Origin of the sequence: Winogradskyella echinorum, assembly GCF_014297365.1 — a bacterium.
GTDB classification, from domain to species: Bacteria; Bacteroidota; Bacteroidia; order Flavobacteriales; family Flavobacteriaceae; genus Winogradskyella; species Winogradskyella echinorum.
This window is the reverse complement of record NZ_JACOQD010000007.1, coordinates 1-57,671: the sequence shown is the minus strand read 5'-3', so window position 1 is coordinate 57,671 and position 57,671 is coordinate 1. Positions and strand designations below refer to the sequence as shown.

Genomic DNA, 57,671 nt, shown 5'->3' with positions numbered 1-57,671 from the left:
AAACCCAATAGTTGGTACAGCATGTTCTACATTACTTGGTAATGTTGCCATAATGTAAGCATTGTCATCTATAGTAACATCACTAAGACCAATGGCTTTTAGTTCTTCTACTAATTTATTGGCTAAATCCCATTGTTTAACTGTGCTAGGAGTGGTTTCAGAATTTGGGTCAGATTCTGTATCTATAGTTACGTAGCTTATAAATCGGTCTATAATATGTTGTTTCTCTATCATGATTTTTTTTGAATATACTCAAAAATAACCAACGCTTTTTTAAAGCGCAAGTCTCAGTTGTGTTTCTTTTATTTTGATTGTATTTGGCTTATTTTTGCACTGCAAAACTCATCTCATGTACAAAGCATTAATTAGACCATTACTTTTTTGTTTCGACCCAGAAAAAATTCATCATTTCACCTTTTCATTAATTAGAACATTATCAAAATTCCCTGGTATGAAAAGCTTATTTAAAAGCTTATATCTGGTTGAAGATAAAAGGTTGGAGCGTGAATTATTTGGTTTAAAATTTAAGAATCCTGTTGGTTTAGCAGCAGGCTTTGACAAAGATGCAAAGTTGTATAATGAGCTTTCTAATTTTGGTTTTGGTTTTGTAGAAATAGGAACGTTAACACCAAAGCCACAAGATGGCAACCCTAAAAATCGTTTGTTTAGACTTAAGGAAGATTCGGCTATAATAAACCGAATGGGTTTTAATAATGGTGGAGTAGAGAAAGCAGTAGAAAGATTAAAGAAAAACAAAGGAGTTTTAATCGGTGGAAATATCGGTAAGAATAAAGTGACGCCAAACGAAAATGCTGTTAATGATTACGAAATCTGTTTTAATGCACTTTTTGATTATGTAGATTATTTTGTGGTAAATGTGAGTTCGCCAAATACTCCAAACTTAAGAGCATTACAAGATAAGGAACCTTTAACCCAACTTTTAAAAGCCTTACAGGTTTTAAATTTTCAAAAACCAAAGACTAAACCTATACTTTTAAAAATTGCCCCAGATTTAACGGATGAGCAATTAATAGATATTATAGATATTGTTTCAACTACAAAAATTGATGGAGTTATTTCTACGAATACAACCATATCTAGAGAAGGATTAAAAAGTAATAACAAAACTGAAATGGGAGGATTAAGTGGTAAACCCTTAACCAATCGTTCTACTGAGGTAATTCGGTTTTTGGCTGAAAAAAGTAATAAAGCATTTCCTATAATTGGAGTAGGAGGCATACATTCTGCGAAAGATGCTTTAGAAAAATTAGAGGCTGGTGCAGATTTAGTTCAGCTGTATACTGGCTTTATTTATGAAGGGCCAAAACTCATTAAGGATATCAATAAAGCATTATTAAAAAAAGCGCATTAAATGCGCTTTTTTATATATTTTAACATTGTTGTTACTCTTAGTTTAGAATTAACTTTTTTGTAGTTATACTTTCAGATTCACCAGTTAATCTAAGAATATAAACTCCTTTTCTAAGGTTACTAACATCAATAGGTTGATCGTTGTTAGATGGATTAATTAATATTTGTTTTACTCGCTTACCTAAGACATCATAAATTTCTATTTGTTTTAAAAAGTTAGAATTACTAACAGTAATTATTCCTGTGTTGCTTGGGTTAGGAAATACTTTAACTTCATTAATGCTTTCAATATCATCTGTACTTAGTGTTGTACTTTTAAATGTAATGGTCAATGTACCTATTTTTTCAGAATTAAATGGATAACCGCTTGCGCCAGCAATATTTGTTATAACACCTCTCGGATTTGTAGCGGCATTATTTCCAGAGTAGCCAAATCCTTCTTCAGTACCAGCATCATAAGGAAATAAATCTACGGTAAATGTTTCTTTCCATTTATTCATATTTGTATCCCATAAGTTAAGACCATTAACAGCAATAATCCAATCTGGACTAGGTGCAATCATTGATACGAGCGTTAAAAGTGGATAATCCTCAGAAACTACAATGTTACTTAAGGTAGCGGAGCTAATTGCAGCAAAAGGTGAAAAAGATTGACTTAACCATTGCTCAGCATTACCAGCATTTATAGCAGTTTGAACTTCAGAATTAAACACTGTATTAGATCCAAGCTCTGCAACATTTTCTATACCAGTTGTTGCAGTACCTCCCATTTCTAAAAATGTAACATTATTATTATGGTTAGCTCCTACTAAGTCAGACCAATGTGCATTGCTAGGTAATGTGCCGTGATCATTAGAATTCCATACGCTAGTAAAATTAATATCATAAGTAGCTGTGGATTGCGCTAAGCTATTATTTAGAAACAGAATTGTAATAAATAAGATAAGTGTAGTTTTTTTCATATTGCTTTTTTTATCTATTTGTGTCGCTTTTATTGCTAAGACCTTACCAAATATTTTTGTTTTGATGTATTTTAGGGCAAATTTTAATGTTGAATTACGACATCCTCATATCATTTGCATTGGCAACATCAGCTTTGGCAATTTCGCCAGGACCGGACAATATTTTTGTCCTTGTACAAAGTATTACAAATGGTAAAGCCTATGGTATTGCTACTGTGTGTGGGCTAATTACTGGCTGTATAATTCATACTACGTTATTAGCATTTGGCATTTCTGCGATTATATCTGCAAACGAAAATATATTTTTTGGTATTAAACTTTTAGGCGCTATTTACCTTTTATATCTCGCTTACAAAGTCTATACATCTGACGCTAGTCTTAATTTTGATTCTGAAAATGTGCCTAAGAAAAGTTTGAAACAGCTTTTTGTTCAAGGCTTTTTTATGAATGTTTTAAACCCAAAAGTGACAATTTTCTTTTTAGCATTTTTTCCTGGTTTTTTGTTTAGTGAGTCTATGAGTACGGTTTGGCAGTTTTATATTCTAGGATTTGTATTTATGTTAGTTTCATTTGTAATTTTTTCTTTAATAGCTTTATTAGCAGGTCAGATTAAGGCTTATACTTTAAATCACAAAAACTCTGGTTTAGTCTTAAAGTGGCTTCAGATAATTGTGTTTATTGGGATTGCAGTTTTTATACTATTCTGAATATTCAAAATTAAATTCAAGTTCGATTTCACTATCAATTAATGTATATTTGAACCAATGAACAAAGCCGTAAAAATCATAGAATGTCCTAGAGATGCCATGCAAGGTATTAAGGACTTTATACCTACTGAAAAGAAGGTGCAATATATCCAGTCTTTACTTAGAGTAGGATTTGATACTATAGATTTTGGAAGCTTTGTGTCACCAAAAGCCATTCCGCAAATGGTTGATACTGCTGAAGTTTTAGCACAATTAGATTTAAGTAAAACCGAAAGTAAATTGTTGGCAATTATTGCTAATACAAGAGGTGCAAACGACGCATCAGTCCATAAGGAAATAGATTATTTAGGTTTTCCGTTTTCTATTTCTGAAAACTTTCAGATGCGTAACACGCACAAAACTATAGCACAATCTGTAATAACACTTTCTGAAATATTAGAAATTGCAGACAAGAGCAACAAGGAAGTTGTAGTGTATATTTCTATGGGTTTTGGTAATCCTTATGGTGACCCTTGGAATGTTGATATTGTAGGTGAGTGGACAGAACGCTTAGCAAAAATGGGAGTAAAAATTTTATCTTTAAGTGATACAATTGGTAGCTCTGATCCTGAGAATATTGATTATTTGTTTTCTAACTTAATTCCAGCTTATCCTCATATAGAATTTGGAGCGCATTTACATACTACACCAACCACTTGGTTCGAAAAGATTGATGCTGCCTATAAAGCGGGTTGCAGACGTTTTGATGGAGCTATACAAGGTTTTGGTGGTTGCCCAATGGCTAAAGATGACCTTACAGGCAATATGCCAACCGAGAAAATGTTGTCTTACTTTACACAAAAAAAAGCCCATGACTTAAATGCCATGAGCTTTGAGAGTTCTTATAATGAGGCTACTAAAATATTTACGAAGTATCATTAAAAAAAGCCCTTATTGATTCAATAAGGACTTTTTATTACTTTTAGTAAATTATATGTTTATTGTAGTAAGCTGTAAACAAATTCAGGATAACCACGTTCTCCAGCTTCATTCGTTAAAGCTATAAACTTTAATTTATAAAGATTGCCATTAGCATCATTAATAATATAAAACACATTTTCTTTTAAAGATGGTAAAGAACTTGGACCTCCACCATTTCTCCAACTACTACCTATTGCTCTTTGATCTGAAGATAAATTAGTTGTTACTACATCAGAAATTGTAAAATTATCATAGGTTAATTCGGTGTTTTCCTCTGTATCTATGGCATAGATACCAACATTAGCATTACTATTAGAAGCTACAAAGTCACCATAAAAATAAGCTCCGTAACTGTCTGGACCTGCAAAAACTTCATCTGTAAATGTTGTAAAGTTTAAATCCCAGTTTTCAGTAGCAGGCTCTACGTTTAAGATAGTTTCAGTATCTAGACTAAAGAATGTAAATGAAGTGTCAGAACTTTTTGAAATTGTAATTTCTTCATGCGTAATAGCATCTAAATCGGCGTATTGTAATACGTAATCTCCTTCGTTTTGAAGTATTCTAATTTTTTTCCAACCTCTAGCATCTCCATTTAGAGCAACACTTCCTGTAGCAGGAGTTTCAGTGCCAACAGCATTACCTAGATTTAATAAATACACATTGTTTTCAGTATCAGTTGTAGAAATTTCTTCAATTGCTGTACCATTAATAGATCCATCAAAGGCATCAACAAAGGCTACATTGCCACTATCAAAAGTACCAACGGCTACTTGCGGTTGTAAATCTTGAACTTCTTGTGTTGATGAATTAATAGCATCTATATCTGTTGAAGAAAGTTCTGCAACAGCCATTGCAATAGAACCATTGATAGAAACTCTAAATTCGTTACCAGAATAAAACCCTAAATCCCAAGAGTCGCGTTGTACAACTGTGGTAGTGTTAGTGCTTAAATCTATATAAACTTGATTCTGTTGATTTGGGCCTCCTACTTCGGGCGCTACGACTGCTCCTTCAATTGTGATGTCTATTGGTCCAGTAGCATCATCATCTGAACTACAGCTTGAAAATGCAACAACGCATAAGCATAAGGCTAGTTTTAAAAATTTATTCGTCATAATAATTAGTGTTTAAAAATTTAGGTTATATAATAATTTTAAATAAAAAGATCGTCCGTATCCTAGTAATAGCGAGCTGTTGTCAGCAGCATGTGTTCCGCCAGTTGAGCCATTACTAACATTAACATTGGTTATATCTAATAAGTTTCTGCCACCAAACGTGACATCTATTTTATTGTTTAGAAATGATTTTCTCACTGAAGCATCTAACCAACTATAAGCGTCAGTTGTTGCTTTAGAAAATGTAGAATTTCCGTCTGTATCAGAACCAGAAATGATATACTGTTCTTGCTCTCCGTTATATTTTAGTAATAAGGTGAAGGATGTATCCCAAGGTTTTACAAAATAGGATGCGCTTGTATTAATTTGAAAATTGTAGAGAAAATTATCATTTCCATTTGCTTCGTTAGAATTAATTCTAGAAATACCTTGAAACGTAGCACCTAAGTTAAAGCTTAGATTTTCAGCCTTTAAGCCATTTTCTAATGACACACTCCAGAGTTTAAATTTATCGATATTGATATACTGATATTGTAATGGAGTTGTATTTACAACGGCTAAATCAATTCTATCAGAGACATCTACATAGCTAAACTTTAAGTTGTTTATTAAAGAAAGGTTATTAAACCAACTTCTCTTCTTTAAATTAACGAATGCCGAAAAACCATTTTCTGGATTTAAATTTTCGTTTCCTCTAACATCATGATTAGAATCTACAAAATAGTAGTAAAGCTCTTCAAAATTTGGAGTTCTGTATGAGGTACCAACATTTCCGCGTAACTCAAAACCTTTATTCATTAAATAGCGTGCACTCAATGAAGCCATTGCTTTGGACTTAAACATCGTATTGTACTCATAACGCAAACCAGGTCTCAATGAAAATTTATCAGTTAAACTTAATTCCGAAGAGCCAAAAAAGGCTAAGTTGGTTTGTTTATTGGATTTATCTTGTTGTGTTACACTTCCTGAAGCTTGAGTGTCAAAACCTTCAATATAACGTGCTTCATAACCCAATTGAAAATTGTAAAAATCACTTTTCACCAAGTTTCCTATCGTCCCTTTAGAAAACAAGACTTTACTAGATTGGTAAGTTTCGTCAGTTTCGTTGCTACGCTCTTCAGTTAATATATAATAGTTAAACTCATTTAAGTCGCGTTCTTGCTGTTGGTAAGAAAGCGCAATGTTATAATTGGCACCAGAGTTTAAGTATCCATCGATATTTAAATTGTTTACAAAACGATTGGTTGTAAAAATTCTATCAGTAGCAGAGGGATTACTTGTTTGAGATTGGGTATCTATATTAGCTCTAACAGAAGCATCATAGAAATTAATTTGCTCATTAAAGTATTCAAACTTGTACAGCAATCTAAATTTGTCACCTCTATATGTTAATAATGCATTTGTATTTAACTGTTCTTTTGGTAGCCATTCGTAGCCTCTTAAGCCATCATTCTGATAATAGTCTTGGCCTTGTCTATTATTAAAAAAACCTGCAAAATCATTTCGGTTAGCTCCGATTTTAGCCATCCATTTGTCATTAAAGTTATGAGCAATACTTAAGGATTGTATATGTCTGCCTTTTTCAAACCATTCGTACTCATCGCTAACAGTTTCTTCTTGTATATAAGCTTGAATGCGCCAATCATTATCAATAGATTTTTTAGTAATAATATTTATAACGCCAGAAACCGCATTGGCTCCATACTCAACTCCCATTGCACCTTCAACAATTTCTATGCGTTCTATATCATCTAGATTTATTTGGGTTAAATCGATGTTGTTTCCTAAGCCATTGTCACTAACTAATGGAATATTATCCACCAAAATGTTGAAATATTGAGCATCTAAACCAAAGAATGAAATGGTAGAGCGACCCGTTTGAGCATTAGGTATAATGGTAAGATTGAGATTAAAGTTTAGTAAGTCTGCTAGGTTATTAGCAGCTACTTGTTCTATTTGTTTTCTGTTTATAACGATAACATTATGTACCGATTTTTTAATAGAAGTAGGGTTGTATTGACCTGTTACAACGACTTCATTTAAGGATTCAGTCTTAACACTATCTATGGCACTCTTATTTTCTTGAGTAAATATTAGTGTTTGAAAAAAAAGTAAAAAATAAATTAGAAAATTATTTTTATTTAGACTCATTCTTGATAAATTTGTCGCAAATATAATATCTTATTTTAAATCAGTCTAAATAAGAATAGAAATTTTTAAAAATAATTTTAATCAATTTTCATGAAGCAAATAGTAGCATTTTCATTGGCGTTTTTAGCCCTTTCATTATCAGGGAATTCGCAAGAAAAAAAACAAAAAGATCAAAACGCAATTAAAGATATGTGCGGATGTTATGAGGTCACATTTAACTTTACAGAAACCTTTTCTTTTAGTGAAGACTCTTTATACAAACCATCAAAAACCAAAGTAGATAAAGGTTTAGAGTGGGCGCAACTAGTAGAGGATGAGGATAATAAAATTTCAATTCAACATTTATTACAAGTAGGACGACCAGATAGTCCACATATTGTAAAGCATTGGAGACAAGATTGGTTATTCGAAAACACAGATTTTTACATGTATAATGGAGATAATGAATGGGTTTTTGAAAACAAATCTAAGGCAGATGTAAAAGGGCAGTGGACGCAAAAAGTGTATCAGGTAGATGATAGTCCACGTTACGAAGGCTCTTCAACTTGGGTACATGTAGATGGTAAAAGTTATTGGGAAAATACAACTACTGCTCCTTTACCAAGAAGAGAATATACTAAACGAAGCGATTATAACGTAACTCTAAGAGGAAACCGCCAAGAAATCACTGATTATGGTTGGGTACACGACCAAGATAACGCTAAAGTCATTAGAGAAAAAGGAAAAGAAGATGTGGTTTTAGCTAACGAAAAAGGATACAATACCTATGTAAAGGTAGATGATAGTAGATGCCAAGCTGCACAAGATTGGTGGAAAGCTAATCAAGAAAAGTGGGCTAAAGTAAGACGTAAATGGGACGAGGTTTACGGAAGAGATAAAGATTTAGTTTTAGAAACTAAAGTAGATAATAAACCATTATACAAGCATTTATTTGCAGATGAGGTTTCAGAAGAAAAAGAAATAAATATAACTATAGAATCTTTTGTAAAGAAGTAACATGAAACATTTAAAAAACTATTTCGCACTTATCTTAATTGCAATTTTTGCACAAGGGTTTTCTCAAGAGAACGTATTTTTAAAACGCGATTTTTGGGATACAAAACCAAGTGTAGAAACTGTTAAGACTAAAATAAAAGAAGGTAACAATCCTAGTGAAGCTAATAGCAATAATTTTGATGGAGTTGTATATGCAACCTTGCAAAATGCACCTTTAGAGACTATTACGTATTTAATATCTCAAAAGGGCAATGATGTCAATAAGTTAACTCACGATGGGAGAACCTATATTTTTTGGGCAGCCTATAAAGGCAATGTACAATTGGTAGATTACCTTCTTAAAAATGGTGCAAAAACTGATATCACGGACGATAAAGGGAATACCATTATTAATTTTGCAGCTGGAGCTGGTCAAAAGAATACAAAAGTATATGATCTCTTAATTAATAAGAATTCAGATCTCATTAAAAAGACAAATCCAAATGGTGCAAATGCCTTGTTATTGGCTGTACCAACTGATACAGATTTGGCATTGACAACATATTTTCAATCTCAAGGATTAGACATAAATAGTGTTGATAATGAGGGTAACGGTATTTTTAACTATGTGGCTAAAACGGGCAATATTGCATTAATGAACGCGCTTTTAGAAAAAGGTATAAAAGGAACAGACCAAGCCTTTTTATTTGCGGCCTCTGGAACAAGAGGAAAAACAAACGGTTTAGACGTTTATAAATATCTTGAAAGCGTTGGTTTAAATCCAAACATTTCTAATGAAGAAGGTGTAAATCCATTACACATTTTAGCATCAAGAAGTAAAGATATAGCCGTAATTAATTATTTGTTAGAAAAAGGTTTAGATGTAAGTACTAAAGATTTTAATGGCAATAATGCAGTAATGAATGCGGCATCGAGAAACGATTTCGAAATAGTGAAGCTATTAACCGAAAATTTAAAGGAGTACGATGCTAAAAACAAAAAAGGTCAATCGGCTTTAACATTAGCCGTTAGAGGCAATAAAACGGATGTTGTAGAATTCCTCATAAAAAAAGGATATGATACTAATATTGTAGATGCTGAAGGCAATAATTTAGCATATTACTTAGTGAATTCGTATTCAGACAGAAACAAAGATGAATTTACAAAGAAGATGAAATTACTTCAAGATAATACAGTCGATTTATCCGCAGTTCAAAAAAACGGAAATACTTGGTTTCACTTGGCTGTTGAGAAAAATAGTTTAGCGTTATTAAAATTAGCGATAACTATGGGTCAAGACATTAATGCTAAAAATAATGAAGGTAATACAGCCTTACATTTAGCGGCTATGAAAGCTCAAGATGATTCCATTTTAAAGTTTCTACTTAAGCACAATGCTAAGAAAGATGTGGTTACAGATTTTGAAGAATCTGCTTATGATTTAGCTAAAGAAAATGAACTTTTAAGTAAAAATAACGTTTCAATAGAATTTTTAAAGTAACAGAATTTTGAAGATGAAAAACATAAAATTAATAGCATTATTTGCGGTTGTATTGGGTTTAATGTCATTTGCAAGTTTGGCAGAATCCACTAAGTATAAATGTATGATTCAAATGACCAATTATACAGGTGAAGGCGCGTACATAGTAATTTCATTATTGAATCCAGAAGGCGAATATGTTGAGACCTTAAATGTAAAAGGAGATGATGACGAGTGGTACAATACTGTTGAGTCTTGGTGGCAGTTCTATGGAAAAAAACGATCAGATATTGATGCAATTACAGGAGCGACAATCAGTGGAGGTGAGCGTTCCATTAGTGTTATAGAGATAGATAACGATAAAATAGATAAAGGTTACAAACTAAGATTTGAAACTGCTGTTGAGGATCAAGAATATTACGAAAGTGATGTAGAATTAGAGTTAACAGCAGAGAATGTAAAAAGTAAAGTTGAAGGTACTGGCTTTATTAGATACATAAGAATGATGCCTCAATAAAACCAGTTAAAATGACCATTTCTATCTGGAGATTTAGTCATCTTATGTTGGCTTTAGTGTCTTCACTTTTTATTGTTTTAGCTTCGATAACTGGTACTATTTTGGCTTTTGAGCCAATTTCTAATCAGTTACAACCGTATAAGATTAATAGCAATATATCTTTAGCTACAACTATTAGTAGCTTATCGGAAAGCTATGACGAAATTATAACCATCACTACAGATGAAAATAATTTTGTTGTAGCTTCTGTTATTACAAAAGAAGGAGATAGCGAAACATTTTATGTCAATCCAGAAACAGGTGAAAAGCTAGGTGATCTTATAGAAAAAGCACCTCTTTTTAAGTTTACCACCAATCTACATCGTTCCTTATTCTTAAAATCTACAGGACGTTTTATCGTTGGTTTAGTTTCTTTCTTTTTAATTCTTATGGCAATTACAGGCATTGTTTTAATTGCTAAAAGACAAGGTGGTATAAAACGTTTTTTTTCAAAAATAATTAATGAAAATTTTGATCAATATTACCACGTTGTTTTAGGTCGTTGGTTTCTTATACCAGTTATTATCGTAGCATTTACAGGTGTTTATTTATCGCTAGAAAAGTTTTCACTTTTGCCAGAAACTAAAATAACACATACTTATCCAGAAGTTAATTCAGACGAAATTATAAAAACACCCTTTACAGATTTTGAAGTGTTTAATAATTTAAAAATAGCTGATGTTAAAAGTATAGAGTTTCCATTTTCAGATGATGTAGAAGACTATTATTTTATAAAGCTAAAAGACAAAGAACTTTTAATTAATCAGTATTCTGGTGAGATTATTAGCGAGCAGAATTACCCTTTGGTAAAATTAATGTCGCAATGGAGTTTGCTTTTACATACAGGGCAAGGCACTATTTTGTGGTCTGTAGTTTTAGCCTTGGTTTGCATTGCATTACTATTCTTTATTTATTCTGGTTTTGCAATGACTTTAAAACGTCAAAAAGCAACAAAAAAGATTACGAATAAATTTACAAAAGACGAAGCAGAGTATATCATCTTAGTTGGTTCTGAAACTGGAAGCACCTATCAATTTGCAACCCTATTTTATAAGGCTTTAATTGCTACCGGAAAGACGGCTTACATTACAACCTTAAATACTTATGCTAACTATAATAAAGCTAAAGAAGTTATTGTGTTTACAGCTACTTATGGCGAAGGAGAAGCTCCAGTAAATGCGTCAAAATTCAAAAAACTGTTAGAAGCAACAACACAAAATCAAAGCATAGAATTTAGTGTGGTTGGTTTTGGTTCTTTGCTTTACCCAGATTATTGTAAGTATGCTGAAGAGGTTCATCAGTTGTTGAATTCACACGAAAATTTTAGTCAGAAGTTAGAACTATTCAAAATTAATAATCAATCGTTTGATGCTTTTAGAACATGGCTTTCACAATGGAATATAGCTTCAAATCAGAATTTAAAAATCCAGCAACCTATTGAAAAACGAAGTTCTAAAAACACCAGACAATTTAAAGTGGTTCAGCGAATGGAATTAAATATAGATGACACCTTTTTATTACAGCTAAGACCTACTAAGAAAATTAAATTTCAGTCTGGTGATTTACTCGCTTTTAGACCAAACATAAATGAAGCAGCTCGACAATATTCCATCGCTAAGGTTAATGGAGATATTCTGTTGAGTATTAAGAAGCATGATAAAGGTTTATGTTCTTCGATTTTAAGTGGCTTGAATCCTTCGGACACTATTGAAGCGCATATAGATTATAATTCTAATTTTTATTTGCCAAAAAAGGCTAAAAATGTTGTGTTGATTGCCAACGGAACTGGAATTGCTCCTTTTTTAGGAATGATAAAAGACAATCACAAACAACAACATATACATTTGTTTTGGGGTGGAAGAACCCATCAATCGCTAGAGTTGTATGCTGATTTTTTGAATGAAGCAAAAAATGAAAATAAATTATCTCAGTTTCATGTTGCTTATTCTCAAGAACAGGAAGCAAAAGTATATGTTCAGGATTTAATTCTTCAACAATCAGATTTTATTTCAAAACATCTACAGGAAGAGGGTATTATAATGATATGTGGATCTATTGCTATGCAAAATAGCGTCTTAGAAGTTCTAAATCAGATAACTACAAAACATCTAAATGAACCATTAGGTACGTTTGAAAATAATAAACAAATTAAAAAAGATTGTTATTGATAAAATTTATTTAAAATTAATCTAAATAAAGTTTGACAAAGTTATTTTGTGTCTTATTTTTGCGCTCGAATTTCAACAAATTATTTGTAATAAGTCTAAATAAATACAACAAATGACTAAATCAATTTCAATTTTAGCATGTTTTCTATGCCTATTTTCATTTGCACAAACGGCTCAAGATTCAATCAACGATCCACAACAACAATTAAACGCAGCACAGCGTATTTTATCTGGTAATTATGGTAAAGCAGTAACTGTAAGTGCTTATGGTGAGATTACTTACAACCAACCAGAGAGTTTAAATGGTGAGATGGATATTCAGCGTTTAGTATTACTTTTTGGTTATAAGTTCGATGATAAAACGCAGTTTGTAACAGAAGTTGAGATAGAGCATACGGAAGAGGTTTTTGTAGAGCAAGCTTTTGTTAATCATAATATTGCTGATAATATAAGTTTACGCGGTGGATTAATGTTAGTACCAATGGGCATTGTAAATGAGTATCACGAACCTACAACCTTTAATGGAGTGGAACGTCCTGCAGTAGATAATGCCATTGTACCAACAACATGGAGAGAAATTGGAGTAGGTGTTACGGGTCGTTTTCCAGAAGCATCTATTGGTTACCAAGCCTATATTTTCAATGGTTTTAAATCTACAATGAATGATGATGGTGAAATCACAGGATTCCTTAAAGGTAGCAATGGTTTAAGAGGTGGAAGACAAAAGGCCATTAAATCGACTGTAGATAGTCCTACATTTTCAACTAAAGTTGAGTATTACGGATTACCAGGTTTAAGATTAGGATTGTCAGGATATTTTGGTAAAACACAAGCTACTGACGATGTAGAAGATATTGATGGTGCAAATATTGGAGTATCAATGGTTGGTTTTGATGCTCGTTATGCAAAGAGACGTTTTACAGCAAGAGGTCAGTTTATCTATGCATCTTTAAAAGATACAAAAGCGTATAACAATTTAACTGGCAATGACCTTGGTAGCGGATTAATGGGATACTATGCAGAAGTCGCATATAACTTATTACCACTAAGTAAATCGCAACGTTTATTTGCATTTACACGTTACGAAAATTATGATACTCATGCAGAAACAGCAAGTAACACGCCAAGAAACGATGCTTATAACAGAACAGATATTACTACAGGTTTAAGTTACCACATTGCACCTGGTGTTGTAATAAAAGGAGATTACCAGTTTAGAAGTAACGAAGCTGAAAACAGTGATGTAAATAATAGATTAAACTTTGGTATTGGAGTTTGGTTCTAGAACGATTTATAATTAAGTTTTGAATGTGTCATTAAGCTAATCTCTATTAAAATTTGAGGTTGGCTTTTGGCATTATTATTAAAGTTTAGACTAAAATAATTAATACTTTTGCGCCATGAAATTAAAACATATATCCATAATACTTGTAGCTTTTTTAGGATTTGGTTTTGGATTATCTGCCAAACTTCAAAAGAAAGTGGATAAGGTTATAACATCTACTTTTGAAGTTGAAGAATTTTCATTCAATGCAAAAGTAATTGCTACTGAAGTGGCTAAAGAATTACCTTCAGATTTTGGTGCAGATAATTTTTTCGAAGTAAAATCATCAGACGAATTGTTAGGTTATGCTTATGTGGCCAAAGCACCAAGTAAAACTGCAAAATATGATTATTTAGTGTTATTCGATTCTAAGTTAACCATAGTAAAAGCTAAAGTTTTAATCTATCGCGAAGAATATGGTGGAGAAATAGGAAGCAAGCGTTGGTTACGTCAATTTATAGGAAAAACAAAAGACGATGAGTTCCGTTATGGCGATAATATTGATGCTATTTCTGGTGCAACCATTTCTGTACGTTCTATGACTAATGCTATGAATGATTTAATGAAATCATTAAAAATTCTTAATACTAAAGGAATTCTGTAAATGACACTAAACGGCCTTATAGAAACATTTCCAAAAGAATTAAAAGTGCTTATTGCCGCTTTTATCTTAGTTTTAAGTATAGGCTTTTACACAGGACTTCTTTTTGTAAATGAAACCTCTTCTAGTGATCCAGATGGTATAGAGGAGCAGTATTTAGGTAATGAAGACGATCTAGATGCTACAGTGATGAAGTTTAAAAAGAATGAGCAGCAAATGCTTACTTTAGTGCATGGACATATTCTTTCTATGTCTATTATATTTTTTCTCACGGGTTTAATATTTGTAACTACACGATTAAATCTTAGACTCAAACTATTACTTTTAATAGAACCGTTTATATCTATTTTACTCACTTTTGGTGGTATCTATTTACTCTGGAAAGGCTTTTTATGGATGAAGTACATTGTTATGATTTCTGGTACTCTAATGACGTTGAGTTATACCATTGTTGTTTTAATTATTTTGAAACAATTATTTATGCCTAGTGCTAAACGAGATATAAGTAAAGCGTAAAATATTTAAAATTTATCTTTAAGATTATTCATTTTTTTAAAAAAATTATTAGCTTGTAAGAAAATTACACTTATGAAGCTATTACTTAGATTATGTTTAGTCACGTTTTTATTAACTTCTTGTGGTGCTAAAAAGCCTAAGATTACCAGTTCTGGAGCCACACATGCTACAAAATCTTCTAATCACATACCATTTTTCGATATAGATACGTATGCAGATGATAAGGAATATGGCTTAGTTGGTGAGAAACCAGTTAAAGTTGGTGAAAAGAGTGTAAAAAATCAATTAAGATATCTTGCGTCTTTGGCTGGACCAAATGGTGAAGAATTAAGTTATCAGAGAAGAGGTGCTTGCTGCGGATACAAAAGTGAAAACGGATATGGAGGTACAGCTTTAGTTGATGTTTACGAAGTTACCTACGATGGTTTAAAAAAACCAATTTTAGTTTATATCAGTTTTTATGATTCCGAAAAATTATATATCCCAAAAGGTTTTACAAAGAGTCAATAATATCATTAAAAAATGACTTATATTTGCACGCAATTATATCTCAATTGCAATGACAGCACACGAAAACAAAATCTTAGGTGAAGGACTTACCTACGATGACGTCCTATTAGTTCCAGCATTTTCTGAAGTTCTTCCGCGCGAAGTTAATATTCAAACCAAATTCACAAAAAACATTACCATTAATATCCCAGTAGTTTCGGCTGCCATGGATACGGTTACTGAAAGTAAAATGGCTATTGCCATGGCACAAGAAGGTGGTATTGGTGTGTTACACAAAAACATGACCATAGAGCAGCAAGCGCAGAAGGTAAGACGCGTTAAGCGAGCAGAAAGTGGTATGATTATAGATCCTGTAACTTTACCAATGGATGCTATCGTTGCCGATGCAAAAAATGCCATGCGAGAGCATAGTATTGGAGGTATTCCTATAGTTGATGATAACGGAACTTTAAAAGGTATTGTTACCAACCGAGATTTACGTTTTGAGCACGAAAATGACAGACCTATCATAGAAGTTATGACTGGTGAAAACCTAGTTACTGCTGCAGTAGGTACGTCATTAAAAGATGCCGAAAAAATTCTTCAACAAAATAAAATTGAAAAACTACTTATTGTAGACGACAATTATAAACTTGCTGGCTTAATTACATTTAGAGATATTACTAAAGTAACACAAAAGCCAAATGCCAATAAAGATAATTATGGTAGACTAAGAGTTGCTGCAGCTATTGGTGTTACTGGTGATGCAGTTGATAGAGCAGATGCATTGGTAAAAGCGGGTGTAGATGCGGTTGTAATAGATACTGCTCATGGACATACTGCTGGAGTTGTAACAATACTAAAAGCTATAAAACAGCAATTTCCAAAGTTAGAAGTCATTGTAGGTAACATTGCCACAGGCGAAGCTGCTAAATATTTGGTTGAAGCTGGTGCAGATGCTGTAAAAGTAGGTATTGGTCCAGGTTCTATTTGTACAACTAGAGTAGTGGCAGGAGTTGGATTTCCTCAGTTTTCTGCTGTACTAGAAGTTGCAGCTGCCATAAAAGGTACTGGTGTGCCAGTAATTGCAGATGGTGGCATACGTTATACAGGAGATATTCCTAAAGCGATTGCTGCAGGTGCAGATACCGTAATGCTAGGATCATTGTTAGCAGGTACAAAAGAGAGTCCAGGTGAAACAATAATTTACGAAGGTCGAAAATTTAAATCCTACAGAGGCATGGGTTCTGTTGAGGCCATGAAACAAGGCAGTAAAGACCGTTACTTCCAAGATGTAGAAGACGATATTAAAAAATTAGTACCAGAAGGTATTGTTGGCCGTGTACCATATAAAGGAGAGCTTTTTGAAAGTATACACCAATTTGTTGGTGGACTTAGAGCAGGTATGGGTTATTGTGGTGCCAAGGATATAGCAACGTTAAAAGAAAACGGACGTTTTGTTAAGATAACCGCAAGTGGTATTAACGAGAGCCATCCGCACGATGTAACTATCACTAAAGAAGCACCTAATTATTCTAGGTAACACAAATTCCTGCAAAGGCAGGTATCTATTATAAATAAAAAAAACAGCGTAAGTAGAACGCTGTTTTTTTATGCAATTTTTTGAGTTTCGTTTAACGGTTTTGTATATGATACGTAGCGTGTGTAAGCAACTAATTTAGCAAATAAAAACCGAATAGAAAATCCGAGGGGATTTTCGTAAGTAGGCTAAAACTAGCCATTAATTATACACGGTGTTGGCAGCAGTTTTATTCTATTATATATTCTTTATTAACTTCATCAAAATCAGCGTAGTTTGAAACGATATTTATTTTACTTGGCAGTTTTTCAGAGTATGATGGATAAATAAATCTGTTAATTTCATATTCTTCTCTATCAAATTCAATTATTACTAAATTATATGAATAATATTTGTCTAATATTCCTGAATCAAATTTTTTCATTACATCTTTAATTACCATATCAATATTGAAATTTATTGAATGTTTGGTTCTAACATCAAATGCAATTAAATCTAAAACTTCATCCTTAAAAATTATTAAATGTTTGGCTTGACTAGGCACAAACTCTACATGTGAATTTGTTTTATTAATATATTTCTTAAATGCTATATAAATTCCATCTCTATATTTAAGTGCAAAATTTCTATTTTCTTGAACTTTTTTGATTTGAGGCAGCGTTTCTGATTTTAATTTTATTTTGTATTTATCAGTTGCATACTCAAGAAAGCGCCATGAATTATACATTAGAAAATTAGCTATTTTTCCATTGCTCTTTGTTTTTAATTCATCGATTAACTCTATTCTTGGTCCTACAGTTTTTCCGTTAACTATTCTCCACCAATCTTCCTTTGCATCGTCTGTGATAAAAACCACATTGTTAGTTTTTGTATCCAAAGAATTACTTTTATTGATTATTTCATTCCAAATATATAAGTCACAAAATTCTCTTTTGTAAATGAGTGAATTGAAAGTTAAATTACGTTTATTAGAATCTCTTTCTTTACTACTATCTTTGAAACCTGGTGGAATAAGATTTTCAAATCTAGTTTTTCCTTCTTTATTTATTTTATTAATTGCATCTTGATCACCGAACGGATCTCCTACTTTTTTTTCTAAAAGTTTTTCCAGATCGTCTAGCAATTTTAAGTTTTCTTTTGTTATTTTTTGTTTGCGTTCACTTTTTTCGTCAAATAAATATTTTGTCTGAATATCAGAGATTTTTTCTTGATAGTCATTACTTAATTGCTTGAAATCACTAATTAATTGTTCTTCTGAAATATCATAATGTCTTTTTTCTAGTTTGAGTTTTTTTAAATCTGATATAAGTTCATCTTTTAATAATAACTCCTTTGATTTAGTTTTATCAATTAGATTGTAAATCTTGTCATATGCCCTCATTTGTGAATTCTTTACATGCTCTAAATTTTCATAAAATTCTAGACCAGCAATAAATGGCACCCATATTCTTGATTTTATTTTTTTTAAAACTTTTAGAAAATCGACTCTTGCATTTTCCGGATATCTAAACAGATTAAGTAAAATATTTGTATCCAAAATAAAAATAGCACTATCCCAAATATTTGAATATTCATTTTCTGGAATTTTATGGTAGTTTTTAAATTTTTCTTTCATTCGGTTGTAATTGCTGCCAATAGACCTCTGATAAAAAATCGTTTTAATGATTTTTATCAAGCGTTACTGAAACAAGTTCAGCACAGGTAAACGAAGTTAGGCTTTTAATTTTACAATGTCAAGTCACCAAGGCTCAGAAAGATAAAACAAAAAAACAGCATCTTTAAGATGCTGTTTTTTTGCTTTTGGCTAATGTTTAAACTAATTCTTATTTATTAAATAAGGCTTTGTCTAATCCTTGATTAAACTTAACGTCTTTTGTTATTTCTTCTACCCAAACATCGTTAATGACATTGGCTTTCCAATCAGATTTTGTGTATTTACGGTAAGTAGTTAATAATACACCGTCAATTTCTTCGTAAGTAACACGCATTAAAATTGGGTCTGTTACATTTTTAGAAACCACTGTAAATAGAAACTGATCTACTAAATGCGTCTCTGGATTTATATATAATTGATAAATATCTGTAGCTATATCTTCGGCAGCAGAAAAGGTGATTTTTACGATGTCGTAATTTGTACCATTTACACTATTTTGTCCTAAGTACTCATAATTAATACCTGGATCTAATAATTTTTGCATCATTGCAAACCAATAAAAATTGGTTTTACGAGTAAATTTTACACTTTCAATAGCATCTTCAGCAGTAATGTCTTTACCATCTATTTTTACCCAAAAGTCTTTACCATTGTAAGCTTGTTCCATTTTTCCTTTTAATTCTGGTAAGGTTCTTTGGTGTTTTATATAGGTGGCATGAGAAAGTTCTCCATCAAAAATGTACGATTCAATAGAGACATCTTCTTTTTGGTCTGGTGTACGATAGGTATAATTAAATACTATATCTTTTAGTTTTAGTAAGTCTTGGTAGCTTCCTGTTTTTTGAGTCATTTTATAAACTAACTCATGTCCTTTATTTTGAAATTCTATAGATTTAGATACTTCGGTTTTTTGTGTGTCTTTGGTTTTATTTTCTTTATTACCACAAGCAGTTATTAAAGCGCTAGTGATAACCATAAGAATTAATTTTGAATAATTCATCATCTTATTTAAATTGAAATGTCTCATTGAAAGTGTTTAAGTTAAGTTGTAATCGTTTAAAAAGGAAATTTAATAAACCTTCCGCACAAAGGCGGAAGGTTTAAAAGCTATCAATCAAGTTCTGTGATTTTAATACTTATAAAACCACATTTTCTTTAGACCATGCAAATTTTTGAAATGCCTCATCTACTGGAGTATTCGCAATGTGGTTAACATAGTTGCTTATTGTTTTTTGAGATAATCCTAAGATGATTTCTAAAACTTGTTGCTCACCATAACCAGCAGCATAAAACGCTTCTAAATCGTTTTGTGTTACATGTCCACGATTACGAACAATAGTTAATGTCATAGTACGTAGGGCTTCTAATTTTGAATTCTCTAATGGAGTCTCATTACGCAATGCTTCGGTAATGCTGTCGTCTACTTTCATCATTTTTGCGATTCCGGTATGTGCTGGTACGCAATAATGACATTGGTGTTCTACGTTTATAGATTGCCAAACCACTGTTAACTCTTCTGCATTAAAAGACGTTTGTGTAAAGAATCCATGCAGTGCTTGGTAGGCTTCTAAAATTTGTGGTGCACCTGCTAATACACCATGCAAACCGGGAATTCTACCATAGGCTTTTTGAGAATTTTCTAATAAGGCTTTGCTATCTTCTGGTGCAGTTTCGATGTTGTGAATTTTTAATGTAGTCATAATTTCTAATTTATATGTAAAATTGTTATTAAAACTAAACAATCGTTTAGTTATTTTTTAAAAAAATATTCTAAAGGTTTTTAAAGGTCATTTCAATATAATCTTCTATTTCCTTTTTACTGTTGACGCGTGTTGCAGCAGCTAGTCCATGTTTGGCTAAAACCAAATAATTAGCTTGTTTTAATATGGTGTCTTCATCTTTAGTGGTATCCATTTTTAATTTTTCAATGAATAACGCTTTAAGATTATCCATAAAAGATGCCATATGATTATTGATTAATTCATCTTCACTACCAGAAAATTCATTATAGGTATTTGTAACCAAACAGCCTTTTTCAAAATCATCTTTATAACACACTTCTACAGTGTCGTAAAAAAAATGTTTAATGTCTTCTATACCATTAGTAGCATTTGTAAATTTTTCAAAAATATGGGACACTTTTGCTTTGTAACACTTTAAACTTTCAAGAAAAACGCCTTGTTTATTACCAAAACTAGAATAGATAGAAAACTTGTTAATACCCATTTCTTTCTCGAGCATTTGCATAGAGGTGTTTTCGTAACCATTCTTCCAGAACAAATGCATTGCTTTGTCAATTACTTCGGCTTCTATATATTGTTTTTTTCTTGCCATTATTTCTAATTACATTACAAAACTAAACAATCGGTTAGTAATAAAAAATAATTTAACTTTTATTTAGTTTTTTAGGATGAACATTATTCCGAAATTCCATAAAATTTAGGAATTTATTTAAATACAATTGCTATAATTAAGATACAGAATAGACTTGTCCTCTATGCGGTTTTAAAGCGTCTCGTATGGGTTTCATTTCAGATTCATCTACCACTAAATAGGCGATACTATGCATTTCGCTGAAGGTTTCAGTGCCAGTAATTGTAATATCTAACCCATTAAGGTTTATGTATTCTTTAAGGTGAATTAAATGATGTTCGGCAGTTTTTTGACTTACAGGACCTTTAAAATCCCAGATTAATTTTAGTTTACGCATTAGAGACTGAAGTTCCGTGTTCAACAAAGTTTTTAAAATTGGTCATATAAGTTTTCGTCTGTTTTTTAAAAGCGCTTGGCATTAAAAATAGCATCATACTCATTACAAAGTTAGTGGGTTGAAATTCGTTTTTAGCAACCCATTTTGTAAAACCACTATCAGTACTTTCAAAATGATTTTCTTGAATATTTCTTACACCTTTTGTAGTATAAGTAGCATGAAACTCGTTTGGGAAATCTTGCTTTGTAATCGTTTCAATAATTTCCATTTTTCGTTTACCAAAGTCGTAATATAGCTTCATTTTTGCACCAAGCTCACCAGGAGTACCAGAAATGTGCTCAGCATTTTTTAAACCCTCTTGCCAATGCTTCATGTTTTCGGTAGAGTCTAATTTTTGAATAACCATATCAATAGGCTTTTCAATGATGATTTCTGTGGTATAGGTCATTTTTAATGCGTTTTAATAAAAGTATAAAAACAACCTGCAATAGTTTAATCTTATCGACGTTTATACCTTTTTAATTGTTTAAATAGACGATAGTAGATATATACCTTTGAACTTGGTATGATTTTTACTACATATATTGTCTTTTACGCCAAAATAATGGAGTAGTTTCATCTTGCTAAATAAGCTATTTATGTTATTTTTGCTCAGCTTCAAAAAAATGAATAATCGCAATATTAAAGAAGATTGATTATGAGTATTAAATTGAAATGTTTGATCCTAGTGCTATTTGCGCTTAATTTTTCTTTTTCTCAAGATAAAGACCAAGAACTTCTTAAGGTTGATGGAGAATCTATAATGACGTCGGAGTTTTTACGTGTTTATAATAAAAACTTAGATTTAGTAAAGGACGAAAGCCAAAAAGACATTGATGGTTACTTAAAATTGTTTACAGAGTATCAACTAAAACTTAAAGAAGCAAAACGATTAAAGTTACACGAAGATGCTAAATATCAACGTGAGTTTTTACGTTATAAAAAACAACTCACTAAAAACTATTTATCCGAAAATAAGGTAACAGATGTTTTGGTAAAAGAAGCCTACGATCGTAGTAAGCAAGATATTAATGCTTCGCATATTTTAGTTCGATTGGCAGATACAGAAAAAGATACCATAAAAGCTTACAATGAGGTTTTAGCATTACGTAAGCGTGCTTTAAAAGAAGGCTTTGATAAAGTTAAAGCAGATATGCATAACGGAGAGACTATTTTTCTTGAAGATTTAGGATATTTCTCAGCATTTAAAATGGTGTACGATTTTGAAAATGCAGCATATAACACCCCAAAGGGTGAGATTTCTATGCCTTTTAGAACTCCATTTGGATACCACGTGGTATGGGTAAAAGACAAAAGAGCATCTAGAGGTACAGTAACTGCTGCTCATATAATGGTAGCTCTAAACCAAAAAGATTCCCTTTTAGACCCAGAGCAACGTATTAATGATATTTATAAAAAACTAAACCAAGGAGAAAGTTTTGATGCTTTGGCAAAACAATTTTCGGATGATAAGAGTTCTTCTAATAGAGGCGGAAAGTTATCACCTTTTAAAAGCGGACAACTAAGTTCTGAAGAATTTGAAAATGAGGCATTTTCTCTAAAGGCAGATGGTGATGTTAGTAAGCCATTTAAAACAGCCTATGGATGGCACATTGTAAAACGCATTAATTTAAAACCATTACAATCGTTTGATGACTTAAAACCTTCTTTGGAGAATAAGGTGAAAAGAGACACAAGATCTAAACTCATCAATAACGCCATGGTTAATGAACTTAAAAAGCGTTATAATATTACTTATAACTCGGAAGCTAAGACCTATTTTGAAGGTATTATATCTAATGAGTTTTTTGGACGTTCTTGGAGATTACCAGACGATTTTCAAAAAGATAAAACTATTTTTTCCGTAAACCAAAGAGCATTTACGTACAATGAATTTGGTCGTCATCTTATGTCTGCGCAACGTATATATGCAGGTAAAACAGTATCGCCTTCTATTCTAATAGAAAAGGAGTTTGATTCTTTTTTCGAAAAATCAATCCTTCAATTCAGAGAAGATAATTTAGAGTTAGAGAATGAAGACTTTGCAAATATTCTCAAAGAATACAGAGACGGATTACTGTTATTTGACTTAATGGAAAAAGAAATTTGGAATAAAGCGTCAAAAGATTCAGTTGGATTAGAAGCGTTTTACAATAAAAATAAAGTTAACTATCAATGGAAAGATAGAGTAGATATTGTAATGGCATCGTCCGCAGACGAGACTAATGCTAAGAAGATCCTTAAAATGATGAATAAAGGAAAATCTGAAGAAGAAATTAACGAGGCATTAAATACAGACGGAAAGCAAAACGTTATTTTTACAAAAGGTACTTATAACATTAATGACGACAAACTACCTACCAATTTTGAAACTGAAAAAGGAGTATCAAAAATCTATCAACATAACGAAGCGTTTCACGTTATAGATGTAAAGGCTATATTACCAGCCGGCACTAAAACGTTAGAGGAAGCTAAAGGAAATGTTATTAATGATTATCAGGCAGAAATCGAAGCTAATTGGATTGACGATTTACACAAGCGTTATAAGGTAGAAGTCAATAAAAAGGCATTAAAAGCTGTAAAGGCTAAAATCAAAAAATAATTGTTTTTGAAACAAATATTCTACATACTCATTATTTGCGTTTTGGCGACGAGTTGCAGTTATTTTAAATCTGCAGATGATCGTGCACCAATAGCTAGAGTTAATGATGCTTATCTGTACAAAGAAGATATTGAAGATGTTGTACCTAAAGGAGCATCGAAAGAAGATAGCACACTTTTGGTAAATGCATATGTAGATCGTTGGGCAAGACAATTGTTACTCATGGATGGTGCTTTGGTAAACCTTTCTGAAGAAAAGCAAAACGAATTTTCAAAGCTCGTAGAACAGTATAGGAATGACTTATATATAAAAGCTTACCTAGAAGGATTAGTTAAAAAAAATATAGATACTATTGTACAGGCCGACGAGGCCAAAGTGTTTTATGAAGCCAATAAAGAATCCTTTAAACTTAATGACGATTTATTGCAGTTTAGATATATTAGTTTACCATTAAATCCTATAGATGTAGATAGTATTAAGAATAGGTTTAAACGATTTAATGTTAAGGACAAACGTTATTTAGATTCTATTTCGGTACAGTTTAAGTCTTATTCTTTAAATGATTCAATTTGGATAAAATATAGTCAGGTTGCAGAAAAAGTTCCTGTTATAACACTTGAAAATAAAAATCAACTGTTAAAAAAATCTAATTATGTACAACTCAAAGATTCATTAAACCTATATTTGGTGCAAGTAAATGATGTGCGCCTTCAAAACGACTATGCGCCTTTAGATTACGTTAATACTTCAATAGAACAAATTGTTATAAACAAGAGAAAATTAGAGCTCATCAAGCAACTCAAAAATGATATTACAAAAGATGCCATTAAAAACAATGAATTCCAAATTTATAATTAAAGCACTAGTTTTAGTTTGCTTTATATCCTTCAACTTTATCAATGCTCAAGAAATCATTGATGAAGAAAAACCTAAAATTGAAAAAGCAAAAGATACTGTTGTAAATAAATCGCGCGTTAAAGCAGACGGAGTAGCAGCAGTAGTAGGAGATTTTATTCTTTTAGAATCTGATTTAGACAGAGAAATCGCGCAATTAGAAGCTCAAGGAGCAGATTTAAAAGACGTAACACGTTGCGAACTTTTTGGTAGTTTACTAGAAGGTAAATTATATGCGCACCAAGCGATACAAGATAGTGTATTAGTAAATGAATTATATATACAAGGACTTGTAGATCAGCAAATACAGGGTATGTTAGCACAAGCTAATAAAGGAATTGACGATTTAATTGAATTCTACAAAAAGGATTCTGAAGAAGCGCTTAGAGAGGAGATGTATGAGATTAATAAAAATGCATACCTAGCGCAAGAAATGAGAAAAAAGATAACTGATGAGATTGAAGTTACACCAGAAGAAGTAAGACAATTTTTCAATAGTATTCCTGAAGACGAAAGACCAATATTTGGTACAGAACTTAAATTAGCCGAAATCGTTATTATTCCAGAAGTTACAGAAGAAGCGAAGCAAGCTGTTATAGATAAATTAAAAGGATTTAAAAAAGATGTAGAAAACGGATCGAGTTTTACTACTAAAGTGCTAGTGTATTCAGACGACGCTGCCTCTAAATCTAATGGTGGTTTATATCAGTTAAATAGAAAACAACCAAGAATGGTTAAAGAGTTTAGAGATGTAGCATTTTCATTACAAGAAGGTGAAATTTCTGAACCTTTTGAAACCGACTTTGGATATCATATTATATATCTCGAAAAAATTAGAGGCCAAGTATACGATGTAAGACATATTTTATTGCGACCAGAATTAACTCAAGATGCTATACAAAAAGCAAAAGACGAGATAGATATGGTAAGATCTAAAATTGTAGATGGTACCTTAACATTTGCACAAGCAGCAAGAGAATTTAGTGATGAGGAAAAAACTAAATTCGAAGATGGCCAAATGACCAACCCGACAACTCAAGATTTTAATTTTGAATTAACAAAAATGGATACAGAGTTATATACTCAAATTCAAGGTTTAAAGGATGGTGAAATTAGTCCGGTTATTGAAGATGCAGATCGTATAAATAGATTAAAATTTAAGATTTTAACTGTTACTGATAGAATAGATGATCATAAAGCAGATTTTGCTAGAGATTACCTTAAGATAAAAGATTTAGCCTTACAAGATAAACAAGTTGAAGCTATTGGAAAATGGCAAAAAAAGACAATAACGGAAACGTATATTAAAATTAATGGCGAATACAGAGACTGCGATTTTCAAAATAACTGGTTAAAAAATCAATAGTATATGTCTGATGTTGCTGTAATAGAAAATTTTGTCAAAAAATACGACGCTCTAAAACAAGAAATTGCAAAAGTTATTATTGGTCAGGAGGATGTTGTAAACCAAATCTTAATTTCTATATTTTCTGGTGGACATTCACTTTTAATTGGTGTACCTGGTTTGGCTAAAACCTTGATGGTAAATACCATTGCACAAGCCTTAGGTCTAGATTTTAAGCGTATTCAATTTACACCAGATTTAATGCCTAGTGATATATTAGGTAGTGAGATATTAGATGAAAATCGTCAATTTAAATTTATAAAAGGGCCAATATTCGCTAATATCATTTTAGCAGATGAGATTAACCGAACACCACCAAAAACCCAAGCTGCATTATTAGAAGCAATGCAAGAGCGTTCGGTTACTGTGGCAGGACATCAGTATAAATTAAATTTACCTTATTTTGTTTTAGCAACACAAAACCCAATTGAGCAAGAAGGAACTTATCCTTTACCAGAAGCGCAGTTAGATCGTTTTATGTTTGCAATAAATTTAGAATATCCATCTTTTAAAGAAGAGGTAGATGTTGTAAAAGCAACTACAACAGATATTCAGTTATCTGTTAATGCACTGTTTACTGCACGAGAAATTATAGATTTTCAGAATGTAATTCGTCGTATTCCTGTAGCAGATAATGTTATTGAATATGCTGTTACTCTGGTTGGAAAAACAAGACCTAAAGCAGATACTGCTGCAGATATCGTAAAAGAGTTTGTAGATTGGGGAGCAGGTCCAAGAGCATCCCAAAATTTAATTCTAGCAGCGAAAACACATGCAGCTACACATGGTAAATTTTCACCAGATATAGAAAATATTCAAGCTGTTGCAACAGGTATACTAAGACACAGAATTATCAAAAATTACAAAGCGGAAGCCGAAGGTATTACTGACGAAAAAATTATTGAAAGTTTATTCTAAGAAATAAGCTCTTATTTAATAGGTTTAATTCTTGATTTACCGGTTTTCAATTTCCTATTTTCGTTGTTTTATTTTGGTTAATAATTAGTACTTATTGTTGTTGAATTTAACAATATAACCTTTTCTATAGTCACTATAAAAGTGCTAACATTTATCACTTTGATTCAGTTTTCTAAATCAAATTATTAAATTCATATTAATTCTAAATAAGACAATTTATTAAATTAATAGCTAAGTTGCTGTTTTACTGTTAATTGTTTATAATATTGTTAGTGAATTATATAGTTTATGAATTATATTCAGAGAAAAACCAAAATCGTTACATATTTTTAAATCCTCTTTATAATTTGTAAATTTGTGTCGCTAAAAAAAACATTTATCAAACTCTTAAATATACTTTATGGCTTTTGACATTGATATGATAAAAAAGGTTTATGCTAACATGACTGAGCGCGTTGATGCTGCCAGAGACATTGTTGGAAAACCATTAACACTTTCAGAAAAAATATTATACTCTCATTTGTGGGACGGAAAACCTAATAAAGCCTTTACCAGAGGTAAGGACTATGTAGATTTTGCTCCAGACCGTGTTGCTTGTCAAGATGCTACTGCACAAATGGCTTTATTGCAATTTATGCAAGCTGGTAAGGCTAAGGTGGCTGTGCCAACGACTGTACATTGCGATCACTTAATACAAGCTAAAGATGGTGCAACTGCAGATTTAAAACATGCCAATAGTACAAGTAGTGAAGTATTTAATTTTTTAGAATCTGTTTCTAATAAATATGGTATCGGATTCTGGAAACCAGGTGCTGGTATTATTCACCAAGTAGTATTAGAAAATTATGCCTTTCCTGGTGGAATGATGATTGGTACAGATTCTCATACAGTAAATGCTGGTGGATTAGGAATGGTAGCTATTGGTGTTGGAGGAGCTGATGCAGTAGATGTAATGGCTGGAATGGCTTGGGAACTTAAATTCCCGAAATTGATTGGTGTAAGATTAACAGGAAAACTTTCTGGTTGGACAGCACCTAAGGATGTAATTTTAAAAGTAGCAGATATACTTACGGTAAAAGGTGGAACAGGTGCAATTGTAGAATATTTTGGACCTGGTGCAACTTCAATGTCTTGTACAGGAAAAGGAACTATTTGTAACATGGGTGCTGAGATTGGAGCAACAACTTCAACATTTGGATATGACGATTCTATGGAACGTTACTTACGTGCTACTGATAGAGCTGATGTTGCAGATGCAGCAAACGAAATTAGACCATATTTAACAGCTGATGAAGAAGTATATGCTAATCCAGAGCAATACTTTGATCAAGTTATTGATATAGATTTATCAGAATTAAATCCATTATTAAATGGACCATTTACTCCAGATTTATCTACACCAGTTGGTAGCGCAATGACAGAGAAGGCAACTTCAAACGATTGGCCTATTACTGTAGAATGGGGCTTAATTGGATCTTGTACAAATTCATCTTATGAAGATTTATCAAGAGCATCTTCTATAGCACAACAAGCGATAGATAAAGGAATTAAAATGAAGGCAGAATTAGGGATTAACCCAGGTTCTGAACAAGTACGTTATACAGCAGATCGCGATGGTCTTTTAGATATTTTCGAAAACTTAGACGCTAAAATATTTACGAATGCTTGTGGTCCTTGTATTGGGCAATGGGCAAGATATAGCGATCCTAAAAATGCACCAAAAAATAGCATTGTGCATTCATTTAATAGAAACTTTGCTAAACGTGCAGATGGTAATCCTAATACACATGCTTTTGTTGCTTCACCAGAAATAACAGCTGCAATTGCTATTGCTGGTCGTTTAGATTTTAATCCAATGACTGATAAGTTAATTAACGAAAATGGTGAAGAAGTAATGTTCGATGAGCCTACAGGATGGGAATTACCTCCTAAAGGATTCGAAGTTAAAGATAATGGTTACTTAGCGCCAGTAGCAGATGGTAGTGGAGTAGAAGTAACGGTTAGTCCAACATCAGAGCGTTTACAATTATTAACTCCATTTGAACCTATAGGAAATGAAATTAAAGGAGCAAAACTTTTAATAAAAGCCTTTGGTAAATGTACAACTGACCATATTTCTATGGCTGGACCTTGGTTACGTTTTAGAGGACATTTAGATAATATTTCTAATAACTGTTTAATTGGTGCAGTAAATGCATTTGGTAAGAAAACAAATTTTGTAAAAAATCAATTAACTGGTGAGTTTGCTGGTGTGCCAGATACTGCTAGAGCTTATAAAGCTGCTGGTGTAAAGAGTATTGTTGTTGGTGACCATAATTATGGAGAAGGTTCATCGAGAGAACATGCAGCAATGGAACCAAGACATTTAGGTGTTGTAGCGGTAATTGTTAAGTCGTTTGCACGTATTCATGAAACTAACCTTAAAAAACAAGGAATGTTAGGTCTAACATTTGCAAATGAGGCAGATTACGATCTTATTCAAGAAGATGATACATTTAACTTCTTAGATTTAAATGAGTTTGCACCAGGTAAACCATTAAATATCGAGCTAGTCCATGCAGATGGAAGTACGGATACAATTGTAGTAAATCATACTTATAACGATTCTCAAATTGAATGGTATAATGAAGGTTCTGCTTTAAATTTAATAAAGAAAGAAAACGCTTAAAAAGAGCAATTACAAGTTTTATTTAAACTCCTAGTTTTAACAGCTAGGAGTTTTTTTGTTTTTAACTGAAAGGTTTTCAATTTTTAACGACAAAAATGTAACTCAATTAATCTTTTATTAGTCATGAATACCATTTGGATATTCGAGGATGTGAATTTATTTAATTTGTTATGTCCTCATAAGTTTAAGCAATACAAGACTTGTCACGATTTTGATGCCTATAAAAAAAGTGATTATATTTATTTTGAAGAAGATGCAGCCAATAAGGTTTATCTCATTGAAAAAGGAAAAGTAAAGATTGGGTATTACAATGAAGATGGAACAGAAGTTGTAAAAGCCATCTTAAAAAGAGGCGAGCTTTTTGGTGAAAAAGCCATATTGGGTGAAGAAAAGCGTGATGAATTTGCACAGTCTTTAGATAATAATACATCTATATGTCCTGTTGGTGTAAATACCATGCATGAATTAATGCGAGACAATAAAACGTTTAGTCTAAGAATATATAAGTTTATTGGTCTTAAGTTTAAAAAATTAGAGCGTCGTCTTCAGCTCTTACTTTTTAAGGATTCTAAAACTAGACTTATGGAATTTTTAAATGAGCTTTGTACAGATTTTGGTTATGATTGTAGTAAAACAGGTGATCATATTATAAATCATCCATATACTCAAAAGGATATTGCATGTTTAATAGGTGTATCTAGGCCAACTCTTAATATTTTAATGAACGAATTAAAAGAAAAAAAGGTTATAGATTTTAACCGTAAACAAATCCGAATTTATAAGACGTCGGCATAATTTTAATAAATGAAAGGTAAACTTACCAAAAGCAATATTATTTTTTTTGCCATCGTTTTAATACTTATTATTCCGCAAACTAGACAGCCTATTCAAGTACTGTTACACAAGGGATTAAGTTATATAAATCAGTCATCGATTATCGATATAGATGAGAGAGTTTCTGTAAGTTATTCTAACTGGAAATTAAAATCAGATGATCATAAAATTCTCAATTTTAACGATACTAAAAATAAAGTTGTATTTGTTAATTTTTGGGCAACATGGTGTCCTCCATGTATTGCAGAAATGCCTAGTCTTCAGTTACTATATAATGATTACAAGGATAAAGTAGAGTTTCTATTTATAACTAATGATGATTTTAAAACGGTAGATAAATTTAAGACTAAGAAAGAGTTTACTTTTAAGGTTTATAGACCATTAGATCAGCCACCAAGTGAACTTGTAACCGGTTCTATTCCTAGGACATTCATTATTAATAAATCTGGTGAAATTGTTGTTGATGAGTCTGGTGCTGTAGACTGGAATAGTGAAAAGGTTAGAAATCAACTTGATGAACTACTTAAAGCGTTTTAAAAAACGCCTTAATAAAACTCCAAGAAAATAAAGACATCATAATTTTAAGTTCTTCTCTAAAGGTTGATTCTTCGTCTAAAAATCTAAACATAGTTTGTACTTTATTTTTGGAATAAAAACGTTCAAAAATCCATTCACCTTTATCATTCTCATCTTTTAAAACTTTAAGAAAAACTTTATCATAAAACTTATATTTTTTTCTAAAAAGTAAGTGCGAAGGTCTTTGTTCTTTTTTTAAGTTATCTACAATGATAGCAACTTTTTTTTCAGTGTGTTTAAATGAATAACCAGTAGATCCTTTTACCCATCCACCACCTGTACCAATTTTAGTAACCTTATCAGTATTAAATTTTGAAAAATTAAAATTAGTCATTGGGATTTGACCATACTCAGTTTCTAAAATAGAATAGGAGTCAATTTTCAAGTAATCTTTAATGTAAGTTTTAATGAATTTGTCGTAAACTGATTCGGCAACCAAGTGTTCGGTAAAATAAGTAAACTCTATTAAAGCTTCAGTTTTTGAAAACGGTAATACATAAGTAAAGTTGGTTTGATTTCCATCTTTAAGGCGATAATCCATCATAGTTAATTTGGTCTCATCAAAAACAGGTTTTTCTGTTTTTATAACCCATCCTTTAAAATGTTGTATTATAGAGATATTACCTTTGTCTTTAATTGAAAATTCCTTAGGAATTCTACTGTCAAAAACGTAATTAGATGTATAAGAATTATCTGTGGTTGTCACTTTTACTAGTTCTTTTTCAATGAGAGAAGTGACGCTTTCTAAAATAAAACTGATATTCTTTTTTTTGCTGAGTTGTGCTTTAGCTTCGTTATAAAAGTCTAAGGCTCGTATTGTTTTATAGCTGTAAGGTGATAGATTTAAATTGGTAGTTTTATTAGACGTAATTATAGAGGCTTTACTCCAAGATTTATGTGCAATAGAATTCCATTTTGATGGCTCGGTTTCCCAAAAACTCCATGTTTTATCGTTTATAGTTTTTTCTAATGGATCTATTAATGCTATTTCTTTATTACTAAAAAACGATTCTGAAGTAAGCTTTAAAGCTAATTGGAGTCCTGCGAGTCCATTTCCTATAATAATTATATCGAAATGGGAAGGTTTTGACATAGTTGGTCTAATAGCTTATTTTTTAAAGTATTTAAAAGGAACTATTAGCATACCAAAGCATTCTCCTTCATCTTTACCTAAATGCTTATGGTGTATTTTATGAGCTCTTCTTACACCTTTTGCATACCAATTATTAGCATTTCTAAACATTTTAAAGCGTTGATGTATAAAAATATCGTGCACTATAAAATAGGCAGCACCATAAGTCATTATTCCAATCCCTATTGGTAAACAATACCAAATGTTTTCGTAATTCCAGAGGTAAAAACATGTCATACTAACAATGGCGTAGAAAATAAAGAAAGCATCATTTCGTTCAAACCAACTATCGTGGTCTTTATGATGGTGATCTCTATGTAAACTCCATAAAAAACCATGCATAATATATTTGTGAGTAAACCATGCATTAAATTCCATGATTAAAAAAGTGCCTAAAAAGATTAATATCCAAAAAACAGTTTGCATAATTTAAGTTCTTTTTTTTATAATAAGTTCAATTGATATTTAACATAGCTTCTAGTAAGTAACTCTACTTTTTTATAATTAGGTACTCTAATTCTGGTCGATTTAATTTTTAAAGCTGGTGTCTTTTTAAGTTTTTCTAGTAACTTATTATAGTAACGATATGCCATAAACACACCAAATTTAGCTTCTAAAGGTAAACGCTTTATTCCACTTAATCCTTTTGCAAAATCTGCTTCAATATCATCTATAATTGCTTTTTTCGAAGTTTCGTCAAGCTGAGTTAAATCAGTATTTGGAAAATATGTTCTACTTAAATCTTCAAAATCTGCTTTTAAATCTCGCAAGAAATTCACTTTCTGAAATGCAGAACCTAAGCTCATTGCAGAATCTTTTAAGTCTTCATATTTTTCAACATCACCTTTTACAAAAACCTTTAAGCACATTAGTCCTACAACATCTGCTGAACCATAAATGTAGTTTTTGTATTCTTGCTCAGTTAAATAATCTTTTTTATGAAGATCTAAGCGCATACTATGCATAAAAGCATCTACTAAATGCTTATCTAAACCATATTTATGATATGTTTCTTGAAAGGAGTTTAAAATTGGATTTAAACTAATTTTATCTTCTAAAGCTGTTTCTAAATCCTTTTCAAAATTATTGAAAAGCTTTTCTTTATCATAATCATGAAACGTATCAACAATTTCATCTGCAAATCTAACAAAGCCATAGATGTTATAAATGTCTTGTCTAATGCTGTCTGATAGCATTTTCGTAGCTAAAGAAAATGATGTACTGTATGCATTTGTCACAGCTTTACTACATTCTTTCGAAACATTGTCAAAAATTGATTTCATGTGTTAGTTTTTATTGTTTTTTAACGGTCAAATACTGTTAGGTTTTTATCATCTTTTAAATGATAAACGTTTTTAGCGTGCTCGTTTCATAATATTAATTCTCTTATTTAGTAATTATACTTCATTCTTTTGAATCAGTTCTGCGACTAGCTTTCCTGAAATTAAAGCAGGCGGTACTCCTGGTCCAGGAACAGTTAATTGCCCTGTAAAATAAAGTCCTTTTACTTTTTTACTTTTTAATTTTGGTCTTAAAAAAGCGGTTTGCATTAAGGTATTTGCCATACCATAGGCGTTACCTTTATATGAATTATACTCACTAACAAAATCATTAATGCAAAACGATTCTTTAAAAAGGATATGTGTCTTAACATTTTGATTTGTCCTTTTTTCAAACCTATTAATTATAATATCAAAATATTGTTTACGCAGCTCTGGTGTGTCTTCTAGACCAGGTGCAATTGGAATAAGAAAGAAACCAGTTTCACAATTATCTGGCGCCATACTAGCATCAGTTACTGAAGGAAAATTGACATAAAATAAAGGGTCTTCTGGCCATTTTGGAGTATCATAGATATCTTCCGCATGAATTTCAAAATCCGTATCAAAAAACAAATTATGATGCTCAATGTTCTTTAGTTTTTTGTCAAAACCAACATAAAAGAGTAGCGAAGACGGAGCAAAAGTTCGTTTATTCCAATACGCTTCGCTGTATTGTCTATAGTCTTTATCTAATAAGGTTTCGGTATGATGGTAATCAGCTCCACTCAAAACTATATCAGAATCAATTTGCTGACCATCTACTGTGATGCCAACAGAATTGCTGTTTTCAACATTAATTTTTTGAACATTGCAATTAGTGTTTATCGATACACCTAAACTTTGAGCTAAACTCTTCATTGCTTTTACAATTTCAAACATACCACCTTTTGGATGCCATGTGCCTAAACCAAAATCAGCATAGTTCATAAAACTATAAAAAGACGGTGTTTGGTTTGGTTTTGCCCCTAAAAACAATACAGGAAATTCTAAAGTCGATATTAATTTAGGGTTCTTAAAATTTTTACGAACTTCTACGCTAATGGTTTTAAAAAACCGATCAACCCTAGTTATGGTTTCTTTAGTAACCAACTCAAAAGGTGAAACACCAGGCTTTAAGACCACATTGTTTATAGCAATATCATAATGTTCTTGAGCTCTACTAATAAATTTTTTTAGTGGTATGGAGCTGCCAGTTTCAATACGCTCAAATTCTTCACATATTTTATCCATATGGTCACCAATGGTAATCACTTCATCTGCAAAGAATATTTTATATGCAGGGTTTAACTTATCTAGCTCATAGTAGTCATTGGTAGATTTACCAAAATCATTAAAAAACTTTTCAAAAACATCTGGCATCCAATACCAACTTGGACCAATATCAAACGTAAAACCATCTTTTTTTAGCTGTCTTGCTCTTCCACCAACAGTGGCATTTTTTTCATAGATAGTAACGTCGTAGCCAGCTTTTGCTAAATAACATGAAGCAGATAAGGAAGAAAACCCAGAGCCTATTATGGATATTTTTTTGTTCATGCTATTTAATCTCTTCAATTAAAGATTTTATATTCTTAAATGCTTTTATCCCTTTTGGTAGATCGTTAACATCTATCTCGTTAAGTTTTCTACCTAGTAACCATAGTTTGGAGTTAGAATTCTTTAAAATAGTTGATTCAAAATCCTTTAAATATGCACTAACATTTTCCGTATCTGGTTTTATTGTAAAGTACGAGATAAAATTAACATCATCATAATAATTTAGAACATGTGTTAAGTTGTTCACTGGCACACTATGTCCTAAAAATATAGAATGATAACCTTTACTGATGATTTGATGATTAATAAATAATAAACCTAAATCATGAATTTCGTTAAAGGGAAGAAATAATACAAATGTCTTTTTTGATTTGTTTACTTGTTTTGATTGAACCTTATCTGTATTACCAATTATTTTTTGTCTAATTAAAGAGGATATAAAATGCTCGTGAGCAGGTGTAATTGTATCCGTTTGCCATAAAATTCCTATGCTGGTTAACATTGGTATAAAAACATCAAAAAATATATCTTTAAATGACTTTTCCTCTAAAAGCGATTGGTAGGTTTCATAAAAAAGAGCTTGGTCAAAATTCAGCATTGCTAACTTTAACTCATTAATGGCATGATTATCTGTGTCATTTTTAGAGGAAATATCTTTAACCAAAGTAGGAATTTCACTTTCTTTTAAGGTCGCTATTTTAGATATTTTATAACCGTTATTGTTTAGAAAACTAATATTAAGCAATTTCTGAAAGCCTGCTAAATCGTAATACCTAATATTGGTATCTGTGCGTTTGGGTTCTAAAAGATTATAGCGTTTCTCCCATATTCTTATAGTATGAGCCTTAATACCTGTGAGGTTTTCAAGGTCTTTAATACTGAATCTGTTTTTTATATTGTTCAATTTTTTTTAATAATGTTTAAACAAAAATAAGATTTTAATGAATAGAAATGTTATAATTAACATAAAATATATTAAAAATAATTTTAAAACTTAAGAAGAAATAGAGAAATAAAAGGGAATTCTAATAATAAAGTGCGCACGAGAAGACTCGAACTTCCACGGACTAATGTCCACCAACCCCTCAAGCTGGCGCGTCTACCAATTCCGCCACGTGCGCAAAACAATAAAGTAAAGGTAAAAAAAAAGTTAAGCTTTTTGTGCTTAACTTTTTGTGACCAGTCTGGGGCTCGAACCCAGGACCCTCTCCTTAAAAGGGAGATGCTCTACCAACTGAGCTAACTGGTCATAATGTTTTTCTCTAACGAGGGTGCAAATATAAAATGTTTAATTAATAAAACAACACTTTTTTTATTTAAATTTTTGTTTTTTTGTTGTCTGTAATCGTATAGATTTAATAATCAAATTATAAGCAATATGTTAGTCGTATTAATAGGATATATGGGATCGGGAAAATCTACTATAGGTAAGGAATTAGCTACTGTGCTTAATTACAGTTTTTTAGATTTAGATGATTACATTTCGCATAAGGAGAATAGCTCCATACCAGAATTATTTAAAACTAAAGGTGAAATATATTTTAGAAAAAAAGAAACACATTACCTAAAAGAAGTAATTAGTACACATGATAATACTATCGTAGCTTTGGGAGGTGGTACACCGTGTTATGGAAATAATTTAAATGTATTATTAAAAAATGAAAATGTAATAACGTGTTTTCTAAAGCTTTCTATTCCACTTTTATCGAAACGTTTATTTAAAGAACGAGAAAAACGACCATTAATAAGTCATTTAAAAACAGAGGAAGATTTATTAGAGTTTATAGGTAAACATATTTTTGAACGTGTACAGTACTACAACCAAGCGGATTACACAATAGTAACTGATAACAAATCAAAGCAAGAGATAATAGAAGATATTTTAATGCGCTTAATCTAAATACGCCTCGTAAGGTTGTTTAGATAAATTTACATGGACGTGTTCAAAAAGAGACGTAGAAAGCGAAATACCTTTAAAATCTGCTTTTACAGGATATTTTTTATGATTTCTATTGACTAACACAGCAGTTTTAAACTGCTTAAGAGGCACATCTAAAAAATGTTTAATTCCATAAATCAATGTACTACCAGAATTTAAAACATCATCTATAAGCACTATAGATTTATTAGCATAATCTTCTTTTTTTATTGATGTCTTAATAGGTTTAGTTGGCTCAGATTTGTTAATGGTAACTTTGCACAAGGTAGATTCTATAGAAGAAATTTTATCAAGACTATTTTTTATTTTCTTAGCAAGTACAAATCCATTACTTTCAATACCAGCAATTATGAGTTCGGTTTCGTTAACATTACTTTCATAAATTTGGTACGCAATGCGTTTAATCTTATGCTCAATTTCTTTATGACTAAGAATAGTGTTCTTGGTTAGTGCCATTAGTGTTTTTTTAATAAATCTATTAGTTAACAATATTCAACGCTTGCTAAATGCGTGTTATTGACTCTCAAAGATAAAAAACAGTTCTTTACCTTGTCTTTCTTTTATAGAATTAATTGAGGTTTCTAAAATTTTGATTTTAAATTTTTCTTTAAAGCGAAATTGATATTCAGATAAACTTCCACCAAAAGGCGGACCAGATTGGGTAAGTGGAAAATCGAACAATAAACCCACCAACTTACCTTTAGGATTTAGAAGTTGATGCATGTGAGAAACATACTTATTTCTAAGGTCTGGATTTAGTGCACAAAAAAAAGTTTGCTCTATTATAAGGTCAAAACGTAAATTCAATTCAAAAAAATCGGCACATTGTAATTGTTCATCCGGAAAATTAGGAACACGCTGTTTAAAATTGTCTAAAGCTTGAGCAGCAAAGTCTACAACATAGATGTTTTTGAAACCTAAATTCCACAAATATTCAGCTTCATAACCATTGCCTGCGCCAGGTATTAAAATTTTTAGTGTTTTGTCTTTTAATTGGTCAATATAGCTTTTTATAGGAGTAGAAGGGTAGCCAATATTCCAACCAGTATTATTTTTTGTATAGCGGTCTTCCCAGTAATATTTATCGAGTTTATTCTTCTTCATAGAAATCATCAATATCTCTTCTGTCTTTTTTAGTTGGTCTTCCCGTGCCTTTTTTACGATAATAATCTTTACTATACTTTAATAGCTCTTGAGCCTCAAAGGCTTCTTTTGGTGTAGTATCTATTCTGTATATATCAACGAGTTTTGCTCCAACTCGGTTTGGTGGTAAATCATTTACGGTTATTTGGTAATTTACTTGGTTTTTTCTTAGCTCAATTTTATCAGTAGCATAGACCTCTCTAGAGGGTTTAGCTACGCTTCCATTTAGCTTTACATGTCCTTTTTTACATGCTTGAGTAGCTATGCTTCGTGTTTTGTAATAACGCACACACCATAAGTATTTATCAATTCGCATATATTTTTAACTAAAAACAACGTTAATCTTGTTGTACAAAAATATTATATTATTGTATCTTGCGCCTAATTATTAAGCAATAATGAACATCATATTGAATCTGTGGTAGATATATATGAGAAATACAAAAATCCTATGAAAATTAAAACTTTAAAATTTAGCCTTTATTTATTGGCATTGGTAACTGTTTTTGTTTCTTGTGAGCCAGATGATGGCCCAACAACTTCATTTCAAGAAGAAGATAGAGGAGAGCAACAAGAAAAGGATAGAGATTCCTTATTAAATTATCTTAATACGCATTATTATAATTCTGCTTTTTTCGAGTCAGGCACTAATCATAAGTATACAGATATTGTCATCACTGAGTTAGAAGATGGTGAAGATGTACCAGCTGGAAACACATTATTAATTAATGCAGTAGAGACACATACAACTGTATTTCTTGATTTTGATTATGAGTATTACATTCTAAGAATTAATCAAGGAGAAGGTGGTTCTCCAAAATTCCCAGATGCTGTGCGTATGAGGTATGAGGGAAGTTCTTTAGAAGATGGTGATGTTTTTGATTCTAGAGCTACACCAACGGATATCTCTTTAGTGGGTAATGGATTTAGTACTTTTGGTACTATTAAAGGATGGCAACTTGTTATACCTGAGTTTAATGCAGCAATGGATTTTGACATAGATAATAATGGTAATGTAAACTATAATAATTTTGGTTTAGGAGTAATGTTTCTTCCTTCTGGGTTAGCTTATTTTTCAGGAATTACTACGGGTTCTGCTTATGATAATCTTATTTTTAAATTTGAATTATTACAATATGAGCAAGCTGATCACGACTTAGACTTAATACCTTCATATTTAGAAGATTTAGATGGAGATTTAGATGTTAACAATGACGATACAGATGAAGATGGTTTTCCTAACTATATAGATTTTGATGATGATAATGATGATGTTTCAACTCTAGACGAGTTGTTTCCTAAGACATATGTAGTAGATACTAATGAAGGTGACGAAGAACCTGTTTTAGCTTCTAATGAATTTGAAACAGAAAGAAGTGATGATTCAGGTATTATTACTATCCATACATTAACTATGATAGACACAGATGGTAATGGTGTGCCTGATTACTTAGATGAAAATGTTAGTATAAATTACAATGAAGATGATAATGAGTAATATTTATTATTATTAATAGAATATTAAAAAAGCCGCTCAATCAATGAGCGGCTTTTTATTTCTATAATTTTAAGACGTGCTTCTAGTTTATAATGCAATAGATAAACTTAAAATTAGTTGATCTGGTCTAGTGTCAATTCTACTTACAGCTCCACCACCAATGTTGTTGTCTATAAACCTTGCTTCATTATTATTAAAGCCTCTCTCGTATCTTAAATCAATTCCAATTTTGTCTAAACTTAGACCAATACCAAAATTGAGTCCTACAGAGAAATCATCTTCAACATTATCAATATCAATACCTTCAAAATCAGTATCTAGAATATATTGTAATGATGGACCACCAAATACACTAATTGGTCCTAATACTTTAAGTCCAACTAAAAGTGGTGCGTCTATTTTTTTAACATTAAAATGGTCGCTATCATAATCACTTTTTGTAGCGGTATAAACCAACTCTGGTCTAAAATAGAGTTTATCTCCTATTTTACCAAAAAGTCCAACATGGTAACCAATATTACGATCTGGATTTTTTGCATTCTCACCAATAGATTCAAAATAATCTCCATTGGCACTATAGTTTAAACCACCTTTAACACCAAATGCACTACCGTTTTGTGCATTTAAACTAAAACTAATAAATGCTAAAATTGCAACTAAAAAAGCTGACTTTTTCAAATTTTTCATAATGTTCGTTTTTAAGATTAGGTATCTAATATCAAAAACGTTGCCAAAATGAACTTATTTTCTTTTTAAGACTTTTTTTACTGCTTTTTCAATAGCTGCGCTATTTAATCCGTATTTATCCATAAGTTGTGCAGGTGTACCAGACTCTCCAAACGTATCATTAGTTGCGACGAACTCTTGAGGTGTAGGTCTGTGCTGTGCTAAGACTCTGGCTACACTTTCTCCTAAACCACCTAAATGATTGTGTTCTTCTGCAGTTACAATGCATCCTGTTTTTGCTACTGAATCTAAAATGGCTTTGTCGTCTAAAGGCTTTATGGTATGGATATTTATGACTTCTGCAGAAATTCCTGCTTCATGAAGTGCTTTAGATGCTTCTAGAGCTTCCCATACTAAATGGCCTGTAGCTACAATAGTAACATCGGTTCCTTCAGTTAGTTGAATCGCTTTACCAATTTCAAATTTTTGATCTGCAGGAGTAAAGATTGGTACAGAAGGTCTTCCAAATCTTAAGTAAACTGGTCCATCATGTTCTGCAATGGCAATAGTTGCGGCTTTAGTCTGGTTATAATCACATGGATTAATAACTACCATACCTGGTAACATTTTCATTAAGCCAATATCTTCTAAAATTTGGTGAGTTGCACCATCTTCTCCTAAGGTTAAACCTGCATGAGATGCACAGATTTTTACATTTTTTCCAGAATATGCTATAGATTGGCGAATTTGGTCATAAACTCTACCTGTAGAGAAATTAGCAAAAGTACCAGTAAAAGGAATTTTACCTCCAATGGTTAATCCTGCTGCAATTCCCATCATATTAGCTTCTGCAATTCCTATTTGGAAAAAACGTTCAGGATTTTCATCTATAAATTGATTCATCTTTAAAGATCCAATTAAGTCTGCACAAAGTGCTACAACATTAGGATTGGTTCTACCTAGTTCTGCTAATCCAGCACCAAAACCACTTCTTGTATCTTTTTTTTCTTTGTATGTATATGTTTTCATAGTAATGCCCACGAAAGTGGGTATCTGTTTAATTAGACTTAATTTAGTAATCTCCTAAGGTTTCAGCATTTTGGTTTAATCCAATTTCTAATTGTTCATCATTAGGTGCTTTACCATGCCATGCATGCGTATGCATCATAAAATCTACTCCATTACCCATTATGGTATGCAGTAAAACACAAACTGGTTTCCCTTTACCTGTTAAAGATTTTGCTTCCGCCATTCCTTTTAAAACAGCTTCAATATTGTTTCCTTCTTCAATGTCGATAACTGTCCAACCAAAAGCTTCAAATTTTCCTTTAATACTTCCCATTGGTAGCACATCATCAGTAGAACCGTCAATTTGTTGACCGTTTAAATCTATAGCTGAAATAAGATTATCAACTTTTTTTGCAGAAGCATACATTATAGCTTCCCAATTTTGTCCTTCTTGTAACTCGCCATCACCATGAAGACTGTATACTAAATGATCATCATTATTTAATTTTTTGGCTTGAGCTGCACCAATGGCAACAGACATTCCTTGTCCTAAAGAACCAGAAGCGATTCTAATACCAGGTAAACCTTCGTGTGTTGTTGGGTGTCCTTGTAAACGAGAATCTATTAGTCTAAATGTGTTTAATTCATCTACCGAAAAATAGCCCGAACGAGCTAAAACACTGTAATAAACGGGTGAGATATGTCCATTAGAAAGGAAAAATAAATCTTCTCCTTTTCCATCCATATCAAAACCTTCGTTTCTATCCATTATTTCTTGGTATAATGAAACAAAAAATTCGGCACATCCAAGAGATCCTCCAGGATGACCAGAGTTGACTTTATGTACCATTCGTAAAATATCTCTACGAACCTGAGTTGTTAAATCTTCTAATTCTTTAATGTTTGGCATGTTATGTTGCTTAAATTTTGTGCCACAAAAATAGCTCTTTACTTAAGCCTTTCAAAGGTAGAATGAGGTCACTTATTAACGATTTTATGGATTTGCTAACAATTTTTATTTTTAATTAAGATTGAATGAGATTGAGTTAATTATATTTGCCATCAGACTTAATTTTAATGAAATTTCAAAGACTAACAACTGATAAAAACTCTAAGGCTAGAGCTGGTGCTATAACAACAGATCATGGTACTATAGAAACTCCAATTTTTATGCCTGTAGGTACTGTTGCTTCTGTTAAAGGTGTGCATCAGAGAGAATTGAAAAATGATATTAACCCAGATATAATTTTAGGTAACACCTATCATTTATATTTAAGACCTCAAACACCAATTTTAGAACAAGCAGGAGGATTGCATAAGTTTATGAATTGGGACCGAAATATTTTAACAGATTCTGGTGGTTACCAAGTGTATTCCTTGTCTGCAAACAGAAAAATTAAAGAAGAAGGTGTAAAGTTTAAGTCTCATATAGATGGTAGTTATCACGTATTTACTCCAGAAAATGTTATGGAAGTACAGCGAAGTATAGGCGCTGACATCATTATGGCGTTTGATGAGTGTACACCATACCCTTGCGATTATAATTATGCAAAACGTTCTATGCATATGACGCATCGTTGGTTAGAGCGTTGTATAACTCATTTAAAAAAGACACCTTTTAAGTACGATTACGAACAAACGTTTTTTCCTATTGTACAAGGGAGTACCTATAAAGACTTACGACAACAATCTGCAGAATATATTGCCAATGCTGGAGCAGAAGGTAATGCTATTGGTGGACTTTCGGTAGGAGAACCAGCTGAAGAAATGTATGCCATGACCGATGTGGTATGTAGTATTTTGCCAGAAGACAAACCTAGATACTTAATGGGTGTTGGTACACCTATCAATATATTAGAAAATATTGCGTTAGGTGTAGATATGTTTGATTGTGTTATGCCAACTCGTAATGCCAGAAATGGTATGTTGTTTACTGCGCATGGTACTATAAATATTAAAAACTTAAAATGGGCAAATGATTTTTCGCCAATAGATGAAATGGCTATTACTTTTGTTGATACAGAATATAGTAAAGCCTATTTAAGACATTTGTTTACGGTTAATGAACTTTTAGGAAAACAAATTGCAACAATACATAATTTAGGTTTTTACTTATGGTTAACTAGAGAAGCCAGAAAGCATATTATTGCTGGCGATTTTAGAGCTTGGAAGGATAAAATGGTTAAACAAATGGATAACAGATTATAGTAAGTGAAAATACTAGATTGGTACATATTAAAGCGCTACTTAATTACATTTCTTATGATGTTATTGCTATTTATTCCAATAGCAATTACCGTAGATTTAGCTGAAAAAGTAGGTAAAATGTTAGAGCATAATGCACCCTTCGGAGAGGTGAGCACTTATTATTTAAATTTCACAGTTTATTTTGCTAATCTATTATTTCCATTGTTCTTATTTTTATCGGTTATTTGGTTTACATCAAAATTAGCTAATAACACAGAAATTGTGGCTTTTTTAAGTTCTGGTGTGTCATTTTCTAGATTTTTGAGACCGTATTTAATAGGTGCTTCAATTGTAGCAATTTTCGCTTTAGTATTAGGAATGTATTTAGCACCTATAGCAAGTAAAGGTTTTAATGAATTTAAGTTTAAGTACCTAAAAAAGAATAAACAAGTTCAAAAAACACAAAACGTTTACCGACAGATAAATGACAATGACTATATATATGTAAGTAGTTTTACACCTAAAAGAAAATCTGGTATGAATTTTACTTATGAGCATTTCGAAGGGAATGAACTTAAGTACAAAATATTTGCAGATAATATTAGGTATATTGAAGAAGACTCAAGTTATAAACTAACAACATATGTAAAGCGTAGTTTTGAAAACGGTGTGGAAACTTTGGAGAAAAAAAGGAATATTAATATTAAATTTCCTTTTGAATTAGAGGATTTAACACCAGTAGAATACGCTGCAGAAACCAAGTCGTACGGAGAACTTTTAGATTTTATTGCTGCCGAAAAACGACGAGGATCACCAAATATTGGACGCTACGAAGTGGTGTTGCAAAAGAAATGGAGCTTACCAGTTTCTATATTTATCTTAACTATTATAGCTGTAGCAGTTTCTTCCGTTAAAAGACGTGGAGGCATGGGAGTTAATCTGGCTTTCGGTATTGCCATTGCTATGGTATATGTCTTTTTAGATAAGATATTTGGCGTTATGGCCGAGCAGGCAAATTTTCCGCCGTTAATTGCAGTTTGGTTTCCTAATTTTATATTTGGTATTTTAGCTATATACCTTCTGCAAAATGCCAAACGCTAAGTTAAAGCACTATCTACATTTACATTTTCTAGTTTTCATTGCTGGATTTACTGCAATTCTTGGAGAACTTATTACAATAGGTTCATTACAATTAGTCTGGTATAGAATGGCTATTGCTGGTGTTTTAATGTTTATCTATATTAAATTTATAAGGTTAAATATTAAAATAACAAAAAAAACGTTTTTACAATTTTTAGCAGCAGGTGTAATTATTGCTTTGCATTGGGTTACATTTTTTGAAGCTATTAATCAGGCAAACGTATCAATTGCCTTGGCCATGTTTTCTTCGGGTGCTTTTTTTGCTTCTTTTATTGAGCCTATTTTCTTTAAACGTCGCATATTAGGTTATGAAATCGTATTTGGTATAATTGTAATACTTGGAGTATTTTTAATAACCAGTAGCGAATTAGGTTATATCAATGGTATCGTTTTAGGATTGTTATCTGCCTTGTTTTCAACGCTTTTTGCTGTAATCAATGGACGATTTATTGAGCGTTTCAGTGCAACAGTAATTTCGTTTTATGAGTTTATAAGTGGTGTTGTGTTTTTAACCATTTTTATTCTTTTTTCTGGTGTTAGTTTTAATGCAGAATTTTTTGACTTATCTAACAATGATTGGCTGTATATTTTCATATTGGCATCAGTATGCACGGCTTATGCATTTATAGGTTCGGTAGATGTAATGAGATATATAAGTCCTTTTACCGTGATTTTAAGCTATAATTTAGAGCCTATTTATGGTATAGCCTTAGCTTTATTTCTATTTCCTGAAACCGAGAAAATGTCACCACAATTTTATATTGGAGCAATTTTGATTATAGTTACAGTATTGTTTGATGCTATTTTTAAAAACTATAAAAGACGAAGAAATAAAACCAATTTAACCGATTAAAGTTTTTATTTTTTCTTTTAAAATCTTGTATTTTTGTTAATACAATAACAAGAACCTTCTTTAAATAATTTAGTTTTTAAATAAAATTATAATCCGTAGGTTTGCATACTACTAACTAACGAAATAAAACAACTAATTTCAAATTGTATGGAATACTTAGAGTTTGAATTACCCATAAAAGAACTAGAAGAACAGCTACAAAAATGCCAGATAATAGGTGAAGAAAGTGAAGTAGATGTTACTGAAACTTGTAAGCAGATTGAAAAAAAATTAGCTGAGACTAAAAAGGATATTTATAAAAATCTTACGGCTTGGCAGCGTGTTCAACTGTCTCGTCATCCGGATAGACCTTATACTTTAGATCACATCAATGCACTTTGTGGAGATTCATTTTTAGAATTACATGGAGATAGAAATGTAAAAGATGATAAAGCCATGATTGGTGGGTTAGGAAAAATTGGTGACCAATCTTTTATGTTTATAGGACAACAAAAAGGATTTAATACTAAAACCAGACAGTATCGTAATTTCGGAATGTCTAATCCAGAAGGTTATCGTAAAGCATTACGATTAATGAAGTCGGCAGAAAAATTTGGTATACCTGTAGTTACCTTAATAGATACACCAGGTGCATATCCAGGCTTAGAAGCTGAGGAGCGAGGACAAGGAGAAGCTATTGCTAGAAATATTTTAGAAATGGCACGTTTAAAAGTTCCTATTATTACCGTTATTATTGGCGAAGGTGCTTCAGGTGGTGCTTTAGGAATTGGAGTAGGTGACCGCGTAATGATGTTAGAAAACACATGGTATTCTGTAATTTCTCCAGAGTCGTGTTCTTCAATTTTATGGAGAAGCTGGGAATACAAAGAACAAGCAGCAGAAGCTTTAAAGCTTACAGCTAAGGACATGAAGCGTATGAAACTCGTGGATCAGATTATAAAAGAGCCACTTGGTGGAGCGCATACTGATAGAGAAAAAACATTTTCTGCCGTAAAAGATGCCATCGTTAAATCTTTTGAAGAACTTAAAAACTTATCACCAAAAGATTTAGTGAATCAACGCATGGAAAAATATAATGAAATGGGAGTTTATAAAGATTAATTCCATTAAACATAGGCAACACTATAAAACTGGAGTTTATGCTTCAGTTTTTTTGGCGCTATTAACAATAAATTAGACTTATTAACAGTTGAAATGTTAAAGATTTGTTGAGATTGTAAATGACTCAACTACATTTTCTTAGCACTATTTAGCTACATTTGTTACTTATGAAACAACCCAATCCCATACAAGGCTATAAAGTAGATAAAAGCACTATCATCAATTTGGAAAAAGGAAAAATTCCACCTCAAGCAATTGATTTAGAGGAAGTTGTGCTAGGTGCAATGATGATTGATAAAAAAGGTGTGGATGAGGTTATTGATATTTTAAGTGCAGAAGCTTTTTACAAAGATGCGCACAAACACATTTTTGAAGCTATTTTCAAATTATTTGAAAACAGTGAACCAGTCGACTTATTAACCGTTTCAAGTCAACTAAAGAAGGATGAAAAATTAGATTTAATTGGTGGTGATTTTTATCTTATTTCTTTGACCCAACGTGTATCATCTTCAGCACATATTGAGTTTCACGCACGTATTATTCTTCAAAAATATATTCAACGTAGTTTAATTAAAATTTCAAGTGAGATTATTGAAGAAGCTTACGATGAAACCAAAGATGTTTTCGACCTTTTAGATAATGCAGAAGCTAAATTGTACGAAGTTACACAGGGTAATGTTAAGAAGTCAACTGAAACAGCTCAAAGCTTAGTAATACAAGCTAAAAAGAAAATTGAGGAGATTTCTAATAAAGAAGGAATGAGTGGAATTGCTTCTGGTTTTGATAAATTAGATAAATTGACTTCTGGTTGGCAGCCTAGTGATTTAGTTATTGTTGCTGCACGTCCTGGTATGGGTAAAACGGCCTTTACATTAACGATGGCTCGTAATGTTGCCGTAAATTCTAATACTCCTGTAGCATTTTTCTCTTTAGAAATGTCATCCGTGCAGTTAATTACACGTTTAATTTCAAGTGAAACGGGTTTATCTTCAGAAAAATTAAGAACCGGTAAATTAGAAAAACACGAATGGGAACAACTAAATGTTAAAGTAAAGACTTTAGAAAAAGCTCCTTTATTTATTGATGATACACCATCACTTTCAATTTTCGATTTAAGAGCAAAAGCTCGTCGATTAGCATCGCAGTATGGTATTAAGATGATTATGATTGATTATTTGCAGTTAATGACAGCTGGTGGAAGTCAAAAAGGTGGGAATAGAGAACAAGAAATATCAACGATTTCTCGTAACTTAAAAGCTCTAGCTAAAGAATTAAATATTCCTGTGATTGCTTTATCTCAATTGTCTCGTGCTGTAGAAACACGTGGTGGTAGCAAGCGTCCATTATTATCTGATTTACGTGAATCTGGCGCAATTGAGCAAGATGCTGATATTGTATCCTTTATATACAGACCAGAATATTATAAGATTGATGAGTGGGATGATGAAGAGCGTTCACCAACAGAAGGTCAAGGTGAGTTTATAGTAGCTAAACATAGAAATGGTGGATTAGAGAATATTAGATTAAAATTTATCGGTCACTTAGGTAAGTTCGATAACTTAGATGATTTTGACACTCCGTTTGGTGAGTTCCACTCTAAAATGAATGAAGCTGCAAACGATGATACATTTAAACCAGATAACTTCCCTTCAGCTTCAGATGCATTTGATGGGCCAGAGGATGATGGAGTCCCTTTTTAACAGCAATTTATGAAGTCGAAAACCGTTTTTTGACTTATATTTACACGCCTATTTTAAAGAAATTTGCCTCATGTTAGACCAAAGACGTACAACTAATATCCTACTGTTAATAATAGTTATACCTTTAGTATTTTATTTACTTAAAATACTTTCTTTCATATTTATTCCATTGATTTTTTCAATGTTTATTGCCTTGTTGTTTTTACCATTAATGAGATGGTTGGGAAGACGAAAAGTACCTAAAGTTTTTAGTATAATTATAGTGTTACTTTTAGTGGCAGTTGGTTTAAAAGTAGGGATAGAGTTGGTTCAATTATCGAGTAAAGAAATTTTGGCAACTAAGTCAGAGTTTTTACCTAAGGCCGATGAGAAAATAGCAGATCTTAAAGTATATCTTACAGATAATTTTGGGATGGAGTTTGAAGAAAATCAAAACGTTTTTGCGCAATTCTTTCAGAAGGAAAATATTGGATCTACCCTAGGTTTTTTAAATTCATTTTTAACAATGTTATTAATGACTGTTTTCTTTGTGGTGCTTTGGTTAGCAGAATCTATTAATGTACATAATTTACTAAATAACACGCTCTTAAAACAAAAACATACGTCTATAAAAACATTTATGAAGATCGAAAAAGATCTCATAAAATTTATTAAAGTTAAAGTGTTGGTAAGTGCATTAACAGGCTTGTTTACGGGCTTAATGTGTGTATTTTTTGATGTAAGTTTTCCGATTTTTTGGGGCTTATTTGCTTTTGCAATTAATTTTGTACAAATGGTGGGTTCTTTTATTTCCGTTATATGCTTATCGATTTTTGCTTTTGTGGAATTAGATCCATCGAGTACTTTGTTCTTTTTTATATTCGCAATTTCTATGGTTCAAGTCACTTTTGGTGCTATTTTAGAACCTATTTTTATGGGAAAATCATTTTCTATAAACGTAATAGCTGTTTTAGTAATGCTAATGTTTTGGGGTTTTCTATGGGGAATTCCAGGATTAATAATGGCAATACCTATAACTGTTTTTATTAAAATTATTTTAGATCAATTTCCTAATACTAAAGTCATTGCTAGTTTGCTTTCTGGTAACCAAACTACCTTAGAATAAAGAGTATTTTAAATTCTACAAATTATAATTTTAAGTATCTTTCTACTTTAAAATTATAATTATGGTTCATGGAACTCACAATGCTCTAGAAGATTCTAGAAATAACGATATTCTTATATCAATTAATGATCAGCTTTTTCCACGGAATGAAGCTAAAATTTCAGTTTTCGATAGTGGTTATTTAGTAGGTGATGGTGTATGGGAAGCGCTAAGATTACATCAAGGAGTTTTAGTTTTTTTAGAAGACCATTTTAATCGATTATGGCAATCTGCGGCAACCGTTGGTATGCATTTACCATTCACTAAAGAAGAGTTGACTCAAAAAGTTTGGAATACACTCAACGCCAACAAAATGACTGATGGAGTACATGTAAGAATTATGGTGACTAGAGGTATTAAAAAAACTCCTTCACAAGATCCCAGGCTTACTATATCTGGACCAAATGTGGTTATCATTCCAGAGTACAAAACCGCTTCAAAAGATTCTAAAGAAAAAGGAATTACATTATTTACAAGTACTATTAGAAGAGGCTCTCCAGATTATTTAGACCCAAGATTAAATTGTCATAGTAAATTGCATGAGGTACAAGCATTGATACAAGCCATACAAGCTGGTGCCGATGAAGCCTTAATGTTAGATATAAATGGATTTGTCGCCACATGTAATGCTACAAATTTTTTCATTATAAAGAATGATGAAGTTTGGACATCTACAAGCAAATATTGCATGAATGGTATTACAAGAGCAAAAGTTTTAGAAGTTTGTAAAGCAAATAAGATACCATGTTATGAAAAAGACTTTTCACTCTTTGATGTTTACGGTGCTGATGAAGCATTCGTAACAGGAACTTTTGGTGGCCTAACACCAGTAACTAAAATTGATGGAAGACAAATTGGTGATGGTAATTACGGAAAAATGACCAGTAAACTTAGTGCTTTATATAAAGATTTAATTGAAAATACAGTGAGTAATGGATAATGTGAAACGTATTTGTTTATGGTCTGGACCTCGAAATATTTCTACAGCGTTAATGTATTCGTTTGCACAGAGAAACGATACAAAAGTTTTTGACGAACCACTTTATGCATATTATTTAAAACATCATCCAGAAGCACACTCATACCATCCTGGTTCAGAGGATATTTTAAGTACAATGGAGAATGATGGAAATAAAGTTATCGATGCAATGTTAAGCAATAATGAAAAACCAGTATTGTTCTTTAAGCATATGACGCACCATTTGTTAGATTTAGATAGGGATTTTATGAAACAAACTGTAAACATAATTCTCACTAGAAACCCTAAGGAGATGCTGCCTTCTTTTGATAAGGTAATTGAAAACCCTAGTATTAATGATGTTGGCTATGCGCTTCATATTGAATTGCTAGATTATTTTGAAAAACATAATATTCCATTTACAGTTTTAGATTCTAAAAAAGTATTACTAAATCCAGAAGAAACACTTAAAAAGTTATGTGATTTTGCTGAAATTTCTTTTGATAGCAATATGTTATCATGGCAACCGCAACAACGACCAGAAGACGGTATTTGGGCAAAGTATTGGTATAATAACGTGCATAGATCCAATGGTTTTCAAAAGTATAAACCAAAAGAAGCACCTTTTCCAAAACATTTAAATCCGTTATTAAAAGAGTGTCAGCCTTATTATAATAAACTCATTTCATATTCTATTTAGGTCTTAAAAGAATGATAAAATAAATGACTATAGACTAAAAATTAGCTATATTTCGTTAAAATGATAAAGATCTATGAACTTGAAAAAATTCGCCCTTATAATTTTCTTACTTTTTTTAAGTATTAATGCTAATGCATCTTACATTCTTATTCCTATGGATGCTGAAACGCAAGAGAATCATTTAAAAGCTTATGGTGTTACTTACTGGACTTTAGAAAGAGAGTTAAAAGTAAAATGGCTATTAAATTATAGAGGTGGTTCGTTCTTATTACCAGATGCAGAAATTATTCAGAGAGAATGCCAAATTAGAGGTGTAACATTTGAGGTGATTTCTGAAGCTAAAGCTGCACAAATTTTAGAAGAGATTGCTAGCCCAGCAGTTAACCAAGAAGCAGTTGTTTTAGAGAAAGCACCAAAAATTGCGGTTTATACACCTTATGGAAAGCAACCTTGGGATGATGCAGTAACTATGGTATTAACGTATGCCGAAATTCCTTATGAAACTATTTATGATGAAGAAGTTTTAAAAGATGAATTATTATTATATGATTGGTTACACTTGCATCACGAAGATTTTACAGGTCAATATGGTAAATTTTATAGAACGTATCGCTCAGCTGCTTGGTATATTGAAGAAAAAAAGGCTGCAGAAGAATTGGCAGAAAGATTAGGTTACAGTAAAGTGTCCGACGCTAAGTTAGCCGTAGCGCTAAAAATTAGAGATTACGTTGTAGGTGGTGGTTTTATGTTTGCCATGTGTTCCGCTACAGATAGTTTTGATATTGCACTTTCAGCAGAAGGTGTAGATATATGTGAACCAATGTTTGATGGCGATGGTAGTGATCCAAGTTATCAAAGTAAAATAGACTATTCCAATACGTTTGCATTTAAGGATTTTATATTAGAACGTAACCCAAATGTCTATGAGTTTTCTTCAATAGATATGACACGTAAGCGACAAATACCAATGACAACCGATTATTTTTCATTAATGGAATATTCTGCAAAGTGGGATCCAATTCCAACAATGTTAACTCAAAATCATACAGCATTAGTTAAAGGTTTTATGGGACAAACAACATCGTTTACCAGAGAAGAAATAAAGTCTAATGTGTTAGTAATGGGTGAAAATAGAACTAATGGCGAAGCCAAATACATTCATGGCATTAAAGGAAAAGGCTTTTTTACTTTTTATGGTGGTCACGATCCCGAAGATTATACACATAGAGTAGGAGATCCTAAAACAGAATTAGATTTACATCCAACATCTCCAGGATATCGACTTATATTGAATAATGTATTATTTCCTGCAGCTAAGAAGAAAAAACAGAAGACTTAATCGCTAAAACAATGGGACAAAAGGAAGTTATACTTAATAAAATTCAAATTTTAATTACCAATCATTTCAATACTCCAGAAGCAGCATTTGCATTTTTTGATAAAAATGGAGATGGTAAATTAACCAAAAAAGAAATAGTTAAGCTTTTGAAGGAAGCTGAAATTAGCGGTTTTATTAGAGGAATTGTATCTTCTAAACTCATAGAGGGTTACGATAAAGATGGTGATGGACTTATAAATTGGGAAGAGTTTAAGTTTGCTATTGATGAGATTTCTGATGAATCTAAATAATTTTGAATGAAATTTTTTCAAAAAGAAATAAGGTTGAATCCTTATCCAAGAGGCTTTCATTTGATAACGACTCAAGTTTTAAATAATTTTCCTGAGATTAATGAAATTTCTATTGGACAATTGCAGGTTTTTATAAAACATACTTCAGCAAGTTTAACTATTAATGAAAATGCAGATCCAACGGTTCGATTAGATTTTGAAAGCCATATTAATAAAATAGTACCCGAAAATGAACCGTATTATAAACATACTTATGAAGGTTCTGATGATATGCCAGCTCATATAAAAGCTTCTTTAATGGGTGCATCGGTCCAGGTACCAATTACCAATGGACAATTAAACTTAGGAATTTGGCAAGGTATTTATCTATGTGAGCACAGAAATAGTGCTTCGGGAAGAACGATTGTTCTAACTGCTTTCGGAAATTAGGTTTTCTAAAATCAACTCTACACCAAATTCATTATTAGATTTGGTTTCAAAATTTGCTATGGTTTTTACATTTGGGTGCGCATTTGCCATAGCATAGCTGTACTTAGCACATTTTAAAAGCTCTAAATCATTATTATAATCACCAAAAGCCATTGTTTCTGAGTGTTTTATATTGTACTGTTTTTGCAATATTGTAATGGCATGGCCTTTGTTTGTTATAGCTTCGGAAATATCAACCCAATGATTGCCTGAGACCACCACATTTAATTCAGGACTCAAATGTTTTACGTAAGGAAAAATTTGAGTTTCAGAATTTGTAGAATTATAAAGAGCTATTTTAATCACATGATCCTTTATATCTTCAAAAGAATCAATAATAGTATAAACAGAATAATATTCTGATATCGTTTCGATTAAGTCATCTGAAGCTCTAACAATATATGCTCGATTTTTAGTGCAAAAAATAGGATATGTGTCTTTAATATTTGTAACTAAGTTGTACAACTCTTGTAATTTTTCAACGTTTATAATATTTGAAAATAACACTTCTTTATTTTCAATAATTAAACCACCATTTTCTGCAATGACAATGATGTCATCCTTTATTGGGTGAAGTTTTTCTACAATACTGTAATAAGGTCTGCCACTCGCAGCTACAAATAAAATGCCTCGTTGTTTTAGTTGCTTATAAACATCAAAAAACCGAGAACTTACTTCATGTAGAGAATTTAGTAAGGTGCCATCCATATCGGTTACAACCATTTTAACTTCTTTCATGCTTACTGTTTGTTTCAGGTGTTTAAAATTATTTAAATAAAAAATCCGATTCAAATTAATGAACCGGACTTTATAAGCGAAATGTTGTTATTAATTTGGCTAAAAGCCTTATTTAACTTTGTTTACTATAGCTTCAAAAGCTTCTGGGTGATTCATAGCTAAATCGGCAAGAACCTTACGGTTTAAGTCAATATTATTAGCTTTTAATTTACCCATAAATTTTGAATAGCTCATTCCATGTTGTCTTGCACCTGCATTAATACGCATAATCCATAACGCACGGAATGTTCTCTTTTTATTTCTGCGGTCTCTGTACGAATATTGCATCGCTTTGTCCACCGCGTTTTTTGCTACTGTCCAAACGTTTTTACGTCTTCCGAAGTAACCTTTTGCTTGCTTAAGAACTTTCTTTCTTCTAGCTCTTTTCGCAACTGAATTTACTGATCTTGGCATTTCTTTAATTGTTTTTTGTAGTAGGCGACCTTAATGGTACTTGCTAAATAATTTTGCCTATCTCCAGGGTTTATAAATTGTTTTAACCGATTAAAACGATATTACTTTAAACGCAACATTGTTTTAATGTTATCCTCGTCAGATTTATGTACTAAACCATCGTGAGTTAACTTAAGCTTACGCTTTTTAGATTTCTTTGTCAATATATGACTCTTAAAAGCATGCTTTCTTTTAATCTTACCAGTGCCAGTTAGTTTGAAACGTTTCTTAGCACTCGATTTTGTTTTCATTTTAGGCATTTTCTCCTATTTTTAATTTACGTTTCGCTTATCTTTAAAACACCATATCTTTAGCAATGGTGTGTCTTTATTTACTTCTTTTTAGGTGCAATGAACATTATCATTCGCTTTCCTTCTAGCTTGGGCATCTGCTCAACCTTACCATATTCCTCTAAGTCTTGAGCTAATCTTAACAATAAAATTTGACCTTGCTCCTTAAATACAATAGAACGTCCTTTAAAGAATACAAAAGCTTTTAGTTTTGCACCATCTTTTAAGAACTTTACAGCATGCTTCTTCTTAAACTCGTAATCATGATCATCAGTTTGAGGACCAAAACGAATTTCTTTAACGACAACTTTTGTCGCTTTAGACTTTAATGCTTTTTCACGTTTCTTTTGTTCGTAAAGGAATTTTTTATAGTCCATTACTTTACAAACAGGTGGATTTGCATTAGGAGAGATCTCTACAAGATCTAATCCTTGGTCATCTGCTATGCTGAGAGCTTGTTTAGTAGGATATACACCTATCTCCACATTATCTCCAACAAGTCGAACTTCTTCAGCTCTAATTTTAGAATTAATTTTGTGTTGATCTTCTTGGACCACACGTCTACTATAATTCCTTCTTCTACGTATTGCTATAACTTATGTATTTTAATTAAACGTTATTTATTTAAAAGTCTTTAAACTTTTATTTACTCTATCTTTTACAATATTCACAAATTTCTCTACATCAATTGTGCCAATATCTTCACCACCATGTTGACGTACAGTTATTGTGTTGTCTTTCTCTTCTTGCTCACCTACGATAATCATGTACGGAAACTTTTGTATTTCAGCTTCACGAATTTTCTTACCTACAGTTTCATTTCTGTTGTCTGCAAGGGCGCGAATTTCGTCATTTTCTAGCAAATTTAAAACTTTTTCAGCGTATTTTTCGTATTTCTCGCTTATTGATATAATAATTGCTTGATCTGGCATAAGCCATAAAGGGAAATTTCCACCTGTATGTTCAAGTAAAATAGCAATAAAACGCTCCATACTTCCAAATGGTGCTCTATGTATCATTACAGGTCTATGCATCTCATTATCACTACCTTTATAGGTCAAATCAAAACGCTCTGGTAGTGTATAATCTACTTGAATTGTACCTAATTGCCATTGACGTCCTAAAGCGTCTTTTACCATAAAATCTAGTTTAGGACCATAAAAAGCAGCTTCTCCAGTTTCAACAACATAATTTAAACCTTTGTCAATTGCTGCATTTAATATGGCATCTTCAGCTTTTTTCCAATGCTCATCATCACCTATATATTTATCTGGATTATCAGGATCTCTTAAAGAAACTTGCGCTGTGAAATCTTCAAAACCTAATGAACCAAAAACATACAAAACTAAATCAATAACTTCTTTAAATTCAGCATCTAATTGATCTGGTGTACAAAAAATATGAGCATCATCTTGAGTAAAACCTCTAACACGAGTTAAACCATGTAATTCTCCACTTTGCTCATAGCGATATACAGTACCAAACTCGGCAAAGCGTTTAGGTAACTCTTTATAGGAATAAGGTTTATGGTTATATATTTCACAATGATGAGGACAGTTCATTGGTTTAAGAAGAAATTCTTCATCCTCTTTTGGTGTTTTTATAGGTTGAAAGCTGTCCTCTCCATATTTTGCATAATGACCCGAAGTAACATACAGTTCTTTTTGACCAATATGTGGGCTAACAACCATTTCATATCCAGCTTTCTTTTGAGCAGTTTTTAGAAAATTTTCTAATCGTTCTCTCAAAGCAGCTCCTTTTGGTAGCCACAAAGGTAAACCTTGGCCTACTTTTGGTGAAAAAGTAAATAGCTCAAGTTCTTTACCAAGTTTTCTGTGGTCTCGTTTTTTAGCCTCCTCTAATAAATGAAGGTATTCTGTAAGTTCTTTTTGTTTTGGAAATGAAATACCATAAACCCTTGTTAATTGTTTATTATTTTCATCTCCTTTATAATATGCACCAGCAACACTTAATATTTTAACTGCCTTGATAATTCCTGTATTAGGAATATGACCACCACGACATAAATCAGTGAATGTAGAATGGTCGCAAAAACTAATTGTACCGTCTTCTAGTCCTTCAATTAAATCTACTTTATAATCGTTTTTACCTTTATAATATGTTAAGGCTTCTGCTTTAGAAACATCCCGCATTTTAAAGTCGTGCTTTCCTCTTGCAATTTCTATCATTTTTGTTTCTATGGTCTTGAAATCTTTCTCAGAGATAACACCATCACCAAGATCTACATCATAATAAAAACCATTTTCTATTGCCGGACCAACCCAAAGTTTAACTCCAGGATAAAGTTCTTCTAAAGCTTGAGCTAAAACATGAGCTGAAGAATGCCAAAATGCTTTTTTGCCAGCATCATCTCTCCAAGTATAAAGAGTAAGACTACCATCTGTGGTTAATGGAGTGGTAGTTTCAACAATAATATCATTGAATTTTGCCGAGATTACATTTCGTGCGAAACCTTCACTTATATCCACAGCCACTTCATATGGAGTAACATCTTTATCAAAAGATCTAACAGTACCATCCGGTAGAGTAATTTTAATCATTATATATTGTATAAATTTTAGCCTACAAAGATATACCTATATATATTATAGACAAAGTGAAGTTTCTTTAAATTTCAATGAGTTTGACTTTTGCGTTTGTGACGTAAATGTGTGGTTCCATCTACTATAACTTTTTTTAAGCTGATTAGTTTTAGTATTGTGCAGTTATATGAGTGATTTAGGCCAGTACTTAAATAGGTGTTTGAAATGAATAAAGGTATGTCTTTACTAAGCATAGGAAAGTCAAAGGG

At 31.8% G+C, this 57,671-nt stretch carries 58 protein-coding genes and 2 tRNA genes (1 of these 60 running past the window's edge); 32 read left to right on the top strand and 28 right to left on the bottom strand.

Features of this window, described 5'->3' with window-relative positions; genetic code table 11:
- Positions 1 to 234, bottom strand: partial view of a peptidase T gene (pepT, locus tag H8K90_RS16010; protein ID WP_186847003.1) — the beginning only. The gene continues 1,005 nt to the left of window position 1, outside the view; 234 of the gene's 1,239 nt are visible here — the first part of the coding sequence; it begins with the start codon at positions 232 to 234; its stop codon lies beyond the left edge, outside the window.
- A gap of 115 nt (positions 235 to 349) precedes the next feature.
- Between pepT and H8K90_RS16005 the strand changes: the two genes are divergently transcribed.
- Entirely contained in the window at positions 350 to 1,372 is a 1,023-nt protein-coding gene (locus H8K90_RS16005; RefSeq protein ID WP_186847002.1) for a quinone-dependent dihydroorotate dehydrogenase, read from the top strand.
- 37 nt (positions 1,373 to 1,409) lie between these two features.
- Here H8K90_RS16005 and H8K90_RS16000 read toward each other — a convergent pair whose 3' ends face one another.
- On the bottom strand, positions 1,410 to 2,333 hold the full coding sequence (locus tag H8K90_RS16000) for a T9SS type A sorting domain-containing protein (RefSeq protein WP_186847001.1): 924 nt from the start codon (positions 2,331 to 2,333) through the stop codon (positions 1,410 to 1,412).
- An 86-nt stretch (positions 2,334 to 2,419) separates the two neighbouring features.
- Here H8K90_RS16000 and H8K90_RS15995 point away from each other — a divergent pair, with 86 nt between their 5' ends.
- Complete coding sequence (locus tag H8K90_RS15995) at positions 2,420 to 3,040, top strand: LysE family translocator (protein ID WP_186847000.1); 621 nt, start codon at positions 2,420 to 2,422, stop codon at positions 3,038 to 3,040.
- Positions 3,041 to 3,097: 57 nt separating this feature from the next.
- On the top strand, positions 3,098 to 3,961 hold the full coding sequence (locus H8K90_RS15990) for a hydroxymethylglutaryl-CoA lyase (RefSeq protein ID WP_186846999.1): 864 nt from the start codon (positions 3,098 to 3,100) through the stop codon (positions 3,959 to 3,961).
- 56 nt (positions 3,962 to 4,017) lie between these two features.
- Here the strand turns inward: H8K90_RS15990 and H8K90_RS15985 are convergent, their stop codons facing one another.
- A complete protein-coding gene (locus tag H8K90_RS15985) occupies positions 4,018 to 5,115 on the bottom strand; it encodes an HmuY family protein (RefSeq protein ID WP_186846998.1) in 1,098 nt (365 codons plus the stop codon).
- A gap of 12 nt (positions 5,116 to 5,127) precedes the next feature.
- A complete protein-coding gene (locus tag H8K90_RS15980) occupies positions 5,128 to 7,266 on the bottom strand; it encodes a TonB-dependent receptor plug domain-containing protein (RefSeq protein ID WP_186846997.1) in 2,139 nt (712 codons plus the stop codon).
- Between the two features lie 90 nt (positions 7,267 to 7,356).
- Here H8K90_RS15980 and H8K90_RS15975 point away from each other — a divergent pair, with 90 nt between their 5' ends.
- The 9 genes from H8K90_RS15975 (at position 7,357) to guaB (ending at position 16,918) form a co-directional block, all read left to right on the top strand.
- Positions 7,357 to 8,262 carry a DUF6607 family protein gene (locus H8K90_RS15975; RefSeq protein ID WP_186846996.1) on the top strand — a complete coding sequence of 302 codons (906 nt, stop codon included), beginning with the start codon at positions 7,357 to 7,359 and terminating at the stop codon, positions 8,260 to 8,262.
- Position 8,263: 1 nt separating this feature from the next.
- Entirely contained in the window at positions 8,264 to 9,742 is a 1,479-nt protein-coding gene (locus tag H8K90_RS15970) for an ankyrin repeat domain-containing protein (protein ID WP_186846995.1), read from the top strand.
- A gap of 13 nt (positions 9,743 to 9,755) precedes the next feature.
- Positions 9,756 to 10,238, top strand: coding sequence for a DUF2271 domain-containing protein (locus H8K90_RS15965; RefSeq protein ID WP_186846994.1), 483 nt, complete (start codon positions 9,756 to 9,758; stop codon positions 10,236 to 10,238).
- An 11-nt stretch (positions 10,239 to 10,249) separates the two neighbouring features.
- A complete protein-coding gene (locus H8K90_RS15960; RefSeq protein WP_186846993.1) occupies positions 10,250 to 12,445 on the top strand; it encodes a PepSY domain-containing protein in 2,196 nt (731 codons plus the stop codon).
- A 112-nt stretch (positions 12,446 to 12,557) separates the two neighbouring features.
- Positions 12,558 to 13,730 (top strand): hypothetical protein, encoded by a 1,173-nt coding sequence (locus H8K90_RS15955; protein ID WP_186846992.1) that lies wholly within the window; start codon positions 12,558 to 12,560, stop codon positions 13,728 to 13,730.
- A 115-nt stretch (positions 13,731 to 13,845) separates the two neighbouring features.
- Positions 13,846 to 14,373 carry an FMN-binding protein gene (locus H8K90_RS15950; protein ID WP_186846991.1) on the top strand — a complete coding sequence of 176 codons (528 nt, stop codon included), beginning with the start codon at positions 13,846 to 13,848 and terminating at the stop codon, positions 14,371 to 14,373.
- The gene (locus H8K90_RS15945) at positions 14,374 to 14,886 is read left to right on the top strand and encodes a hypothetical protein (protein WP_186846990.1); all 513 of its coding nucleotides are present in this window, start codon (positions 14,374 to 14,376) and stop codon (positions 14,884 to 14,886) included.
- Positions 14,887 to 14,958: 72 nt separating this feature from the next.
- Positions 14,959 to 15,396: a 2-dehydro-3-deoxyphosphooctonate aldolase gene (locus H8K90_RS15940; RefSeq protein WP_186846989.1), complete on the top strand. Its 438-nt coding sequence runs from the start codon at positions 14,959 to 14,961 to the stop codon at positions 15,394 to 15,396.
- 49 nt (positions 15,397 to 15,445) lie between these two features.
- Positions 15,446 to 16,918: an IMP dehydrogenase gene (gene guaB, locus H8K90_RS15935; RefSeq protein ID WP_186846988.1), complete on the top strand. Its 1,473-nt coding sequence runs from the start codon at positions 15,446 to 15,448 to the stop codon at positions 16,916 to 16,918.
- A 226-nt stretch (positions 16,919 to 17,144) separates the two neighbouring features.
- Here guaB and H8K90_RS15930 read toward each other — a convergent pair whose 3' ends face one another.
- The 6 genes from H8K90_RS15930 to H8K90_RS15905 form a co-directional block, all read right to left on the bottom strand.
- Entirely contained in the window at positions 17,145 to 18,530 is a 1,386-nt protein-coding gene (locus H8K90_RS15930) for a PIN-like domain-containing protein (protein ID WP_186846987.1), read from the bottom strand.
- Between the two features lie 208 nt (positions 18,531 to 18,738).
- Positions 18,739 to 19,596, bottom strand: coding sequence for a DUF6503 family protein (locus tag H8K90_RS15925; protein WP_186846986.1), 858 nt, complete (start codon positions 19,594 to 19,596; stop codon positions 18,739 to 18,741).
- 109 nt (positions 19,597 to 19,705) lie between these two features.
- Positions 19,706 to 20,269 (bottom strand): carboxymuconolactone decarboxylase family protein, encoded by a 564-nt coding sequence (locus H8K90_RS15920; RefSeq protein ID WP_186846985.1) that lies wholly within the window; start codon positions 20,267 to 20,269, stop codon positions 19,706 to 19,708.
- A 70-nt stretch (positions 20,270 to 20,339) separates the two neighbouring features.
- Positions 20,340 to 20,903, bottom strand: a complete 564-nt coding sequence (locus H8K90_RS15915; protein WP_186846984.1) for a TetR/AcrR family transcriptional regulator — start codon at positions 20,901 to 20,903, stop codon at positions 20,340 to 20,342.
- A gap of 136 nt (positions 20,904 to 21,039) precedes the next feature.
- Complete coding sequence (locus H8K90_RS15910; protein WP_186846983.1) at positions 21,040 to 21,279, bottom strand: hypothetical protein; 240 nt, start codon at positions 21,277 to 21,279, stop codon at positions 21,040 to 21,042.
- On the bottom strand, positions 21,272 to 21,727 hold the full coding sequence (locus H8K90_RS15905; protein WP_186846982.1) for an SRPBCC family protein: 456 nt from the start codon (positions 21,725 to 21,727) through the stop codon (positions 21,272 to 21,274). The genes H8K90_RS15910 and H8K90_RS15905 overlap by 8 nt, the downstream gene beginning before the upstream one ends.
- Positions 21,728 to 22,006: 279 nt before the next feature.
- Here H8K90_RS15905 and H8K90_RS15900 point away from each other — a divergent pair, with 279 nt between their 5' ends.
- The 7 genes from H8K90_RS15900 (at position 22,007) to H8K90_RS15870 (ending at position 31,176) form a co-directional block, all read left to right on the top strand.
- On the top strand, positions 22,007 to 23,920 hold the full coding sequence (locus tag H8K90_RS15900; RefSeq protein ID WP_315970287.1) for a peptidylprolyl isomerase: 1,914 nt from the start codon (positions 22,007 to 22,009) through the stop codon (positions 23,918 to 23,920).
- Between the two features lie 6 nt (positions 23,921 to 23,926).
- Positions 23,927 to 24,778, top strand: coding sequence for a peptidyl-prolyl cis-trans isomerase (locus tag H8K90_RS15895; RefSeq protein ID WP_222611374.1), 852 nt, complete (start codon positions 23,927 to 23,929; stop codon positions 24,776 to 24,778).
- Positions 24,726 to 26,180: a peptidylprolyl isomerase gene (locus H8K90_RS15890; RefSeq protein WP_186846980.1), complete on the top strand. Its 1,455-nt coding sequence runs from the start codon at positions 24,726 to 24,728 to the stop codon at positions 26,178 to 26,180. The genes H8K90_RS15895 and H8K90_RS15890 overlap by 53 nt, the downstream gene beginning before the upstream one ends.
- Before the next feature lie 3 nt (positions 26,181 to 26,183).
- Positions 26,184 to 27,137 (top strand): AAA family ATPase, encoded by a 954-nt coding sequence (locus H8K90_RS15885; protein WP_186846979.1) that lies wholly within the window; start codon positions 26,184 to 26,186, stop codon positions 27,135 to 27,137.
- Positions 27,138 to 27,537: 400 nt separating this feature from the next.
- Complete coding sequence (locus H8K90_RS15880; protein WP_186846978.1) at positions 27,538 to 29,805, top strand: aconitate hydratase; 2,268 nt, start codon at positions 27,538 to 27,540, stop codon at positions 29,803 to 29,805.
- 123 nt (positions 29,806 to 29,928) lie between these two features.
- Complete coding sequence (locus tag H8K90_RS15875) at positions 29,929 to 30,600, top strand: Crp/Fnr family transcriptional regulator (RefSeq protein ID WP_186846977.1); 672 nt, start codon at positions 29,929 to 29,931, stop codon at positions 30,598 to 30,600.
- A 9-nt stretch (positions 30,601 to 30,609) separates the two neighbouring features.
- Positions 30,610 to 31,176 (top strand): TlpA family protein disulfide reductase, encoded by a 567-nt coding sequence (locus H8K90_RS15870; protein ID WP_186846976.1) that lies wholly within the window; start codon positions 30,610 to 30,612, stop codon positions 31,174 to 31,176.
- Here H8K90_RS15870 and H8K90_RS15865 read toward each other — a convergent pair.
- The 7 genes from H8K90_RS15865 to H8K90_RS15835 all read right to left on the bottom strand — a co-directional run bounded on the left by H8K90_RS15865 (position 31,163) and on the right by H8K90_RS15835 (position 36,454).
- Positions 31,163 to 32,308: a lycopene cyclase family protein gene (locus H8K90_RS15865; protein ID WP_186846975.1), complete on the bottom strand. Its 1,146-nt coding sequence runs from the start codon at positions 32,306 to 32,308 to the stop codon at positions 31,163 to 31,165. The genes H8K90_RS15870 and H8K90_RS15865 overlap by 14 nt on opposite strands.
- Positions 32,309 to 32,323: 15 nt before the next feature.
- A complete protein-coding gene (locus tag H8K90_RS15860; protein ID WP_186846974.1) occupies positions 32,324 to 32,773 on the bottom strand; it encodes a sterol desaturase family protein in 450 nt (149 codons plus the stop codon).
- 17 nt (positions 32,774 to 32,790) lie between these two features.
- Entirely contained in the window at positions 32,791 to 33,630 is an 840-nt protein-coding gene (locus H8K90_RS15855; RefSeq protein ID WP_186846973.1) for a phytoene/squalene synthase family protein, read from the bottom strand.
- 114 nt (positions 33,631 to 33,744) lie between these two features.
- Positions 33,745 to 35,205, bottom strand: a complete 1,461-nt coding sequence (locus H8K90_RS15850) for a phytoene desaturase family protein (protein ID WP_186846972.1) — start codon at positions 35,203 to 35,205, stop codon at positions 33,745 to 33,747.
- A gap of 1 nt (position 35,206) precedes the next feature.
- Positions 35,207 to 36,109 (bottom strand): MerR family transcriptional regulator, encoded by a 903-nt coding sequence (locus H8K90_RS15845; RefSeq protein ID WP_186846971.1) that lies wholly within the window; start codon positions 36,107 to 36,109, stop codon positions 35,207 to 35,209.
- A gap of 133 nt (positions 36,110 to 36,242) precedes the next feature.
- Positions 36,243 to 36,326 (bottom strand) — tRNA-Leu (locus H8K90_RS15840).
- A 55-nt stretch (positions 36,327 to 36,381) separates the two neighbouring features.
- Positions 36,382 to 36,454 (bottom strand) — tRNA-Lys (locus tag H8K90_RS15835).
- Between the two features lie 129 nt (positions 36,455 to 36,583).
- Between H8K90_RS15835 and H8K90_RS15830 the strand changes: the two genes are divergently transcribed.
- Entirely contained in the window at positions 36,584 to 37,105 is a 522-nt protein-coding gene (locus H8K90_RS15830) for a shikimate kinase (RefSeq protein ID WP_186846970.1), read from the top strand.
- On the opposite strand, the gene H8K90_RS15825 is transcribed toward H8K90_RS15830, so the two are convergent.
- The 3 genes from H8K90_RS15825 to H8K90_RS15815 are packed head-to-tail and all read right to left on the bottom strand — an operon-like array spanning position 37,097 to position 38,603.
- A complete protein-coding gene (locus H8K90_RS15825) occupies positions 37,097 to 37,600 on the bottom strand; it encodes a phosphoribosyltransferase family protein (RefSeq protein WP_186846969.1) in 504 nt (167 codons plus the stop codon). The two genes, H8K90_RS15830 and H8K90_RS15825, sit on opposite strands and share 9 nt — an antisense overlap.
- Positions 37,601 to 37,657: 57 nt before the next feature.
- Entirely contained in the window at positions 37,658 to 38,257 is a 600-nt protein-coding gene (locus tag H8K90_RS15820; protein WP_186846968.1) for a methyltransferase domain-containing protein, read from the bottom strand.
- Positions 38,235 to 38,603 carry an RNA-binding S4 domain-containing protein gene (locus H8K90_RS15815; RefSeq protein ID WP_186846967.1) on the bottom strand — a complete coding sequence of 123 codons (369 nt, stop codon included), beginning with the start codon at positions 38,601 to 38,603 and terminating at the stop codon, positions 38,235 to 38,237. The genes H8K90_RS15820 and H8K90_RS15815 overlap by 23 nt, the downstream gene beginning before the upstream one ends.
- A gap of 135 nt (positions 38,604 to 38,738) precedes the next feature.
- Between H8K90_RS15815 and H8K90_RS15810 the strand changes: the two genes are divergently transcribed.
- Positions 38,739 to 39,785: an FKBP-type peptidyl-prolyl cis-trans isomerase gene (locus H8K90_RS15810; protein ID WP_186846966.1), complete on the top strand. Its 1,047-nt coding sequence runs from the start codon at positions 38,739 to 38,741 to the stop codon at positions 39,783 to 39,785.
- Between the two features lie 87 nt (positions 39,786 to 39,872).
- On the opposite strand, the gene H8K90_RS15805 is transcribed toward H8K90_RS15810, so the two are convergent.
- From H8K90_RS15805 to H8K90_RS15795, 3 genes are read right to left on the bottom strand one after another with little or no spacing between them, the layout of a single operon-like run.
- Positions 39,873 to 40,472 (bottom strand): outer membrane beta-barrel protein, encoded by a 600-nt coding sequence (locus H8K90_RS15805; RefSeq protein WP_186846965.1) that lies wholly within the window; start codon positions 40,470 to 40,472, stop codon positions 39,873 to 39,875.
- 54 nt (positions 40,473 to 40,526) lie between these two features.
- Positions 40,527 to 41,480 (bottom strand): transketolase family protein, encoded by a 954-nt coding sequence (locus H8K90_RS15800; RefSeq protein ID WP_186846964.1) that lies wholly within the window; start codon positions 41,478 to 41,480, stop codon positions 40,527 to 40,529.
- A 43-nt stretch (positions 41,481 to 41,523) separates the two neighbouring features.
- Positions 41,524 to 42,369 (bottom strand): transketolase, encoded by an 846-nt coding sequence (locus tag H8K90_RS15795; protein ID WP_186846963.1) that lies wholly within the window; start codon positions 42,367 to 42,369, stop codon positions 41,524 to 41,526.
- Between the two features lie 167 nt (positions 42,370 to 42,536).
- On the opposite strand from H8K90_RS15795, the gene tgt reads away from it, so the two are divergent.
- From tgt to H8K90_RS15740, 11 genes are all read left to right on the top strand, one after another.
- The gene (gene tgt, locus H8K90_RS15790; RefSeq protein ID WP_186846962.1) at positions 42,537 to 43,667 is read left to right on the top strand and encodes a tRNA guanosine(34) transglycosylase Tgt; all 1,131 of its coding nucleotides are present in this window, start codon (positions 42,537 to 42,539) and stop codon (positions 43,665 to 43,667) included.
- Between the two features lie 57 nt (positions 43,668 to 43,724).
- On the top strand, positions 43,725 to 44,747 hold the full coding sequence (locus tag H8K90_RS15785) for an LptF/LptG family permease (RefSeq protein ID WP_246457859.1): 1,023 nt from the start codon (positions 43,725 to 43,727) through the stop codon (positions 44,745 to 44,747).
- A complete protein-coding gene (locus H8K90_RS15780) occupies positions 44,734 to 45,639 on the top strand; it encodes a DMT family transporter (protein ID WP_186846960.1) in 906 nt (301 codons plus the stop codon). Before H8K90_RS15785 ends, H8K90_RS15780 begins: the two co-directional genes overlap by 14 nt.
- 147 nt (positions 45,640 to 45,786) lie before the next feature.
- A complete protein-coding gene (locus H8K90_RS15775; protein ID WP_186846959.1) occupies positions 45,787 to 46,740 on the top strand; it encodes an acetyl-CoA carboxylase carboxyltransferase subunit alpha in 954 nt (317 codons plus the stop codon).
- 167 nt (positions 46,741 to 46,907) lie between these two features.
- On the top strand, positions 46,908 to 48,440 hold the full coding sequence (gene dnaB / locus H8K90_RS15770) for a replicative DNA helicase (RefSeq protein WP_186846958.1): 1,533 nt from the start codon (positions 46,908 to 46,910) through the stop codon (positions 48,438 to 48,440).
- Between the two features lie 70 nt (positions 48,441 to 48,510).
- Positions 48,511 to 49,545 (top strand): AI-2E family transporter, encoded by a 1,035-nt coding sequence (locus H8K90_RS15765; RefSeq protein WP_186846957.1) that lies wholly within the window; start codon positions 48,511 to 48,513, stop codon positions 49,543 to 49,545.
- 61 nt (positions 49,546 to 49,606) lie between these two features.
- On the top strand, positions 49,607 to 50,524 hold the full coding sequence (locus H8K90_RS15760) for an aminotransferase class IV (protein WP_186846956.1): 918 nt from the start codon (positions 49,607 to 49,609) through the stop codon (positions 50,522 to 50,524).
- A complete protein-coding gene (locus H8K90_RS15755) occupies positions 50,517 to 51,242 on the top strand; it encodes a sulfotransferase-like domain-containing protein (RefSeq protein ID WP_222611372.1) in 726 nt (241 codons plus the stop codon). Before H8K90_RS15760 ends, H8K90_RS15755 begins: the two co-directional genes overlap by 8 nt.
- A gap of 154 nt (positions 51,243 to 51,396) precedes the next feature.
- Positions 51,397 to 52,581, top strand: coding sequence for an asparagine synthetase B (locus tag H8K90_RS15750; protein WP_246457855.1), 1,185 nt, complete (start codon positions 51,397 to 51,399; stop codon positions 52,579 to 52,581).
- A gap of 11 nt (positions 52,582 to 52,592) precedes the next feature.
- Positions 52,593 to 52,871: an EF-hand domain-containing protein gene (locus H8K90_RS15745; protein ID WP_186846954.1), complete on the top strand. Its 279-nt coding sequence runs from the start codon at positions 52,593 to 52,595 to the stop codon at positions 52,869 to 52,871.
- A 6-nt stretch (positions 52,872 to 52,877) separates the two neighbouring features.
- Entirely contained in the window at positions 52,878 to 53,300 is a 423-nt protein-coding gene (locus H8K90_RS15740) for a secondary thiamine-phosphate synthase enzyme YjbQ (protein ID WP_186846953.1), read from the top strand.
- Here H8K90_RS15740 and H8K90_RS15735 read toward each other — a convergent pair.
- The 5 genes from H8K90_RS15735 to thrS form a co-directional block, all read right to left on the bottom strand.
- Complete coding sequence (locus H8K90_RS15735) at positions 53,280 to 54,077, bottom strand: HAD family hydrolase (protein ID WP_186846952.1); 798 nt, start codon at positions 54,075 to 54,077, stop codon at positions 53,280 to 53,282. The genes H8K90_RS15740 and H8K90_RS15735 overlap by 21 nt on opposite strands.
- A gap of 108 nt (positions 54,078 to 54,185) precedes the next feature.
- Positions 54,186 to 54,530, bottom strand: coding sequence for a 50S ribosomal protein L20 (rplT, locus tag H8K90_RS15730; RefSeq protein WP_186846951.1), 345 nt, complete (start codon positions 54,528 to 54,530; stop codon positions 54,186 to 54,188).
- A gap of 101 nt (positions 54,531 to 54,631) precedes the next feature.
- A complete protein-coding gene (gene rpmI, locus H8K90_RS15725; protein WP_045468309.1) occupies positions 54,632 to 54,829 on the bottom strand; it encodes a 50S ribosomal protein L35 in 198 nt (65 codons plus the stop codon).
- 71 nt (positions 54,830 to 54,900) lie between these two features.
- Positions 54,901 to 55,416, bottom strand: a complete 516-nt coding sequence (infC, locus tag H8K90_RS15720) for a translation initiation factor IF-3 (RefSeq protein ID WP_186846950.1) — start codon at positions 55,414 to 55,416, stop codon at positions 54,901 to 54,903.
- Between the two features lie 63 nt (positions 55,417 to 55,479).
- The gene (gene thrS / locus H8K90_RS15715) at positions 55,480 to 57,420 is read right to left on the bottom strand and encodes a threonine--tRNA ligase (RefSeq protein WP_186846949.1); all 1,941 of its coding nucleotides are present in this window, start codon (positions 57,418 to 57,420) and stop codon (positions 55,480 to 55,482) included.
- Positions 57,421 to 57,671 lie beyond the last annotated feature (251 nt).

Coding starts and splice junctions, on each gene's coding strand:
- H8K90_RS15750 (WP_246457855.1), top strand. CDS start 51,397: ATGGATGCTGAAACGCAAGAGAATCATTTAAAAGCTTATGGTGTTACT.
- H8K90_RS15775 (WP_186846959.1), top strand. CDS start 45,787: ATGGAATACTTAGAGTTTGAATTACCCATAAAAGAACTAGAAGAACAG.
- H8K90_RS15785 (WP_246457859.1), top strand. CDS start 43,725: ATGTTATTGCTATTTATTCCAATAGCAATTACCGTAGATTTAGCTGAA.
- guaB (WP_186846988.1), top strand. CDS start 15,446: ATGACAGCACACGAAAACAAAATCTTAGGTGAAGGACTTACCTACGAT.
- H8K90_RS15860 (WP_186846974.1), bottom strand. CDS start 32,773: ATGCAAACTGTTTTTTGGATATTAATCTTTTTAGGCACTTTTTTAATC.
- H8K90_RS15990 (WP_186846999.1), top strand. CDS start 3,098: ATGAACAAAGCCGTAAAAATCATAGAATGTCCTAGAGATGCCATGCAA.
- H8K90_RS15780 (WP_186846960.1), top strand. CDS start 44,734: ATGCCAAACGCTAAGTTAAAGCACTATCTACATTTACATTTTCTAGTT.
- H8K90_RS15755 (WP_222611372.1), top strand. CDS start 50,517: ATGGATAATGTGAAACGTATTTGTTTATGGTCTGGACCTCGAAATATT.
- H8K90_RS15915 (WP_186846984.1), bottom strand. CDS start 20,903: ATGGCAAGAAAAAAACAATATATAGAAGCCGAAGTAATTGACAAAGCA.
- H8K90_RS15805 (WP_186846965.1), bottom strand. CDS start 40,472: ATGAAAAATTTGAAAAAGTCAGCTTTTTTAGTTGCAATTTTAGCATTT.
- H8K90_RS15965 (WP_186846994.1), top strand. CDS start 9,756: ATGAAAAACATAAAATTAATAGCATTATTTGCGGTTGTATTGGGTTTA.
- H8K90_RS15815 (WP_186846967.1), bottom strand. CDS start 38,603: ATGCGAATTGATAAATACTTATGGTGTGTGCGTTATTACAAAACACGA.
- rpmI (WP_045468309.1), bottom strand. CDS start 54,829: ATGCCTAAAATGAAAACAAAATCGAGTGCTAAGAAACGTTTCAAACTA.
- H8K90_RS15875 (WP_186846977.1), top strand. CDS start 29,929: ATGAATACCATTTGGATATTCGAGGATGTGAATTTATTTAATTTGTTA.
- H8K90_RS15800 (WP_186846964.1), bottom strand. CDS start 41,480: ATGAAAACATATACATACAAAGAAAAAAAAGATACAAGAAGTGGTTTT.
- H8K90_RS15885 (WP_186846979.1), top strand. CDS start 26,184: ATGTCTGATGTTGCTGTAATAGAAAATTTTGTCAAAAAATACGACGCT.
- H8K90_RS15910 (WP_186846983.1), bottom strand. CDS start 21,279: ATGCGTAAACTAAAATTAATCTGGGATTTTAAAGGTCCTGTAAGTCAA.
- H8K90_RS15820 (WP_186846968.1), bottom strand. CDS start 38,257: ATGATTTCTATGAAGAAGAATAAACTCGATAAATATTACTGGGAAGAC.
- H8K90_RS15930 (WP_186846987.1), bottom strand. CDS start 18,530: ATGAAAGAAAAATTTAAAAACTACCATAAAATTCCAGAAAATGAATAT.
- H8K90_RS15985 (WP_186846998.1), bottom strand. CDS start 5,115: ATGACGAATAAATTTTTAAAACTAGCCTTATGCTTATGCGTTGTTGCA.
- H8K90_RS15795 (WP_186846963.1), bottom strand. CDS start 42,369: ATGCCAAACATTAAAGAATTAGAAGATTTAACAACTCAGGTTCGTAGA.
- H8K90_RS15830 (WP_186846970.1), top strand. CDS start 36,584: ATGTTAGTCGTATTAATAGGATATATGGGATCGGGAAAATCTACTATA.
- H8K90_RS15870 (WP_186846976.1), top strand. CDS start 30,610: ATGAAAGGTAAACTTACCAAAAGCAATATTATTTTTTTTGCCATCGTT.
- H8K90_RS15905 (WP_186846982.1), bottom strand. CDS start 21,727: ATGACCTATACCACAGAAATCATCATTGAAAAGCCTATTGATATGGTT.
- H8K90_RS15855 (WP_186846973.1), bottom strand. CDS start 33,630: ATGAAATCAATTTTTGACAATGTTTCGAAAGAATGTAGTAAAGCTGTG.
- H8K90_RS16005 (WP_186847002.1), top strand. CDS start 350: ATGTACAAAGCATTAATTAGACCATTACTTTTTTGTTTCGACCCAGAA.
- H8K90_RS15970 (WP_186846995.1), top strand. CDS start 8,264: ATGAAACATTTAAAAAACTATTTCGCACTTATCTTAATTGCAATTTTT.
- H8K90_RS15745 (WP_186846954.1), top strand. CDS start 52,593: ATGGGACAAAAGGAAGTTATACTTAATAAAATTCAAATTTTAATTACC.
- H8K90_RS15735 (WP_186846952.1), bottom strand. CDS start 54,077: ATGAAAGAAGTTAAAATGGTTGTAACCGATATGGATGGCACCTTACTA.
- H8K90_RS15765 (WP_186846957.1), top strand. CDS start 48,511: ATGTTAGACCAAAGACGTACAACTAATATCCTACTGTTAATAATAGTT.
- H8K90_RS15850 (WP_186846972.1), bottom strand. CDS start 35,205: ATGAACAAAAAAATATCCATAATAGGCTCTGGGTTTTCTTCCTTATCT.
- H8K90_RS15995 (WP_186847000.1), top strand. CDS start 2,420: ATGTTGAATTACGACATCCTCATATCATTTGCATTGGCAACATCAGCT.
- H8K90_RS15920 (WP_186846985.1), bottom strand. CDS start 20,269: ATGACTACATTAAAAATTCACAACATCGAAACTGCACCAGAAGATAGC.
- H8K90_RS15975 (WP_186846996.1), top strand. CDS start 7,357: ATGAAGCAAATAGTAGCATTTTCATTGGCGTTTTTAGCCCTTTCATTA.
- rplT (WP_186846951.1), bottom strand. CDS start 54,530: ATGCCAAGATCAGTAAATTCAGTTGCGAAAAGAGCTAGAAGAAAGAAA.
- H8K90_RS15925 (WP_186846986.1), bottom strand. CDS start 19,596: ATGAGACATTTCAATTTAAATAAGATGATGAATTATTCAAAATTAATT.
- H8K90_RS15890 (WP_186846980.1), top strand. CDS start 24,726: ATGATATTACAAAAGATGCCATTAAAAACAATGAATTCCAAATTTATA.
- thrS (WP_186846949.1), bottom strand. CDS start 57,420: ATGATTAAAATTACTCTACCGGATGGTACTGTTAGATCTTTTGATAAA.
- H8K90_RS16000 (WP_186847001.1), bottom strand. CDS start 2,333: ATGAAAAAAACTACACTTATCTTATTTATTACAATTCTGTTTCTAAAT.
- H8K90_RS15865 (WP_186846975.1), bottom strand. CDS start 32,308: ATGTCAAAACCTTCCCATTTCGATATAATTATTATAGGAAATGGACTC.
- H8K90_RS15825 (WP_186846969.1), bottom strand. CDS start 37,600: ATGGCACTAACCAAGAACACTATTCTTAGTCATAAAGAAATTGAGCAT.
- H8K90_RS15960 (WP_186846993.1), top strand. CDS start 10,250: ATGACCATTTCTATCTGGAGATTTAGTCATCTTATGTTGGCTTTAGTG.
- H8K90_RS15955 (WP_186846992.1), top strand. CDS start 12,558: ATGACTAAATCAATTTCAATTTTAGCATGTTTTCTATGCCTATTTTCA.
- H8K90_RS15980 (WP_186846997.1), bottom strand. CDS start 7,266: ATGAGTCTAAATAAAAATAATTTTCTAATTTATTTTTTACTTTTTTTT.
- H8K90_RS15880 (WP_186846978.1), top strand. CDS start 27,538: ATGGCTTTTGACATTGATATGATAAAAAAGGTTTATGCTAACATGACT.
- tgt (WP_186846962.1), top strand. CDS start 42,537: ATGAAATTTCAAAGACTAACAACTGATAAAAACTCTAAGGCTAGAGCT.
- H8K90_RS15760 (WP_186846956.1), top strand. CDS start 49,607: ATGGTTCATGGAACTCACAATGCTCTAGAAGATTCTAGAAATAACGAT.
- H8K90_RS15940 (WP_186846989.1), top strand. CDS start 14,959: ATGAAGCTATTACTTAGATTATGTTTAGTCACGTTTTTATTAACTTCT.
- H8K90_RS15810 (WP_186846966.1), top strand. CDS start 38,739: ATGAAAATTAAAACTTTAAAATTTAGCCTTTATTTATTGGCATTGGTA.
- H8K90_RS15950 (WP_186846991.1), top strand. CDS start 13,846: ATGAAATTAAAACATATATCCATAATACTTGTAGCTTTTTTAGGATTT.
- H8K90_RS15740 (WP_186846953.1), top strand. CDS start 52,878: ATGAAATTTTTTCAAAAAGAAATAAGGTTGAATCCTTATCCAAGAGGC.
- dnaB (WP_186846958.1), top strand. CDS start 46,908: ATGAAACAACCCAATCCCATACAAGGCTATAAAGTAGATAAAAGCACT.
- H8K90_RS15945 (WP_186846990.1), top strand. CDS start 14,374: ATGACACTAAACGGCCTTATAGAAACATTTCCAAAAGAATTAAAAGTG.